General features: G+C 72.0%; 51 protein-coding genes and 4 tRNA genes (2 of these 55 running past the window's edge). 24 read left to right on the forward strand and 31 right to left on the reverse strand.

The genetic code is table 11. The annotated features are described in order from the left end of the window. The 3 genes in view from IW245_RS18775 to IW245_RS18785 are tightly spaced (each overlapping or abutting the next) and all read left to right on the forward strand, a layout consistent with a single transcriptional unit that may run on beyond the window. Window positions 1-269: the end of a 5-dehydro-4-deoxyglucarate dehydratase gene (locus tag IW245_RS18775; protein WP_203787643.1), read on the forward strand. Its footprint begins 643 nt before the window's first position; only the last 269 of its 912 coding nucleotides appear in the window; its start codon lies off the left edge, out of view; the stop codon is at window positions 267-269. Beyond that, a complete protein-coding gene (locus tag IW245_RS18780) occupies window positions 270-1,526 on the forward strand; it encodes a glucarate dehydratase family protein (protein ID WP_197004483.1) in 1,257 nt (418 codons plus the stop codon). It abuts the gene before it with no gap. Beyond that, window positions 1,520-2,728: a hypothetical protein gene (locus IW245_RS18785; protein ID WP_197004484.1), complete on the forward strand. Its 1,209-nt coding sequence runs from the start codon at window positions 1,520-1,522 to the stop codon at window positions 2,726-2,728. The genes IW245_RS18780 and IW245_RS18785 overlap by 7 nt, the downstream gene beginning before the upstream one ends. 63 nt (window positions 2,729-2,791) lie before the next feature. Here IW245_RS18785 and IW245_RS18790 read toward each other — a convergent pair whose 3' ends face one another. From IW245_RS18790 to araD, 5 genes are all read right to left on the reverse strand, one after another. Then, window positions 2,792-4,183: a BNR-4 repeat-containing protein gene (locus IW245_RS18790; RefSeq protein WP_197004485.1), complete on the reverse strand. Its 1,392-nt coding sequence runs from the start codon at window positions 4,181-4,183 to the stop codon at window positions 2,792-2,794. 11 nt (window positions 4,184-4,194) lie between these two features. After that, the gene (locus tag IW245_RS18795; protein ID WP_197004486.1) at window positions 4,195-5,061 is read right to left on the reverse strand and encodes a carbohydrate ABC transporter permease; all 867 of its coding nucleotides are present in this window, start codon (window positions 5,059-5,061) and stop codon (window positions 4,195-4,197) included. Further along, window positions 5,058-5,963: a carbohydrate ABC transporter permease gene (locus tag IW245_RS18800; protein WP_197004487.1), complete on the reverse strand. Its 906-nt coding sequence runs from the start codon at window positions 5,961-5,963 to the stop codon at window positions 5,058-5,060. Before IW245_RS18800 ends, IW245_RS18795 begins: the two co-directional genes overlap by 4 nt. Further along, window positions 5,960-7,291 carry a sugar ABC transporter substrate-binding protein gene (locus tag IW245_RS18805; protein WP_197004488.1) on the reverse strand — a complete coding sequence of 444 codons (1,332 nt, stop codon included), beginning with the start codon at window positions 7,289-7,291 and terminating at the stop codon, window positions 5,960-5,962. The genes IW245_RS18800 and IW245_RS18805 overlap by 4 nt, the downstream gene beginning before the upstream one ends. Window positions 7,292-7,387: 96 nt before the next feature. Beyond that, window positions 7,388-9,097 carry an L-arabinonate dehydratase gene (gene araD, locus IW245_RS18810; protein ID WP_197004489.1) on the reverse strand — a complete coding sequence of 570 codons (1,710 nt, stop codon included), beginning with the start codon at window positions 9,095-9,097 and terminating at the stop codon, window positions 7,388-7,390. Between the two features lie 57 nt (window positions 9,098-9,154). Between araD and IW245_RS18815 the strand changes: the two genes are divergently transcribed. Beyond that, entirely contained in the window at window positions 9,155-10,057 is a 903-nt protein-coding gene (locus tag IW245_RS18815) for a dihydrodipicolinate synthase family protein (protein WP_197004490.1), read from the forward strand. A 57-nt stretch (window positions 10,058-10,114) separates the two neighbouring features. Here IW245_RS18815 and IW245_RS18820 read toward each other — a convergent pair whose 3' ends face one another. After that, on the reverse strand, window positions 10,115-11,119 hold the full coding sequence (locus tag IW245_RS18820; RefSeq protein ID WP_197004491.1) for an ArsR/SmtB family transcription factor: 1,005 nt from the start codon (window positions 11,117-11,119) through the stop codon (window positions 10,115-10,117). A 206-nt stretch (window positions 11,120-11,325) separates the two neighbouring features. On the opposite strand from IW245_RS18820, the gene mraY reads away from it, so the two are divergent. The 8 genes from mraY (at window position 11,326) to IW245_RS18860 (ending at window position 19,916) form a co-directional block, all read left to right on the forward strand. After that, entirely contained in the window at window positions 11,326-12,432 is a 1,107-nt protein-coding gene (mraY, locus tag IW245_RS18825) for a phospho-N-acetylmuramoyl-pentapeptide-transferase (protein WP_197004492.1), read from the forward strand. A gap of 109 nt (window positions 12,433-12,541) precedes the next feature. Continuing rightward, a complete protein-coding gene (locus tag IW245_RS18830; RefSeq protein WP_231398855.1) occupies window positions 12,542-15,226 on the forward strand; it encodes a glycosyl hydrolase family 95 catalytic domain-containing protein in 2,685 nt (894 codons plus the stop codon). 135 nt (window positions 15,227-15,361) lie between these two features. Next, complete coding sequence (gene pqqA, locus IW245_RS18835) at window positions 15,362-15,472, forward strand: pyrroloquinoline quinone precursor peptide PqqA (protein WP_197004493.1); 111 nt, start codon at window positions 15,362-15,364, stop codon at window positions 15,470-15,472. A 2-nt stretch (window positions 15,473-15,474) separates the two neighbouring features. Beyond that, window positions 15,475-16,413, forward strand: a complete 939-nt coding sequence (pqqB, locus tag IW245_RS18840) for a pyrroloquinoline quinone biosynthesis protein PqqB (protein ID WP_197004494.1) — start codon at window positions 15,475-15,477, stop codon at window positions 16,411-16,413. Beyond that, the gene (gene pqqC, locus IW245_RS18845) at window positions 16,410-17,090 is read left to right on the forward strand and encodes a pyrroloquinoline-quinone synthase PqqC (protein WP_197004495.1); all 681 of its coding nucleotides are present in this window, start codon (window positions 16,410-16,412) and stop codon (window positions 17,088-17,090) included. Before pqqB ends, pqqC begins: the two co-directional genes overlap by 4 nt. Continuing rightward, window positions 17,087-17,338: a pyrroloquinoline quinone biosynthesis peptide chaperone PqqD gene (gene pqqD, locus IW245_RS18850; protein ID WP_197004496.1), complete on the forward strand. Its 252-nt coding sequence runs from the start codon at window positions 17,087-17,089 to the stop codon at window positions 17,336-17,338. The genes pqqC and pqqD overlap by 4 nt, the downstream gene beginning before the upstream one ends. After that, entirely contained in the window at window positions 17,335-18,396 is a 1,062-nt protein-coding gene (pqqE, locus tag IW245_RS18855) for a pyrroloquinoline quinone biosynthesis protein PqqE (RefSeq protein ID WP_233473143.1), read from the forward strand. Before pqqD ends, pqqE begins: the two co-directional genes overlap by 4 nt. After that, window positions 18,393-19,916 carry a glycoside hydrolase family 88 protein gene (locus IW245_RS18860; protein ID WP_197004497.1) on the forward strand — a complete coding sequence of 508 codons (1,524 nt, stop codon included), beginning with the start codon at window positions 18,393-18,395 and terminating at the stop codon, window positions 19,914-19,916. The genes pqqE and IW245_RS18860 overlap by 4 nt, the downstream gene beginning before the upstream one ends. 108 nt (window positions 19,917-20,024) lie before the next feature. On the opposite strand, the gene IW245_RS18865 is transcribed toward IW245_RS18860, so the two are convergent. Beyond that, on the reverse strand, window positions 20,025-20,831 hold the full coding sequence (locus IW245_RS18865) for an IclR family transcriptional regulator (RefSeq protein ID WP_197004498.1): 807 nt from the start codon (window positions 20,829-20,831) through the stop codon (window positions 20,025-20,027). Window positions 20,832-20,911: 80 nt separating this feature from the next. Here IW245_RS18865 and IW245_RS18870 point away from each other — a divergent pair, with 80 nt between their 5' ends. Further along, window positions 20,912-21,688, forward strand: a complete 777-nt coding sequence (locus IW245_RS18870) for an RNA-guided endonuclease TnpB family protein (protein ID WP_197004499.1) — start codon at window positions 20,912-20,914, stop codon at window positions 21,686-21,688. Window positions 21,689-21,770: 82 nt separating this feature from the next. Here the strand turns inward: IW245_RS18870 and IW245_RS18875 are convergent, their stop codons facing one another. Both IW245_RS18875 and kduI read right to left on the reverse strand, forming a co-directional pair. After that, window positions 21,771-22,520, reverse strand: coding sequence for an SDR family oxidoreductase (locus tag IW245_RS18875; protein ID WP_197008574.1), 750 nt, complete (start codon window positions 22,518-22,520; stop codon window positions 21,771-21,773). Continuing rightward, window positions 22,520-23,335 (reverse strand): 5-dehydro-4-deoxy-D-glucuronate isomerase, encoded by an 816-nt coding sequence (kduI, locus tag IW245_RS18880; protein WP_197004500.1) that lies wholly within the window; start codon window positions 23,333-23,335, stop codon window positions 22,520-22,522. Before kduI ends, IW245_RS18875 begins: the two co-directional genes overlap by 1 nt. 135 nt (window positions 23,336-23,470) lie before the next feature. On the opposite strand from kduI, the gene IW245_RS18885 reads away from it, so the two are divergent. Next, window positions 23,471-25,111 (forward strand): NPCBM/NEW2 domain-containing protein, encoded by a 1,641-nt coding sequence (locus tag IW245_RS18885; RefSeq protein ID WP_197004501.1) that lies wholly within the window; start codon window positions 23,471-23,473, stop codon window positions 25,109-25,111. Window positions 25,112-25,279: 168 nt separating this feature from the next. On the opposite strand, the gene IW245_RS18890 is transcribed toward IW245_RS18885, so the two are convergent. Further along, window positions 25,280-26,902, reverse strand: a complete 1,623-nt coding sequence (locus IW245_RS18890; RefSeq protein WP_197004502.1) for an L-lactate permease — start codon at window positions 26,900-26,902, stop codon at window positions 25,280-25,282. Between the two features lie 112 nt (window positions 26,903-27,014). On the opposite strand from IW245_RS18890, the gene IW245_RS18895 reads away from it, so the two are divergent. Continuing rightward, a complete protein-coding gene (locus tag IW245_RS18895) occupies window positions 27,015-27,770 on the forward strand; it encodes a class I SAM-dependent methyltransferase (protein ID WP_197004503.1) in 756 nt (251 codons plus the stop codon). Window positions 27,771-27,802: 32 nt separating this feature from the next. Here IW245_RS18895 and IW245_RS18900 read toward each other — a convergent pair whose 3' ends face one another. From IW245_RS18900 to IW245_RS18945, 10 genes are read right to left on the reverse strand one after another with little or no spacing between them, the layout of a single operon-like run. Then, window positions 27,803-28,507, reverse strand: a complete 705-nt coding sequence (locus IW245_RS18900; protein ID WP_233473142.1) for a LutC/YkgG family protein — start codon at window positions 28,505-28,507, stop codon at window positions 27,803-27,805. Then, complete coding sequence (locus tag IW245_RS18905; protein ID WP_197004504.1) at window positions 28,504-29,901, reverse strand: LutB/LldF family L-lactate oxidation iron-sulfur protein; 1,398 nt, start codon at window positions 29,899-29,901, stop codon at window positions 28,504-28,506. Before IW245_RS18905 ends, IW245_RS18900 begins: the two co-directional genes overlap by 4 nt. Beyond that, window positions 29,898-30,605, reverse strand: a complete 708-nt coding sequence (locus IW245_RS18910) for a (Fe-S)-binding protein (protein WP_197004505.1) — start codon at window positions 30,603-30,605, stop codon at window positions 29,898-29,900. The genes IW245_RS18905 and IW245_RS18910 overlap by 4 nt, the downstream gene beginning before the upstream one ends. 1 nt (window position 30,606) lies before the next feature. Then, a complete protein-coding gene (locus IW245_RS18915) occupies window positions 30,607-31,446 on the reverse strand; it encodes an amidohydrolase family protein (protein ID WP_197004506.1) in 840 nt (279 codons plus the stop codon). A 2-nt stretch (window positions 31,447-31,448) separates the two neighbouring features. After that, window positions 31,449-32,435, reverse strand: a complete 987-nt coding sequence (locus tag IW245_RS18920) for an ABC transporter permease (RefSeq protein WP_197004507.1) — start codon at window positions 32,433-32,435, stop codon at window positions 31,449-31,451. Then, complete coding sequence (locus IW245_RS18925) at window positions 32,432-33,940, reverse strand: sugar ABC transporter ATP-binding protein (protein ID WP_197004508.1); 1,509 nt, start codon at window positions 33,938-33,940, stop codon at window positions 32,432-32,434. Before IW245_RS18925 ends, IW245_RS18920 begins: the two co-directional genes overlap by 4 nt. Further along, a complete protein-coding gene (locus IW245_RS18930; protein WP_197004509.1) occupies window positions 33,937-34,977 on the reverse strand; it encodes a sugar ABC transporter substrate-binding protein in 1,041 nt (346 codons plus the stop codon). The genes IW245_RS18925 and IW245_RS18930 overlap by 4 nt, the downstream gene beginning before the upstream one ends. Further along, window positions 34,974-35,744, reverse strand: a complete 771-nt coding sequence (locus IW245_RS18935; protein WP_197004510.1) for an SDR family NAD(P)-dependent oxidoreductase — start codon at window positions 35,742-35,744, stop codon at window positions 34,974-34,976. Before IW245_RS18935 ends, IW245_RS18930 begins: the two co-directional genes overlap by 4 nt. Then, complete coding sequence (locus IW245_RS18940; RefSeq protein ID WP_197004511.1) at window positions 35,741-37,069, reverse strand: enolase C-terminal domain-like protein; 1,329 nt, start codon at window positions 37,067-37,069, stop codon at window positions 35,741-35,743. Before IW245_RS18940 ends, IW245_RS18935 begins: the two co-directional genes overlap by 4 nt. Continuing rightward, complete coding sequence (locus IW245_RS18945) at window positions 37,066-37,902, reverse strand: fumarylacetoacetate hydrolase family protein (RefSeq protein ID WP_197004512.1); 837 nt, start codon at window positions 37,900-37,902, stop codon at window positions 37,066-37,068. Before IW245_RS18945 ends, IW245_RS18940 begins: the two co-directional genes overlap by 4 nt. A gap of 188 nt (window positions 37,903-38,090) precedes the next feature. Here IW245_RS18945 and IW245_RS18950 point away from each other — a divergent pair, with 188 nt between their 5' ends. From IW245_RS18950 to IW245_RS18960, 3 genes are read left to right on the forward strand one after another with little or no spacing between them, the layout of a single operon-like run. Beyond that, entirely contained in the window at window positions 38,091-38,801 is a 711-nt protein-coding gene (locus IW245_RS18950) for a FadR/GntR family transcriptional regulator (RefSeq protein WP_233473141.1), read from the forward strand. Then, entirely contained in the window at window positions 38,801-39,115 is a 315-nt protein-coding gene (locus tag IW245_RS18955) for an L-rhamnose mutarotase (RefSeq protein WP_197004513.1), read from the forward strand. The genes IW245_RS18950 and IW245_RS18955 overlap by 1 nt, the downstream gene beginning before the upstream one ends. Next, on the forward strand, window positions 39,112-39,420 hold the full coding sequence (locus tag IW245_RS18960; RefSeq protein ID WP_197004514.1) for an aldo/keto reductase: 309 nt from the start codon (window positions 39,112-39,114) through the stop codon (window positions 39,418-39,420). Before IW245_RS18955 ends, IW245_RS18960 begins: the two co-directional genes overlap by 4 nt. Here IW245_RS18960 and IW245_RS18965 read toward each other — a convergent pair. Together IW245_RS18965 and IW245_RS18970 are read right to left on the reverse strand one after the other, a co-directional pair. Next, a complete protein-coding gene (locus IW245_RS18965; protein WP_197004515.1) occupies window positions 39,339-39,995 on the reverse strand; it encodes a phosphatase PAP2 family protein in 657 nt (218 codons plus the stop codon). The two genes, IW245_RS18960 and IW245_RS18965, sit on opposite strands and share 82 nt — an antisense overlap. Further along, window positions 39,992-40,684, reverse strand: coding sequence for a hypothetical protein (locus IW245_RS18970; protein ID WP_231398857.1), 693 nt, complete (start codon window positions 40,682-40,684; stop codon window positions 39,992-39,994). The genes IW245_RS18965 and IW245_RS18970 overlap by 4 nt, the downstream gene beginning before the upstream one ends. 104 nt (window positions 40,685-40,788) lie before the next feature. On the opposite strand from IW245_RS18970, the gene mgrA reads away from it, so the two are divergent. Beyond that, complete coding sequence (mgrA, locus tag IW245_RS18975; RefSeq protein WP_197004516.1) at window positions 40,789-41,823, forward strand: L-glyceraldehyde 3-phosphate reductase; 1,035 nt, start codon at window positions 40,789-40,791, stop codon at window positions 41,821-41,823. 159 nt (window positions 41,824-41,982) lie between these two features. On the opposite strand, the gene IW245_RS18980 is transcribed toward mgrA, so the two are convergent. The 5 genes from IW245_RS18980 to IW245_RS19000 form a co-directional block, all read right to left on the reverse strand. After that, window positions 41,983-43,182 carry an alginate lyase family protein gene (locus tag IW245_RS18980; protein ID WP_197004517.1) on the reverse strand — a complete coding sequence of 400 codons (1,200 nt, stop codon included), beginning with the start codon at window positions 43,180-43,182 and terminating at the stop codon, window positions 41,983-41,985. A gap of 139 nt (window positions 43,183-43,321) precedes the next feature. Next, window positions 43,322-44,278 carry an inositol-3-phosphate synthase gene (locus tag IW245_RS18985; protein WP_197004518.1) on the reverse strand — a complete coding sequence of 319 codons (957 nt, stop codon included), beginning with the start codon at window positions 44,276-44,278 and terminating at the stop codon, window positions 43,322-43,324. 24 nt (window positions 44,279-44,302) lie between these two features. Next, window positions 44,303-46,186: a 1,4-alpha-glucan branching protein GlgB gene (gene glgB, locus IW245_RS18990; protein ID WP_197004519.1), complete on the reverse strand. Its 1,884-nt coding sequence runs from the start codon at window positions 46,184-46,186 to the stop codon at window positions 44,303-44,305. Then, the gene (locus IW245_RS18995) at window positions 46,183-47,412 is read right to left on the reverse strand and encodes a glycosyltransferase family 4 protein (RefSeq protein WP_443673914.1); all 1,230 of its coding nucleotides are present in this window, start codon (window positions 47,410-47,412) and stop codon (window positions 46,183-46,185) included. Before IW245_RS18995 ends, glgB begins: the two co-directional genes overlap by 4 nt. A gap of 86 nt (window positions 47,413-47,498) precedes the next feature. After that, a complete protein-coding gene (locus IW245_RS19000; protein ID WP_197004521.1) occupies window positions 47,499-49,412 on the reverse strand; it encodes an amylo-alpha-1,6-glucosidase in 1,914 nt (637 codons plus the stop codon). A 66-nt stretch (window positions 49,413-49,478) separates the two neighbouring features. On the opposite strand from IW245_RS19000, the gene IW245_RS19005 reads away from it, so the two are divergent. The 3 genes from IW245_RS19005 to IW245_RS19015 are packed head-to-tail and all read left to right on the forward strand — an operon-like array spanning window position 49,479 to window position 53,740. Further along, window positions 49,479-52,121, forward strand: a complete 2,643-nt coding sequence (locus IW245_RS19005) for an MGH1-like glycoside hydrolase domain-containing protein (protein WP_372445186.1) — start codon at window positions 49,479-49,481, stop codon at window positions 52,119-52,121. Window positions 52,122-52,129: 8 nt separating this feature from the next. After that, window positions 52,130-53,203 (forward strand): ATP-dependent DNA ligase, encoded by a 1,074-nt coding sequence (locus tag IW245_RS19010; protein WP_197004522.1) that lies wholly within the window; start codon window positions 52,130-52,132, stop codon window positions 53,201-53,203. A 9-nt stretch (window positions 53,204-53,212) separates the two neighbouring features. Further along, the gene (locus tag IW245_RS19015) at window positions 53,213-53,740 is read left to right on the forward strand and encodes a type II toxin-antitoxin system PemK/MazF family toxin (protein ID WP_197004523.1); all 528 of its coding nucleotides are present in this window, start codon (window positions 53,213-53,215) and stop codon (window positions 53,738-53,740) included. Between the two features lie 31 nt (window positions 53,741-53,771). Here the strand turns inward: IW245_RS19015 and IW245_RS19020 are convergent. The 4 genes from IW245_RS19020 to IW245_RS19035 all read right to left on the reverse strand — a co-directional run bounded on the left by IW245_RS19020 (window position 53,772) and on the right by IW245_RS19035 (window position 54,083). Next, window positions 53,772-53,845 (reverse strand) — tRNA-Arg (locus IW245_RS19020). A gap of 10 nt (window positions 53,846-53,855) precedes the next feature. Next, window positions 53,856-53,930, reverse strand: a tRNA-Leu gene (locus IW245_RS19025). A gap of 2 nt (window positions 53,931-53,932) precedes the next feature. Next, window positions 53,933-54,005, reverse strand: a tRNA-Thr gene (locus tag IW245_RS19030). Between the two features lie 5 nt (window positions 54,006-54,010). Further along, a tRNA-Leu gene (locus IW245_RS19035) sits at window positions 54,011-54,083 on the reverse strand. 730 nt (window positions 54,084-54,813) lie between these two features. Here IW245_RS19035 and IW245_RS19040 point away from each other — a divergent pair. Both IW245_RS19040 and IW245_RS19045 read left to right on the forward strand, forming a co-directional pair. Next, window positions 54,814-56,235, forward strand: coding sequence for a CHAP domain-containing protein (locus IW245_RS19040; protein WP_197004524.1), 1,422 nt, complete (start codon window positions 54,814-54,816; stop codon window positions 56,233-56,235). A gap of 122 nt (window positions 56,236-56,357) precedes the next feature. Next, on the forward strand, window positions 56,358-56,848 hold the 5' portion of the coding sequence (locus IW245_RS19045) for a GNAT family N-acetyltransferase (RefSeq protein WP_197004525.1). Its footprint extends 67 nt past the window's final position; the window shows 491 of its 558 coding nt (coding positions 1-491); it begins with the start codon at window positions 56,358-56,360; its stop codon lies off the right edge, out of view.

Genomic DNA, 56,848 nt, shown 5'->3' on the forward strand with positions numbered 1-56,848 from the left:
GCTTCGCGCCCCGGATCGCGCTGGCCTTCCACGCCGCCGTGCACGCGGACGACACCGCGACCACCCGGCGACTGATCGCGGAGTTCTACGCCCCGTTCGCCGAACTGCGCGACGAGGTGCCCGGCTACGCGGTCGCCCTGGTCAAGGCGGGCGCCCGGCTCGGGGGACTCGACCTCGGCGGGGTCCGCCCGCCCCTGCTCGACCCGACCGGCCCGCACGTCGCGCGGCTCGCGGAGATCCTCGACAACGGACACAAGGCGGTGGCGTAGATGCGCGTGGACAGTGTGCTGGTGACCCCGATCGCGTTCCCCGACCCGCCGCTGCTCAACGCGGCCGGGGTGCACCAGCCGTGGGCGCTGCGGGCCGTCGTCCAGGTCCGCACCGACACCGGGCTGGTCGGCCTCGGCGAGACGTACGGCGACGCCGCGCACCTCGACCTGCTCGACCGCGTCGCGCCGACCCTGGTCGGGCTCGACCCCTTCGACCTCAACGAGCTGGACCGCAGGGTCGGGGCCGTCGCCCGGGGCGTGAACACCCCGGACAAGCACGGGCTGACCGGCGGGTCGACCGGGGAGAAGACCCGGGCCCGGGTGTTCGCCTCCTTCGAGGTCGCCTGCTGGGACCTCCAGGGCCGCGCCGTCGGCCGGCCGGTGCACGCGCTGCTCGGCGGCAAGGTCCGCGACGCCGTGCCGTACAGCGCGTACCTGTTCTACAAGTGGGCCGGGCACCCCGGCGCGGAGCCCGACCGGTGGGGTGCGGCGCTGGACCCCGACGGCATCGTCGAGCAGGCCCGCCGCATGATCGACGAGTACGGCTTCGGGTCGATCAAGCTCAAGGGCGGCGTCTTCCCGCCGGAGGAGGAGGTCGCGGCGATCCGGGCGCTGCACGCGGCCTTCCCTGGGCTGCCGCTGCGGCTGGACCCCAACGCGGCGTGGAGCCCCGCGACCGCGATCTCGGTGGCGAAGGAGACGGAGGGGCTGCTGCAGTACCTGGAGGACCCGACGGCCGGGATCGACGGCATGGCCGAGGTCGCCGCCGCCGCGTCGATGCCATTGGCCACCAACATGTGCGTCGTGTCCGTCGACGACCTCGAACCGGGCGTCCGGCGGCGTGCCGTGGGCGTCATCCTCGCCGACCACCACTACTGGGGCGGGCTGCGCGGGTCGCGGGACCTGATCGCGGTGTGCGCGGCGTTCGGGCTCGGGGTGTCGATGCACTCCAACTCGCACCTGGGCATCTCGCTCGCCGCGATGACGCACCTGGCCGCCGCGACACCGAACCTGACGTACGCGTGTGATACGCATACGCCGTGGCAGGGCGGGGTCGACGTCGTGTCCGAGCCGCTGCGGTTCGTCGACGGGGCCGCCGTGGTGCCCGACTCCCCCGGCCTCGGCGTCGAACTCGACCACGACGCGCTCGACCGGCTGCACGCCAACTATCTGAGCTGCGGGATCACGTCCCGCGACGACCTGGGCTACATGAGGACCATCGATCCGGGGTACGACAACCGGCGGCCCCGGTGGTGACCGTCGCGGGGCACACCTATCCGTGGGACGTGCTCGGCGATCCCGACTTCCCGGCCCGGGCCGCCGGCCTCGGCGTCGGGGCGGTCACCCTGGCCGCCGCCTACCACTCCTGCCGCGCCGCCACCCCCCTGCACCCGACCCGCCAGGTCGTCGACGCCTCCTACGCGGCCTTGTACCGGCGGGTCCGGCCCGAGGTGTGGTCCGGGCGCCGGCTCGCGCCCCTCGCGCCCGGGTGGCTGTCCGAACCGGACCCGTTCGGGGACGCGGCCCGGATCCTCGCCACCGCCGGGCTGCCGGTGAACGCCTGGGTGGTGCTCACCCACAACACCCGGCTCGGCACGGCGCACCCGGACGTGACCGTCGTGAACTGCTTCGGGGAGCGCTACCCCTACGCACTGTGTCCGCAGTGGACGGAGGTCCGGGAGTACGCCGCGACGCTCGCCGCGGAGGCGTGTCGCGACGTACCCGTCGAAGGGGTTTCACTCGAGGCCTGCGGGCAGTTGGGGCTCACGCACCTGTCGCACCACGAGAAGACCGACGGGGCCTGGTCGCCGGCGAGCGTGCGGCTGTTGTCGGTGTGCTGCTGCGCGGCCTGCCGGGCGGCGTGGCGGGCCCGGGGCCTCGACGACCATCGGATCGTCGCGGACCTGCGGGCCGTGGTGCGCGCCCTGTCCGCGTCCACCGACGTCGACGCGCCCGTCGCGGAGCTGATCGGCGCCGAGACCGCTTCGGGGGTACTCGAAGCCCGGCACGCGGCGGCCACCGCCCTCCGGGGGGAGGTCCTGGCGGGGTTGCCCGCCGGCATCCGGGTGACCCTGCACGCGTCCCCGGACCCGTGGGCGACGGGGCCGTCCCCTGGCCTTGCCGTGGCCGGGTCGCCGGCCGGGACCGCTCCGGCGGCCGTGCCGGGGGCTCCGGGGGCGACGTCCCTGCCGGGGGTGGCGTCGGTGCTGGTGCCCGCGTGGCCGACCGGTCCCGGGACGGCGGCGGGGGTGGCCGCGATGCGGTCGGCGGTCGGCCCCGACGTCCGGGTCGGGGCCTATATGACGGTGCTGGCGCCGGTCGGGCTCGACGAGGTCGCCGGGCACGTGGGCCGGCTACGGGCCGCCGGGGCCGACGAGTTGCACCTCTACCACCTGGGCCTGGCCCCGGCCGGCCGGCACGACGGCTTCGCGTCCGCGGTCAAGGCCTTCGAGGGCTGACGACGCGGTCCGGGGCCGGGGCGGGGCGGACCCCCTCGGCCCGCCCCGCTGTCCGTGGTCCCGCTACAGGCCGGCCGTGTAGATGTCCCCGTCGGCCACCGACACCTCCCGGGCGCTGGAGTTGCCCGTCGCCAGGACCCGGACCGGGTCCCGGAAGCCGGCCACCAGGTCGATCCGCTGCACCTCGCGGGGGATCGCGATCGTGGTCTCCGCCGTCCACGTCCTCCCGGCCTTCAGCAGGAAGGTGTGGATGTCGGGCTGGCCGAGCCGGGTGGCGTACACCCGCCAGGTGTCGGGGCCGACCCGTTCCATCTCCCGGGTGCGCAGGCCGGTGGCCACCTCGCGGGTCGACCAGGCGCTGCCGGTCCACACCGAGGCCATGGTGTGCTCGAGGCCGGCGTCGTCGTAGGTGAACCAGACGAGGAACGGCCGGCCGTTGTCGAGCCAGCCGGTGAGCTGGATGTAGTCGGGGGACTTGAAGCCGGCCGGCCGGACCAGGGCCGTCGTGGCCACCCGGCAGGAGCCGTCCTGGTCGGTGTCGGTCAGTTGGGTGCCGAGGTCCCTGCCGGCGGCGTTGCGGAACCTCAGGCTCGCCGGGTCGAACGTCGCGTGGTGCAGGTCCTTGTGGTAGTAGTCGTGCACGTTCTGGGTGGGGCCGCCGCCGGCCTTGGTCCACACGAGGTGCACCCGGTTGCGGGCCGGGTCGTAGCGGAGCTGGCCGACGTACTCCTCGTTGAGGTGGTCCGCGCGGGTCGTCGAGCCGATCGCGTACGGATGCCCGGTCAGGTCCTTCGAGGACCTCCAGGTGAGCCCGTTGTCGGTGGACCGGACGTACAGCATCGGCCGGGTGTCGGTGGGGGCCGTCGGGTCGACCTCCTGGCTGGTCTCGCGGTAGAACACGAACAGGGTGCCGTTGGTGGTGCGCAGCGGCATGGGGTAGCTGGCGGCCGGGGCGATGTTCGCGACGGTCCACGTGCCGGTGACCGTGTGCGGCTGCGGCGAGCGGGCGAGGACCAGCTGCTGGTTGTGCACGCCGACGAAGAGCAGCAGGTGGCCGTCGGCGGCCTGGACGAGGGTCGGGTAGTTGTGCGAGTCGCCGCCGCCGTCGAGGACCTTCTTCCTCGCCGACCAGGTACCCGTCGCATGGTCGTAGGCCTGGACGTAGCTGTCCTCGTTGACCCCGCCCCAGGAGACGAAGGTGGCGCGGGCGACCGGGTCGTGCACGGCGCCGGCGACCGGGCGGCGGTCGGTGCGGGCGGCGACCCGGGTCTCGGGGGTCATCACGGTGAAGGCGGGGGCCAGCCCGGCCGCCGAGCCGGGAACGCGAGCCCCGGCGGGATCACCGGCGACGTCGGCCCCGGTCGGAGGCCCGGCCGACGCGAAGCCGCCCACCAACCCTCCGCCGAGGGCTCCACCGGCGACGACCGCCGCGCGCAACACATCTCGTCTGTCCATGGACGACACTCCTATCCCTTGATGGCGCCGCTGGTCAGGCCGCGCATGAACTGGCGCTGGAACGCCAGGAAGGCGAGCACGGAGGGCAGCAGCGCCAGCAGCGCGGCGGCGAGCAGGACGCCGATCCCGACCTCTTCGTCGGAGCGCAGCGTGCGCAGCGCGATCGGCAACGTGTACTGACCGGGCTCGGTGGCCACGATCAGCGGCAGCAGGTACTGGTCCCAGATCATGGTGAAGCCGAAGACGCCGATGACGCCGAGCGCCGGCCGGCACATGGGCAGGATGATCGAGAAGAAGGTGCGCAGTTCGCCGGCCCCGTCGATCCGGGCGGCCTCCTCGAGTTCGACCGGCACGTCCTTCATGAACTCGGTCATCACGAGGATGGAGAAGCCCCAGGCGCCGACGGGCAGGATCATGCCGGCGTAGGAGCCGATCAGGTTGGTGTGGAACGGCGGCAGGTCCGCGAGCACCACCGACAGCGGCACGATGATCACCTCTTCGGGGAGCATCATGGTCGCGAGGATGATGATCAGGACGACGGCCATGCCGCGGAACTTCTTCCGGGCGAGGGAGTAGGCGGCGAACACGCTGACCAGCATCTGCAGCAGCAGCCCGAAGCCGACCACGACGAAGGAGTTGAGCAGGTAGAGGTAGACGTTCTTGTGGCCGGCCTCGACGAAGTTGGCGAGGGTGAAGCCGTTGGGGATCAGGGAGAACCCGGTCGGGTCGATCACCCGGCTGAACGCGCCGACGAGCAGCGCGACGAGCGGCCCGGCGAAGACCACGACCATCGTCGTGTACAGCAGCAGCTTGGCCGCCCAGGCCCCCGGCCCGCGCCGCGCCTCCAAACCCAACGCACTGTCGAAACGGTCGCTCATCGGGCATCCCTCCGGCGGAACAGTCGCACGCCGACGGTGAGCACGAGCGTGGCGGCGAACAGGACGATCGAGCCGGCCGCGGCGACGCCGAGTTCGCCGCGTTGCAGGCCGAGCTTGTAGATCAGGGTCATCAGGACCTCGCTGGACCCGTTGGGCGCGCCGTTGGTGAGCGTGAACACCTCGGTGAACACCCGCAGGCCCCGGATCGCGGCGAGCGTGAAGAGGATGCCGAACACGGGCCGCAGCGCGGGGACCGTGATGTGCCGCAGCCGTCGCCAGGGGGTGGCCCCGTCGACGGCGGCGGCCTCGTACAGGCTGCGGTCGACACCGGCCAGCCCGGCCAGGATGATCATCATGTCGTACGGGGCTCCCCGCCAGACGCCCATCGCCATGATGGACACCAGGGAGCTGTTCTCGCTGGCCAGGTACGGCTGGGGCGCGATGCCGACCCAGCCGGCGATCGTGTTGACGACGCCGGAGTCGCCCGGGTAGTACATGATCCGCCAGACCTCGGCGACGGCGGCCATCGTGGTGACGACGGGCAGGAACGCCGCGGTGCGCACGATCCACAGGTGCCGGGCCTTGCCCTCGACGAGGAGCGCGAGGACGAAGCCGAGCACGAGGGAGCCGGCGGTGGTGCCGGCCGCCAGGGCGACGGTGTGCCACAGGGCGCTGGTGAAGGCCCGGTCGGACAGGATGGTCGCGTAGTTGTCGACGCCGACGTACCGGTCGCCGAGGTATGTGCGGACCTCGAAGAAGCTCATCCGCAGGCCCTGGGCCATCGGGATGAACTTGAAGTACAGGAACAGCACCAGTGCCGGGGCGAGGAACAGCCAGGCGATCAGGGTGCCACGCCGCCGGCTGGTGAGCCGGCGACGCGACGTGGGTTGTGCGACGGTCATGACGCGAGCGCGTTCTGCTTCTTCAGCTCGTCGGAGAGCTTGCCTGCGAGGTCGTCCATCGCGGTCTTCACCGAGGTGCCGCAGTTGGCGTACACGGCGTTCATCGCGTCGGCCGTGGTCTGCCGGAACGGGGCCCAGTTCGGCACGGGCGGGGTGTAGACGGCGGCCTTGTAGGCCTCCTGGAACACCTTCCAGCGCGGGTCCTGCCGCACCGCGCCCAGGTCGACCGTGGTGTTCACGGGCAGCCGGACGATCGCCCCCGGGTCGTCCTTGTTCATGCCGATCTGCTGGCCCTCGACGGAGGTGACGAACTCGGCGAACTTCTGCTGGCCGGACTGGTTCTTCGAGCCGGCCATCATGTACACGTTCTCGCCCTCGCCGAGGGTGCCCGGCCCGCCGGCCGGCCCGTTCGGCACCGGGATGACCTCGATCTTGTCCGTGCCCATGTTCTTCACGAACCGGGCGAGCACGTACGGCCCGACCAGGTAGATCCCGCCCTGGCCCTTCTCGAACGCCTCGTGGGTGACCGTGGTGTCGTTGTTCACGGCCCCCGGGTTGACGCTCTTGGCGACGCAGAACTGGTCGCGCAGCCAGGTCACCGCCTGTACGGACTTCTCCGAGTTCACGGCGGGTTTCCACTTACCGGCCCCGCCGGGGGCCAGGAAGTCGCCGCCGTTGGCCCAGAGCAGGGAGGAGGTGTACCAGGACGCGTACCCCCGCTTGGTGGTGGCGGGGATGACGAACCCGGACGTGTCCTTCTTGCCGTCGCCGTCGGGGTCGCCGTCGGTGAAGGCCGCACCGAGCTTGGCGAGGTCGTCCCAGCTGGACGGCGCGGGCAGCCCGACCTTGGCCCGCCAGTCCTTGCGCACGATCAGCGCGAAGGACTGCGCGGAGAACGGGGCGGCGTAGTAGCGGCCGTCGGAGGCCTGCGCCGCCTTCCACGCCCGGTCGGACAGCTGGCCGGCGGTCGCGAACTTCTTCTTGTCCACCTCGCGCAGCCAGCCCTGCGACTGCATGGTGCCGAGCTGGGCGGTGTCGTTGATGACGATGTCCGGCAGGGCCTTCTGCGCGGCCTGCTGCTGGAGTTTGGTCTCGAAGTCGTCGAACAGCGCGACGACCTTGACCTTGATGCCGCTGGACTTCGTGAACGCGTCGGCGAGCCGCTGGGCGGTCTTCGCCGAGTCGGAGTCGGGCGCCTGGCGGATCCACATCTCGATCGGGGCCGTGGAGTTCTGATCTGTCGCGGTGGGTTTCGATGCGGAGCAACCCGCCACCAGCGCGATAGCCAGTGTCCCGACCACCGCCGCCCCGAGCCGACGCTGTGACATCTGACCGCCTCCTGTTCACATACTTGGACAGGTGTCGCCCTTATGGCAACGATTCAGGTGACCGTACCGAGTGTCATACGCCACAGTCAATGGCGGTCAACCCGCTTCCGGTTCGGGAATCCGGCCAGGGGCCGCGAGGAAGTCGAAATCGCAACCCTCGTCCGCCTGGGACACGTGGGCGTCGAACAGCCGGCCGTAGCCGCGCGGGTAGACCGGGGCCGGCGGGGTCCACTCCGCGCGGCGGGCCACGAGCTCGTCGTCGGGAATGCCGAGTTCGAGCCGGCGGTCGGGCACGTCCACGGTGATCGGGTCGCCGTCGCGGACCACGGCGAGCGGGCCGCCGATGTGCGACTCGGGGGCCACGTGCAGGACGCACGCGCCGTAACTGGTGCCGCTCATCCGGGCGTCGGAGATCCGGAGCATGTCCCGGACCCCTTGTTTGAGCAGTTTGTCGGGGATGGGGAGCATCCCGTACTCGGGCATGCCCGGGCCGCCGCGGGGGCCGACCCCGCGCAGGACGAGGACCGTGTCGGCGGTGACCGGCAGGTCGGGGTCGTCGATCCGGCGGCGCAGGTCGGCGTACCCGTCGAAGACCAGGGCCGGGCCGGTGTGACGGTGCAGCCGTGGCTCGGCGGCCAGGTGCTTGATCACCGCCCCGCGCGGGGCCAGGTTGCCGCGCAGCACGGCCAGCCCGCCGTCGGCGGACACCGGGTTGTCCCGGGGCCGGATCACGGCGTCGTCGTGCACCAGCCCCGTGGCCAGTCCCCCGCCGCCGACCGTGATCCGCTTCGGGTGCAGCAGGTCGGGGATCCGGGACAGCAGGCCGGGCAGCCCGCCGGCGTAGTAGAAGTCCTCCATCAGGTGCCGTCCACTCGGGCGGATGTCGGCGAGCACCGGCACCCTGCGCGAGGCGAGATCAAAATCCTCAAGGCTGACGGGTACGCCGCTGCGGCCCGCCATCGCCACCAGGTGGATCAGCGCGTTGGTCGACCCGCCGAGCGCGATGACCACGGTGACGGCGTCGGCGTAGGCCGCCGGGGTGAGGATGTGCGACGGTCGCACGTCGTGCCAGACGAGTTCCACGATCCGCCGACCGCTGGCCGCCGCCATCCGGCTGTGCGCGGAGTCCACGGCCGGGATCGAGGACGCGCCCGGCAGGGTCATGCCGAGCACCTCGGCGACGGCGGTCATGGTGGACGCGGTGCCCATCGTCATGCACGTACCGGCCGAGCGGGCGATGCCCTCCTCCAGTTCGGCCCAGGCGTCGTCGCCGAGCTGGCCGGCGCGCCGGTCGTCCCAGTACCGCCACATGTCGCTGCCGCTGCCCAGGGTCTCGCCACGCCAGTGCCCGCGCAGCATCGGACCGGCCGGCACCACGATGGCGGGCACGTCCATACTGGCCGCCCCCATGAGCAGCGCCGGGACCGACTTGTCGCAGCCGCCGAGCAGGACGGCGCCGTCCACGGGATAGGAGCGGAGCAGCTCCTCGGTCTCCATGGCGAGCAGGTTGCGGTACAACATGGCGGTCGGCTTGGTGAACGTCTCCCCGGCGATCGCCCCCGCCGGCAGCTCCACCGGGTAGCCGCCGGCCTGCCAGACACCCCGTTTGACCGCCTCCGCCCGGTCCCGCAGATGGGCGTGGCACGGGTTCAACTCGCTCCAGGTGTTGATCACCGCGATGACCGGTTTGCCCTGGTGTTCGGCCGCGCCGATGCCGAGCTGCCGGGTCCTCGACCGGTGACTGAAGGCCCGGACCCCGTCCGATCCGTACCACCTGTGACTGCGCAGTTCCTCCGGTAGCAACATTTCCGCACAATAGGAGCGCGCTGGCGCGAGGGTCAACGATCGTCCAGGGTGGATGGCATGGACGAACTCAGGACGGCACTGACCGGGGTCGTGGCCATCACGGTCACCCCGTTCGACGATTCCGGGGCCTTTGACCAGGACGGATACGCCGCAGGGGTCGCCCGGCTCGTCGACGGCGGCATCGGCGTCGTCACCCCCAACGGCAACACCGGCGAGTTCTACGCGCTCCGCCCAGCGGAATGCGACCGGGCCGTCGCGGTGACGTGCGACGTGGCCGGCGACCGGGCCGTGGTCCTGGCCGGGGTCGGCCACGACACGGCCACGGCCGGTGCCATGGCTCTGGCCGCGGCGAAGGCCGGCGCGCGGGCGGTGATGGTGCATCAGCCGGTGCATCCGTACCAGTCGGAACGGGGTTGGGTCGACTACCACCGGGCAGTGGCGGACGCGGTCCCCGACACCGGGGTGGTCTGCTACGTCCGCCATCCGGTGGCGACCCCTGCGGCCCTGTCGGCCCTGGCGACCTCGTGCCCGAACGTGATCGGCGTGAAGTACGCGGTCCCCGACGTGTTCGCGCTGGCCACGGCGGTGGCGGAGCTGGGCGGGCGGTTGACGTTCTCGTGTGGACTGGCCGAGATGTGGGCGCCGTTCTTCTGGGTGGCCGGGGCGCGCGGGTTCACATCGGGGCTGGCGACCGTGGCACCCGGGTTGTCGCTGACGATGCTGGGGTGTCTGCGGGCCGGGGACGTCGCCGGGGCGATGCGGGTGTGGCGGCTGGTGCGGCCGTTGGAGGAGTTGCGGGCGCGGCACGGGGCCGAGCACAACGTGTCAGTGGTGAAGGAGGCGTTGGCGCAGGTGGGGGTGTGCGGGGCCGGGGTTCGGCCGCCGATCATCGGGCTGGAGGCGGCGGATCGGGCGGAGGTGACCCGGATCCTGCGCACCTGGGGCGTGCTGCCCGGCTAGCGCCGCGACATCGCCGCCCGGCGGACACGGCAGGCCCGTGCGGACCCGGCGGCCCGGCTAGGCCAGGTCGAGGGTCGCCGGGTCGGCGGGGGCCAGGAGGTGGTGGCCGAGTTCCGTGCGGGTGTAGTGCACCTCGCGGCCGTGCCGGTGCCGGGTCAACAACCCCGCCTGGAGCAGGACCGCGAGATGCTGGGACACGCTGCCCGGGGTCAGGCCGGTGCGGGCGGCCAACGCCGTGGTCGTCGTGGGCGTGGCGCACAGGGCCAGGAGCCGGGCCCGGTTCGCGCCGAGGAGCCGGGCCAGGATCGTGGAGGTGCGGTGCTCGTGCTCCCACAGGGTGCCCACCGCGCGGGCCGGGTACACGGCCGACGGCGGGTTCCAGTCGGACTGGGTCAGCAGCACCCGGTGGTCGAGGAACAGGCTGGGGCGCAGCGGCAGGCCCGAGCCGGCCACCGCGACGTCGAGCCCGAACGGGTCGGCGACCAGCAGCCGGTCGCCCGCCCAGCTGGTGCTCGGGTGCAGGGTGTCGAACAGCAGCCGGGGTCCGCCGTCGGCGAACTGGCGGGACCGGTGGGCGATGTCAGCCTCCAGCAGCGCGCGCATCCGGGGCCAGTGCGGCAGGATCGCGGCCAGCCACCAGGCCTCGACGGCGTCGGCGATCCGGGGCAGCCACTCGGCCGGGGCCGCGGCGACGGCGCGGGCCAGGGGGTGCAGCGGCGAGGCCGGGCGGTGGGTGGAGGCGATGTCGACCGCGACGATCTCCGGCGGGGTGCCGCGGACCGTGCCGAGTTCGTCGGCGAAGTCCACGAGCGAGTCGCGGGGCGGCGGGGTGAGGAAGTCCGGCAGGGGGGCCTTCGGGCGGGCGAACGCCGCGAGGAGTTCGACGTGCGGGGCGATCTCGGGGCGGGCCGCGACGGCCCGGGCCCAGCCGATCCAGGGTCGGTGGCACGCGTGCCGGGCCGGGTCGGCCAGCGCCCACAGGCTGGTCACGGTTTCCCAGAGCGGGGAGACGCAGAACCGGATCTCGGCGAGGTCGGCGACCTCGAACCGTACCTGCGACATGCGGCCTCCGTGATCAGGATTCGCGACAGCCTAAAACATGGGGCTCCTGTCGTGCTGTCCCGGTTGGCTGAGGAGGAGCGGCCCGGACCCCGGGCCGGTCAGGGGCGTGGCCGGGGCCCGGCGCGCGCCACGCCCGGCGGGGGTCCCTGCGCCACGGGGGAGCAGGGGCCCGACCGCCGCAGTCGGCAACAGAAACGGAGCCATCCTTGCGGGCCGTCCTCGCAGCAGCAGTCGTCGCGTTCGTCCTGTCGCTGGTCAGCACGCCGTTCGCGGCCCGGGTGCTCCGGGCGTTGAAGGCCGGTCAACCGATCCGGAACCTGGGAGCGGTGACCCACGAGGGCAAGCGCGGCATCCCGACGATGGGCGGCCTGGTCTTCATTCTGGCGACCGTGCTCGCCTACGCCGCCGGCCACGTGGTCCTGGCCGGGATGCCGGCGAAGCCGTTGCGGACGGCCGGCGTCACGGTGACCGGCTTCGTGTTGCTGGGGCTGCTGGTCTGCTGCGGACTCGTCGGGTTCCTCGACGACTGGATCAAGGTCCGGCGGAAGAACCCGGCCGGGCTGAGCAAGCGGGGCAAGCTGATCGGCCAGATCGCGGCCGGCGGGGTGTTCGGCTGGATCGCGCTGAGCTTCCCGAGCGCCACGAGCGGGTTCACGGTCGGCGGCGACCACCTGTCGCTGGTGCGCGACATCGACTGGCTGTACACGGGCAAGGTCGTGGCGATCGTCCTCTTCCTCGTCGTGATCATGTCGTCGAGCAACGCCGTGAACCTGACCGACGGGCTCGACGGCCTGGCGACGGGAGCGTCGATCCTGGTACTGACGGCGTACACGGTGATCGCGTTCTGGCAGTACCGGCACTGGTGCCCCGACTATCCGGCCAGCCGGGCCGGCGAGTACTGCTACGCCAGCCGGGACCCGCTGGAGATCGCGATGGTGGCCGCCGCCGCTGCCGGGGCGCTGCTGGGTTTCCTGTGGTGGAACACCTCCCCCGCCCGGATCATCATGGGCGACACCGGCGCGCTCGGCCTGGGCGGCCTGATCGGCGGGCTGGCGCTAGCCACCCGCACCGTGCTGCTCACCCCGGTGCTGGGCGCGCTGTTCGTCACCCTGACGATGTCGGTCGTGCTGCAGCGGATCTGGGTGCGGACGACCGGCCGGCGGCTCTTCCGGCTGTCCCCGCTGCACCACCACTTCGAGCGGGAGGGCTGGAGCGAGGTGAACATCGTGGTCCGGTTCTGGATCGTCGCCGGGGTGGGCGTGCTCGTCGCGCTGGGCGTGTTCTACGCGGACTTTCTCCGGGCGTACCCGTGAAGGCTTTCCGCCAGACAGATCGGATCACCCTGCGGGCTTCCGGACCGGGATGGCGCTGATTAGCGTGTGACTCATCGAATACATCCGACCTCTTGGAGTGGGTGCGCGCATGGGTCAGCACAGGATCAGCCGTCGGACGGTGCTCGGGACGGCGGCCGCCGCCGCGACCGGGGCGGCGTTGACCGCCGGGCCGGCCTCAGCCTCCCCCGGCCGGGTGGTCGCCACGAGCGGGACCACCGCCGTGCAGGGGGTCCCGCTCGACAACCGGATGGCCACCGACGCCCAGTGGGCCGACTTCCTCCAGGGCTGCGACCTGGTGTGGAAGCGGCTGCCGACCGTGTGGCACGAGGGCCCGTTCCTCGGCGACGGCCGGCTCGGCAGCATGGTCTACCAGGAGCCCGGCAAGAACCAGATCCGGTTCACGGTGCAACACGGCGAGGTGCAGGACCACCGGCCGGAGTTCGGCAGCCAGTACGGGGTGTGCCGGCTGCCCGTCGGCTACCTCACCCTGGAGCCGGTCGGCACGATCAGCTCCGTCGACTGGCGGCTGGACCTGTGGAACGCCGAGCTGACCGGCACGGTCACCACCTCGGCCGGCACGCTGACGCTACGGGCGTACATCCACGACGAGGTGCTGGTCGCGAAGGTGACCGCCAGCGGCGGGGAGCGGGTGGCGTGGACGTTCCACCCGCAGGCCGCGATCTCGCCCGCGTACCCGGGGAAGCCCAAGCCGGACGGCTACACCGACAACCCCGCGCCGGTCAGCAAGAGCACCGGGGACGCCCGGCAGGTCACCCAGACGCTGCTCGGCGGCGGGCGGACCGCGACCGCCTACCGGCAGGCCTCCGGCACCCTCCTGCTGACGGTCGCGCACAGCTACCCCGGGACGACCGCCGAGGCCACGGCGTTGAACAGGGTCACGGCCGCCAGCGCCGACCCGGCCGCGCACCGCGACTGGTGGCACGCCTTCCACCGGAAGAGTTTCCTGTCCATCCCGGACCAGCGGATGCAGGCGTTCCACTGGATCCAGCTCTACAAGGTGGCCTCGGGGTCGCGGGCCGGCGGGCCGGTCATGGCGACGACCGGGCCGTGGCTGGAGCCGACCCCGTGGCCGGCGGTGTGGTGGAACCTGAACGTCCAGCTGGAGTACTGGCTGATCCACGGCTCCAACCACCTCGAACTCGACGCGGTCACCAGCACCCTGGCGAACAACCAGCAGCAGCTGATCGACAACGTGTCCAGCGCCTACCGGTCGGACTCCTCGGGGCTCGGCCGCAGCTCGGACATGTTCTGCAACCGCAGCGTCGGGAAGCCGGGGGACGCGGGTACCCCCGAGGTGGGCGATCTGACCTGGGCCCTGCACAACGTGTGGCTGTCCTACCGGCACACGATGGACGACACGATGCTGCGCAATGTGCTGTTCCCGATCCTGCGCCGGGCCGTCAACTACTACCTGCGCTTCCTCACGACCGACTCGGCGGGCCGGATGCACCTGCCGCAGACGTTCTCCCCGGAGTACGGCACCAACGCGCCCGACTGCAACTACGACCTCGCCCTGCTCCGCTGGGGCTGCCAGACCCTGCGCGAGTCGGCCACCCGGCTGGGCATCACCGACCCGCTCGCCTCGAAGTGGCAACAGGTGCTCGACAAGCTGGCCGCCGCGCCGACCGACGCGAACGGCTTCATGATCGGGGCCGGGGTGCCGTTCGCGATGTCGCACCGGCACTACTCGCACATGCTGTCGGTGTACCCGCTGTACCTGGTGAACTGGGACCGGCCCGGCGACCGGGCCCTGATCGAGACGTCGGTGAACCACTGGCTGGGCCTGACCGGCGCGCACCGGGGCTACTCCTACACCGGGGCCGCGTCGTTCTGCGCCATGATGGGCCGGGGCAACGCCGCGCTGGGCTGGCTGAACAAGTTCTTCGACCCGACGGTGTCCTACCCGGTGCGGGCCAACACGATGTACACCGAGGCCGGGCCGGTGATCGAGACCCCGCTGTCGGCGTCGCAGTCCCTGCACGACATGCTCGTCGCGAGCTGGGGCGGCGTGATCCGGGTGTTCCCGGCGGTGCCCGACGCGTGGGCCGACGTGACCGTGCACGACTTCCGCACCCAGGGCGCGTTCCTGGTCAGCGCCGCGCGGGTCGGCGGGGCGACCCGGTTCGTCCGGGCGCGCAGCCTGGCCGGGGAGCCGTTGCGGCTGCGGCCCGGGATCGCCTCCTCGTCGGTACTTCTCCAGGCCGAGGACGCCGTGCTCGCCGGCGGCGTCGTGGAGGCCAACCACGCCGGCTACACCGGCAGCGGGTTCGTCAACTTCGACAACGTGGCGGGCTCGGCGGTGCAGTTCACGGTGACCGCGCCTTCAGGACCCACAAACCTCCTTTTCCGGTACGCCAACGGCACAGCCGTCGACCGCCCCTGCGCCCTCACCGTCAACGGCGCTCCCGTGACGACGCTGTCGTTCCCCGGCACCGGAAACTGGGACACGTGGACGACCCGGGCCGCCACGGTGACCCTGGCGGCGGGGTCGAACACGGTCCGGCTCGCGGCCACCACCGCGAACGGCGGCCCGAACCTCGACAGCCTCGCGGTCGGCACCGGAGGCGGGTTGGCCGTGGTGCTCGACGACGGGTCGGCAGCGGTATGGCGCGACCTCGGTGACGGGGTGATCGAGATCGACCTGGCCCGGGACCGGGAGGTGCTGGTGCACGCGGCCGGGCCGACACCGGCGTGCGTGGTCGCGCCGGTGCCGGTGAGTCGGCCGGGGGCGGCATGGGGGCTGCCGGCCTGACCGGCCGGGGGCGGCATGGGGCCGCCGGCCTGACCCGGCCGGGGTTCCGCCGCGCGGAAACTTCCGGCCGCCCTGGTCGGAGCCGTGCGCATCATGTGCGCACACGTCCATGGATTCGACACGCAGGAGGACAGGATGGACACTCGTAGGTCACGCAGGCCCTGGAAGCGGCCGACGGCCGTGCAGGTCTCCCTCGGCGCGGAGGTCACGTCGTACAGCGGCGCCGACCCGTACAACCCGCGCTGACCATGTGGGCGCGGATTCTCGGATCCGCCGCCGGCGGCGGGTTCCCGCAGTGGAACTGCTCGTGCCGCAACTGCGACGGCGCCCGGACCGGCCGCCTGCCGGTCCGGGCCCGGACCCAGGCGGCGTTGGCCGTCAGCGGGGACCGGCGGGGCTGGTTTCTGGTCAACGCGACCCCGGACATCGGCGCGCACCTGGCCCGGCTCGCGGAGCCCGCTGCTGCGGCCGGGGGTGGCTCGGCCGGAGGTGAGGCCCGGGGCAGCACCGCCGGAGGGGAGATCCGGCGGAGTCCGGTCCGGGCGGTGCTGCTCACCGACGCCGAGCTGGACCACACCGCCGGGCTGCTGTCTCTGCGCGAGGGTGACGGCCTCACGGTGTACGCGACCGCCGCCGTCTTCCGCGCCGCCGCCCCGCTGCTCGCGATCCTCGGCGCGTACCAGCCGGTCCTCCGCCGGGTGCTCGAACCCGGGGTGGACACCCCTCTCGACGGGTACCTGAGCGTGCGCGCCCTGCCGACCGGCTCGACGAAGCTCCCCCGTTACGCCGCGCACCTGCCCGCCGACCCGGCCGGCGTCGTGGGCTACGTGTTCACCGGGCGGGGCGGCGCCGTCCTGGTCTACCTGCCGTGTGTGCCCGAGCTGACCCCCGACCTGGTCACGGAGCTGGAGGCGGCGGACTGCGCGCTGGTCGACGGCACGTGCTGGACCGACGACGAGATGGCGCTGGTCGGCCGGCCGGAGAAGACGTCCCGGTCGATGGGCCACGCGCCGGTCACCGGCCCCGGCGGCACCCTGCCGGTCCTGGCCGGGTTGGCCACCCCGCGCCGGATCTACACCCACCTGAACAACACCAACCCGCTGCTCGTCGAGGACTCCGCGGCCCGGCGCGCCGTCGAGGCGGCCGGCGTCGAGGTGGCCCACGACGGGATGGAGTTCGCGCTATGACGGAACAGTTCGTCGCCGAGCTGCGGCGGCGCGCCACGATCTACTGGGAGAAGCACCCTTTCCAGCAGGCGATGCTCGCCGGCGAGTTGGCCCCGGACGCGATCCGGGCCTTCGTCTCCAACCGGTGGTACTACCAGGCCTCGTTGCCGCGGAAGGACGCCGCGATCATCGCCAACTGTCCCGTGCCGGCCGTCCGCCGACGGTGGCTGGAGCGGATCGCCTACCACGACGGGGCGGCCGAGGGCGAGGGCGGGATGGCCGACTGGCTGGCGCTGTGCGACGCCGTGGGGCTGGACCGGGCGGACGTGCTCGACCCGGAAAAGGTGCTGCCCGGGGTGCGGTTCGCCGTGGACAGGTATTCCGCCTTCGCCCGGGAGGCGTCCTGGGTGGCGGGGGTGGCGTCCTCGCTGACCGAGCTGTTCGCGCCCGACCTGATGGGGCGGCGGATCGAGGCGTTCCGGACCCACTACCCGTGGATCGACCCGGCCGGGCTGGCCTACTTCGAGAAGCGGTGCGTGCAGGCCCCGCGCGAGGCCGGGCACGCCCTGGAGGTGGTCCTGGAGTACGCGCGGACGGCCGAGCAGCGGGCGGCGTGCGCGGACGCGCTGACCCTGAAGTGCGAGGTGCTGTGGGCGATGCTCGACGCGCTGGACCACGCGTACCGGGGGCACCGGTGATCCCCCGGCTCGCCGCGCACGTGGCGCTGCACTGGCAGCCGGCGCGGGGCACGTGGCTGTTGACCCGGCCGGAGTCGGTGGTGGTGCTCAACGAGACGGCCGCGGACATCCTGACCCTGTGCGACGGGGTCCGCGACGTCGGGGAGATCACCCGGACCCTCCGGCGCAGCTACTCCGACGTCGAACCGGCCGAGGTCGAGGAGCTGCTGGCCGACCTGGCCCGCCAACGCCTGGTGGTGCTGACGTGATCCCCGCGCCGCTGGGGATGCTCGCCGAGCTCACCCACGCCTGCCCCCTGCACTGCCCCTACTGCTCCAACCCCGTGGCGCTGGCCCCGCGCGACTCCGAACTGTCCACCCAGGAGTGGGACCGGGTGTTCGGCGAGGCCGCCGCGCTCGGCGTCGTGCAGGCCCACCTGTCCGGCGGCGAACCGCTGCTCCGCCGGGACCTCGACGAGCTCGTCGCCAGCTGCGGGCGGCACGGGCTGTACACGAACCTGATCACCAGTGGGCTCGGGCTCGACGCCGACCGCCTGGCCCGGCTGCCGGTCGACCATGTCCAGATCAGCGTGCAGGACGCCACCGAGCGGGCCTCCGACGACATCGCCGGCACCCGGTCGTGGGCGCGGAAGATCACCGCGGCCCGGGTGGTGAAGGACGCCGGCCGGCCGCTGACCCTCAACGTCGTGCTGCACCGGGCCAACGTCGACCACGTCGGGGCGGTCATCGCGCTCGCCGGAGAGCTGGGCGCCGACCGGCTCGAACTCGCGCACACCCAGTACTACGGCTGGGCGCTGCGGAACCGGGCGTGGCTGATGCCGTCGATGGAGCAGGTGCTGGCGACGGCCGAGGTGGTGCGGGCGGCGCGTACCCGGATGGAGATCTCCTATGTTCTTCCCGACCTGCACACGGGCACGCCCAAGCCGTGCACCGGAGGCTGGGGCCGGACCCAGCTGACCGTCGCGCCGGGCGGAGAGGTGCGGCCCTGCGCCGCGGCCGACTCGCTGCCGCTGGAGTTCGCCAACGTCCGCGACCGGTCCCTGGACTGGATCTGGTACTCGTCGCCGTCGTTCAACCGCTTCCGGGGTACCGACTGGATGCCCGACCCGTGCCGGAGCTGTGCCCTCAAGGACGTCGACCTGGGTGGCTGCCGGTGCCAGGCGTTCCAGCTCACCGGCGACCCGGGCGCGACGGATCCGGTGTGCCGGCTGTCCCCCGACCGGCACCTCGTGGACGCGGCCCTCGCCGGGCCGCCACAGACCGCCCCCTTCCCCCGTCCGCACGCTCCGAAGGGTCCCTCCTCATGAACCTGCGAAGAAGCACCGTCCTGCTCGGGACGGTGGCGGCGCTACTACTGCCCCCGACGGGCGCGCTCGCCCTGCCGGACGCCGCCGGCTATGAGGCCGAGAACGGCACGTTGTCCCAGGCCGTGGTCGAGTCCAACCACGCCGGGTACACCGGCACCGGGTTCGTCAACTACGACAACGTGGCCGGCGGGTACGTCGAGTTCACCGTGCCGGCGACCACGACCGGGCCGGCGACGCTGACGTTCCGGTACGCCAACGGGACCACCGGGGACCGGCCGCTCGCCGTGGCCGTCAACGGCACGGCCACGGCCACCGCGTTCCCGGCGACCGGCGCGTGGACCACGTGGCGGACGGTCACGGTGACCGCCACGCTCGTGGCCGGGCCGAACACCGTCCGGGCGACCGCGGCGACGGCGGCCGGCGGCCCCAACCTCGACTCGGTGACGGTCGGGGGCCAGGCCGGCACCGACTGGTCCGTGGCCGTGACCGACTCGACGATGCGGCGCAAGACCCCGGACACGCTCGGCGGCTGGGGCTACACCGAGGGGCTGTACCTGTACGGGCAGTACCTCGTCTACCAGCGCACCCACGACCCCCGCCTGCTGTCCTACCTGCGGGCGTGGGCGGACCGGTTCGTCGCCGCCGACGGGAGCGTCGGTTTCTCCTTCAACAACCTCGACCAGATGCAGTCGGGCAACGTGCTGCTGCTGTTGGCGAGGGAGACCGGGCAGGCGAAGTACCAGAAGGCGGCGAAGAAGATCCGGGACCGGCTGCGCACGTACCCGACCACGGGCGACGGCGGGCTGATCCACGCGACGAGCAAGACCGGGCAGCTGTGGGCGGACGGCTCGTTCATGGTGGTGCCGTTCATCATCCGGTACGGGCACCAGTTCGGCGAGGCCCAGTGGGGCGACGACCTTGCGGCCCAGCAGCTCCTCGTCTACGCCTCCCACCTCCAGCAGAGCAACGGGCTGCTGCTGCACGCCTACGACGAGACGAGGTCGCAGAGCTGGGCGGACAGGCAGACCGGCCTGTCCTCGCAGTACTGGTGCCGGGCCATCGGCTGGTACGGCATGGCCGCGATCGACACCCTCGAACTCCTCCCCGCCGACCACCCGAAACGCGCCGCGATCGTCGACTCGCTCCGCCGACTCGTCGCCGGGTACGCGCGCTACCAGGACCCGGCCACCGGGCGCTGGTTCCAGGTCGTCGACCGCGGCGAGCTGGCGGGCAACTGGACCGAGACGTCGTGCTCGGCGATGTACGCGTTCACGGTCGACCGGGCCGTCCAGCGCGGCTACGTGGACGCGTCCTACCAGCCGGTCGCCGACCGGGGCTACCGGGGCGTGCTCGGCAAGGTGGGAAAGAACTCCGACGGGCTGAGCGACGTGGCCGACATCAGCGTCGGCACGAACGTGGGCGACCTTAACTACTACCTGAGCCGCACCCGGGCCACGAACGACCTGCACGGCCTCGGCGCGTTCCTGATCATGAACGAACAGCTGGGCCCGGTGGGCTGAGCCCGGCCTGGGCTCGGCGCCGCAGGCTGAGCCGGGAGGCGGGCACCTGACCTGTGTCGGGTGCCCGCCGCCGGACCGGGCCGGCCGGGTCGTCGGTGCCGGGTGCCGTCACGCCGCCGTTCGCGGGTACTGCTGCGCGCCCAGGGCCGCCGACACCTCGTGCGCCGCCCGGACCACGTGCGGGGCGACCCGGCAGGCCTGGTCGCGTTCCATGTCGAACACCAGGCCGGACACGCTGACCGCGCCCACCGGCACGTTGCGGTGGTCCACCACCACCGCCGCGACGCACCGGATCCTGGCCACGTTCTCCTCGTCGTCGAACGACCAGCGCCGGACCCGGATCGTGGACAGGTGCGCCACCAGGGACGGGATCGTCGCAATCGTGCGCGGGGTGCGCGGCGGCAGCCCGGTCCTGCTGATGATCGCGCGCATCTCCCGGTCGGGCAACGCGGCGAGGATCGCCTTGCCGATCGCCGTACTGTGCAGCGGGAACGTCGCCCCGACCCGCGAGCGCATCCCGTACGCGCCCCGGCCGTCGAGCTTGTCGACGTAGACGGCCTCGTCGCCCTGGCGGACCCCGAAGTGCACCGTGTAGCCCGACTGCTCGCACAGGGCGTGCAGGGCGGGGCGGGCCGCGCGGGCCAGGTCCGAGTCGTCCCCGGCCCGGCCGGCGAGCCGCAGCACCGCCGGCCCGAGCAGGTACTCGTGCTCGTCGCCGTCGCGCACCCAGCCCAGGGCCACGAACTCCTGCAGGATCCGGTGCACCGTGGACACCGGCAGGTTCGTCGCCCGGGCGAGCTGGGAGACCCGCCGGTGGCTGGCCAGGGCCTCCAACACCGCGACCGCCTTGGCGATCGCGGTCGGGGTCGGTGCGGGGAGCATGGCCTGGGTACGGGTAGCGATCGCCCTGGTCATCTGTAGTCCGCCGTAACGCTGGACTTCGGTGGTTTGAACATGGACTTCCTCCTCAATGGATCATCCTGTACGCTGTCGTCATGAGTTCTAGAACTGTGAAGCGGATGTACCGCTACCGCTTCTACCCGACGGAAACTCAGGCCAAGGAACTGACGCGAACATTCGGCTGCGTGCGCTACGTCTACAACCGCGTACTCGCGGAGCGAAGTCGACTGTTCCTGGTGGAGTCCCGGGTGAGGGCTTTGGACCCCACCGACGGTCGCGTCGGCGTGGACGCGGGCCTGACGCACCTCCTGACCCTGTCCACCGGCGAGAAGATTGACAATCCTCGCCACGCGTTGGCCGAACGGCGTCGGCTCGCCCGCGCACAACAGACGCTGGCCCGCAAACAGAAAGGATCCAACAATCGCGTCAAGGCGCGCGGCCGCGTGGCGAGAATCCACGCCCGAATCGCGGATCGCCGTTCTGACCTTCTGCACAAGGTGTCCACCCGACTCGTCCGCGAGAATCAAACGGTCGTGATCGAGGACCTTGCGGTGCACAACATGGTCAAGAACAGATCCCTGGCCTACGCGATCTCCGACGCGGGATGGGCCGACCTGCGTCGCAGGATCGAATACAAATCCGACTGGTACGGACGGGAACTGATCGTTCTGAACCGCTGGTACCCCTCGACGAAGTTGTGCTCCGAGTGCGGACACCTCGTGGACCACGTCCCCCTGGGCACCCGGTCCTGGACCTGCCCGGCCTGCAACACCGCCCACGACCGCGATGTGAACGCCGCCAGAAACATTCTCGCCGCAGGGCTTGCGGAGAGAGTAAACGCCTGTGGAGACCACGTAAGTCCTCCTCTCTGAGCGGGCAGCGGTCGTTGAAGCAGGAACCATCCCGGCAAGCAGTGAGCTGCTGGGAGTCCTCACCCCATGGGCGAGGAGGAAGTCAACGGGCCATCCACCCTCCGTCCACGACGAGCACGTGTCCGTGCACGTAGTCCGACGCGGGCGCGGCCAGGAAGACCACCGCGCCCGCCACATCCTCCGGTTCGCCCCACCGGCCGGCGGGGATCCGGGTACTGATCTCCGGCTCGCGCCGGGGGTCCGCGCGCAACGCCGCCGTGTTCGCCGTGCCGATGTAGCCCGGCGCGATCGCGTTGACGTTCACGGCGTCGCCCGCCCACTCGTTCGCCAGGGCCTTGGTGAGGCCGGCGACCCCGTGCTTGCTGGCCGCGTACGCCGGCACCCGCACGCCGCCCTGGAACGACAGCAGGGAGGCCACGTTGACGATCTTGCCGCCGCCGCGGGCGCGCATCGGGGCACCGAACAGCTGGCAGAGCAGAAACACCGCGTCGAGGTTGACGTCGAGGACGGCCCGCCAGTCGGCGTAGGTCGTCTCGGCGGCCGGGGCGCGGCGGATCGTGCCGGCGTTGTTGACCAGGATGTCCACCGTGTGCCGGTCGAGGACCCGATGGGCTGCCTCCCGGACGACCTCCGCGTCGTCCAGGTCGGCGCACACGACGGACACCGCACGGCCCCGCTCCGCGACCAGCGCGGCGACGTCGTCGACCGCGCCGGGTCCCCGGCCCCACAGGACGAGGTCCGCCCCGGCGTCGGCGAGGGCCAGGGCCGTGGCCCGGCCGATGCCGCCCCGCGCGCCGGTGACGAGCGCCGTCCGTCCGGCCAGGTCGAACATCACCGCAGTTCCCCGGTCGCGACGTGGTCCATGTCGTCGTAGGCGGTGTTCTCGCCGGCCATCGCCCACACGAAGCTGTAGTGGGCGGTGCCCGCGCCGAAGTGCACCGACCACGGCGGGCTGAGCACGGCCTGGACGTCGGCGACGACCAGGGACCTGGTCCGGTCGGGCGGTCCGGCCACGTGCAGGACCCGCTCGCCGTCGGCGAGGTCGAAGTAGAGGTACGCCTCGGTGCGCCGCTCGTGGGTGTGGCACGGCATGGTGTTCCACACGCTGCCCTCGGCGAGGCTGGTGATCCCGAGGACGAGCTGGCTGGAGCGGATCCCGTCGGCGTGCACGTAGCGGCGGACGGTGCGGACGTTCGCGTGCGCGGCGTCCCCGAGGTGCAGCGCGTCCACCTCCGCGGCCCGCGCCAGTGTCGTCGGATGACTATCGTGGGCCGGGGCGGAGACCAGGTAGAACCGGGCTTCGCCGTCGAAGGTGACCGGGCCGGAGCCCCGGCCGACGTAGAGGACGTCGTGGGCGGACATCGGGTACAAAGAGCCGCCGACCGTGACGCCGCCCGGGCCGGACAGGCACACCACGGCCAGTTCGCGGCGGTCACAGAACGCTGTCGCGCGCAGCTCCGCCGGCACCGGCAGGGTCAGCGGACCGGAGGCGGGCCATGCGCCGCCGAGGATCACCCGGTCGTGGTGGCTGAGGGTCAGCCGCACCTCGTCCCGGACGAACAGCCGTTCGACGAGGAACCGACTCCGGAGCTCGTCAGTACTCAGAGTGACGAACTCGTCCGGATGCGTCGCGTGTCGGGTGTGCACAGTCACTCTTTTCCGTGTCACGGGAAGGCGTTCCCTCGGATCGGATTCCATTCATCACTATGACTCCTGGGAGGACTGGAAGCTAGCCTTACTAACAATTGAGATCCGATGACCTGCCGATCGAGGGAGAACCCGATGCGAAGAGTTCCGATGTGGCTCGCTGCTGCCCTCGTGGCGGCGGCCGGGATCGCGGTGCCAGCCCAGCCGGCGGCCGCGCTCGAGAACGGCCTGGCCCGCACGCCGCCGATGGGGTTCAACAACTGGAACACGACCCACTGCACGGCGACGTTCAACGAGGCGATGGTCAAGGGGGTCGCCGACACGTTCGTCTCGGCCGGACTGCGGGACGCCGGGTACCGGTACGTGAACATCGACGACTGCTGGGCGGAGAAGACCCGCGACGCGGCCGGCAACCTCGTCCCGCAGCACACCCGGTTCCCGCACGGGATCAAGGCCGTCGCCGACTACGTGCACGCCAAGGGCCTCAAGTTCGGGCTCTACACCAGCGCCGGCACGAAGACCTGCAACGGGGCGGACGGCTTCCCCGGCGGACTCGACCACGAGCAGCAGGACGCGAACCTGTTCGCCTCGTGGGGCGTGGACTACCTCAAGTACGACAACTGCAACAACCAGGGGGTCGACGCGCAGGTCCGGTACAAGCGGATGCGGGACGCGTTGCAGGCCACCGGCCGGCCGATCGCGTACAGCATCTGCGAGTGGGGGCGCTCCGACCCGAAGGTGTGGACGTGGGGCGAACCGGTCGGCAACCTGTGGCGCACCACGGGCGACATCTCGGACACCTGGTCGAGCATGATCGGCAAGGCGCACGCCAACGACGACCTGGCGCGGTACGCCGGGCCCGGGCACTGGAACGATCCGGACATGCTGGAGGTGGGGAACGGGGGGATGACGGACACCGAGTACCGGACCCACTTCAGCCTGTGGGCCGTGATGGCCGCTCCTCTGCTGATCGGCTCCGACATCCGCACCGCCTCCGCCGCGACACTGGCCATCCTCACCAACACCGACGTGATCGCCGTCGACCAGGACGTCCTCGGCGCCCAGGCCACGGTCGTCAGTTCCTCGGCCGGCCTCGTCGTCTACAGCAAGCCCCTCGCGAACGGGGACCGCGCCGTGGCCCTGCTCAACGAGACCGGGGCCAGCGCCACCGTGAGCACCACGGCCGCGGCGGTGGGGCTGGGCGGGGCATCGTCGTACACGCTGAAGGACCTGTGGTCGAAGGCCTCGCGCGGCACGACCGGGACGATCAGCGCCACCGTGCCCTCGCACGGCACGGTGCTCTACCGGGTGTCGAAAGGCCAGCTCACGCCGCCGCCGGCCGGCACGTCGCAGCTGTCGGCGCTGTCGTGGACGTCGGCGGTCAACGGCTGGGGACCGGTGGAGAAGGACCGCAGCAACGGGGAGAAGGCCGCCGGCGACGGGAAGCCGCTGACCATCGGAGGCGTCGGTTACGCCCACGGCCTGGGCACGCACGCGGCCAGCGACATCAGTTTCCACCTGGGCGGCCGGTGCACGACCGTGACGGCCGAGGTGGGCGTCGACGACGAGAAGACCCTCGGCAGCGTGGTGTTCCAGCTCTGGCGGGACGGCACGAAGATCGCCGACAGCGGCGTCCGGACGGCATCGCAGGGGGCGCTGCACCTGGTCGGGGACATTTCCGGGGGTACGACGCTGCGACTGGTCGTCACCGACGGCGGGGACGGGGTGAACTCCGACCACGCCGACTGGGCGGACGCGAAGGTGACCTGCGCCTGAGCCGCCCCACGGACGCGCGGAGGGCCCCGGACTCCGGGGAGGCGGGGCCCTCCGCGCTTCTTCCCGCGTACCGGCCACCGACACGCGTGGCCTGGGCGGATCGGGCCGGCGGGGCGGCCGACAGGATCGGGGCAGGTGTCGACGTAACCGTCTGGGGATCTTGATCTTTCAGGGGATCAGCCAGCCGAGGACCGGGGTCGACTGGAGGAAGACCAGGGCGCACAGGAACAGCAGCAGGGCCACGCTCCACGGGGCCACCTTGCGGAACAGGGTGCCCTCCTGCCCAACCAGCCCTGCGGCGGCAGTGCCGATCGCCAGGTTCTGCGGGGAGACCATCTTCGCGAGCACCCCGCCCGAGCTGTTCGCGGCGCCCAGCAGGATCGGGGACTCCCCGATCTTCGCGGCCGCCGTGGTCTGCAGTTTCGCGAACAGCGCGTTGGAGCCGGCGTCGGTGCCGGTGATCGCGACCCCGAACCAGCCGACGATCGGCGACAGGAACGCGAAGAACGCGCCGGCCCCGGCGAGGAACAGGCCCAGGGTGGTGATCTGGCCGGACAGGTTCATCACGTAGGCGAGCGCGAAGACGCAGAGAATGGTGACGATCGCATAGTTGAACTGGCGCAGCGTGCGGCCGTACGCGCGCAGGCCGTCGAGGGGCCGCACGGCCAGGACCAGCATCGTGAGCAGCCCGGAGACGAACAGCAGGGTGCCGGTCGCGCCGAACCAGTTCAGGGTGTAGGTGGCCAGGCCGACCGGCTTGCCTGCCGGGGTCAGCACGTGCAGGCCCGGCCAGGCGAACCTGCGGGTCGGGCCGTCCAGCCACCCCTTGACCGCGTCGATCTGGGCCAGGGCGAAGACGGCGATGATGATGGCGTACGGGGCGAACGCTCGGGCCACGTCGAGGCGGGAGTCCCCGGAGGCCGCAGCGCGGTCGGACCCGGGTGCCGCAGCGCGGTCGGACCCGGGTGCTTGGGCGAGGCGCTCGCTGGGCTTCCACACCCGACCCAGCACCACCACGGCCGCCGCCGACACCAACGCCGCGGCGATGTCACACAGCTTGTACGACCACGCCGACACCACGAACTGGGTCACCGCGAACGACAACCCGGCCGTCAACGCCGCAGGCCACGCCCTGCGCAGTCCCCTGCGGCCGTCGGCGACCAGGAGCAGCACGAACGGGATCACGAACGCCAGGAACGCCGTCTGTCGGCCGGCCATCGCGCCGAAGGTCTCCGCGCTCAGGCCGGTCTGCGCGCCCAGGATCGTGATCGGGTTGCCCAGGCCGCCGAACGCCACCGGGGCGGTGTCGGCCACCAGGGCCAGCACGATCGCCTTCATCGGGTGGAAGCCGATCGCGACCAGCATCACGGTGCAGATCGCGACCGGGGAGCCGCCGCCGGCCAGGGCCTCGACCAGCGCGCCGAACGAGAACGCGATCACGATGGCCTGGACCCGCTGGTCGTCGCTGACGGTGGCGAAGGCGCGACGGAGTACCGCGAAGTGGCCGGTCGCGACGGTCATCGTGTAGATCCAGATCGCGTTGAACGTGATCCACAGGATCTGCAGGACGCTGGCGGCCATGCCGAGCAGCCCGGAGTCGAGGGCCTGGCCGAGGGACATGCCGTAGCCGAACACCGCGACGCCGAGCGCCACGGCGAGCGCGGCCAGGCCGGCCCATTGCGCCTTCCACCGTAGCCCGCCGAGCAGCAGGAGCAGCGCGAACAGGGGCAGTGATGCCAGGAGCGCCGACAGGGCGAGCGACCCCGTCGGGTTCGGGTTCTGGGTGTACACGGCGTCCTCCGGGGTCGTGGGATCCCCAGGTCTACCGCAGCCGTGTCCCCAGGTCAGTGGCCGTTTCCGTGGGACGGCAAAATACGCTTCCCGGTCACCGCAGAATGGACGGATGACCACATTCGAGTCGCTGCTCGCCGAAGGCGCCGCCGTGCCCGTCGAGGGGTGGGACTTCTCCTGGTTCGCCGGCCGGGCCACCGAGGAGCGCCCGCCGTGGGGCTACGCGCGCATGGTCGGGGAGCGGATGGCCACGGCCGCCGTCGCGCTCGACCTCCAGACCGGCGGCGGCGAGGTGCTGGCGACCATCAGGACCGCTCCGGGGGTACTGGTGGCCACCGAGTCCTGGCCGCCCAACCTGGCCGTGGCGCGCCGGACCCTCGCCCCGCTGGGCGCGACCGTGGTCGCGGCGGCCGACGGCGGGGAACTGCCCTTCGCCGCGGAGTCGTTCGATCTGGTGGTCAGCCGGCACCCGGTGACCACCCGCTGGGACGAGATCGGCCGGGTGCTGCGCCCAGGTGGCACGTACCTGTCCCAGCAGGTGGGGGTCGGCTCCGTCCGGGAGCTCACGGACGCCGTGATGGGGCCGCAGCCGGTCGGTCAGGGGCGCAGTCCCGGCCGGGCGGTGGCTGCGGCCGAGGCGGCCGGGCTGGAGGTGGTGGACCTTCGGGAGGCTTCGCTGCGGATGGAGTTCGGCGACGTCGCCGCCGTGGTGGTGTTCCTGCGGAAGGTGATCTGGATCGTGCCCGGGTTCACGGTGGACGCCTACCGGTCGTCGTTGGCGGCGTTGCACGCCCGAATCGAGGCGGAGGGGCCGTTCGTGGCGCACTCGACCCGGTTCCTGATCGAGGCCCGCCGACCGGCCCGGTAGCCGGCGCGGGGGCCGACCCGGCGCGGGGCGGGTCAACCGTCCACGGCGATGACGACCTCCAGGGTGCGCGGGCCGTGCACGCCCTCGACCCGGTCGAGTTCGATGTCGCTGGTCGCCGACGGGCCGCTGATCCAGGTCAGGGGCCGGTCAGCGGCGAGGAGGGCGAGCGCGTCGGCGACCCCGGGCACGACGGTCCTCACGACGCACAGGTGGTAGTCGGGCACCAGGGTCACGGCGCGCCGACCCTGGCCTGCCGACCCGTCGAGCACGATCGTGCCGGTGACGGCGATGGCCAGGGCTGAGGTGGTCAGTACCCCGTCGACGTGGTCGAGATCGCGGGCCGACAGCGCCGGCGCGTCCCGGTGCCAGTCGACGCCGGGAGTCAGCCAGTCGGCGGGCACGCCCTCGGGGGCGACCATCGCGCGGGCGCCCTGGCGTCGCACGGCGGCCGCGATGGTCGCGGGGACCTCGGCGGGGGCGACGACGTGCACGACGGCACGGTAGTCACGGACCCGCTCGGCCAACAGCTCCACCAGGGAGCGGGGGCCGGCGTCCGCCGGGTCCCGCCCGGCCAGGTCGCCGGGGCCCGTGTGGCCTGGCTTCCCGGCCGGCGTCGCGAGCTGGCCCGGGCGGGGCACCTCGGCGGAGGCCGCTTGGGGGCGGGGCAGGTCCGGTGCGTCGGCGAGGGCCGCGCGGACCCGGCCCATGATCTCCTCCCGGGCGCTCGTCACGCTCACCCCTTCTCCCCTTCCGAACGCCACCAGTCCCGGAACGACTGCTCCGGCACCCTCGGCAGGTCCCGGGTGTCCGTCCAGCCGCCGAACGCGCCGGGCAACCGTTTCGGCGCGAAGCGGCGGGTCCGTACCGCCCAGCGTTGCGCCCAACCCAGCCGGCGCGGGGACCTCAGCACCCAGCCGGCGACGCCCATCGCGGCCTTCTCCCCGAGGTGACCGGGGCCCGAGGCGACCCGGGCGCGCAGGTGCACCAGCACCTCGGGGATGTCGATCGCGACCGGGCACACGTCGTAGCAGGCCCCGCACAGGGTCGAGGCGTAGGGCAGCGACGTGTCGAGCGCCGAACCGACCCCGCGCAGCTGCGGGGTGAGGATCGCGCCGATCGGGCCCGGGTAGACGGAGCCGTAGGCGTGGCCGCCGGCGCGTTCGTACACCGGGCAGACGTTGAGGCAGGCGGAACAGCGGATGCACCGCAGCGCCTGGCGGCCGACGTCGTCGGCGAGGACCCGGGTGCGGCCGTTGTCGACGAGGACCACGTGCACACTGGTCGGCCCGTCGCCGGGCGTGACCCCGGTCCACATCGACGTGTAGGGGTTCATCCGCTCCCCGGTCGAGCTTCTCGGCAGGAGCTGGAGGAACACGTCGAGGTCCGCGAACGTGGGCACGAGCTTCTCGATGCCCACGATGCTGATCAGGATCTCCGGCAGGGTCAGGCACATCCGCCCGTTGCCCTCGGACTCCACGACGACGAGGGTGCCGGTCTCGGCGACGGCGAAGTTGGCCCCGGACACGGCGACCTTCGCGGCGAGGAACCGTTCGCGCAGGTGGGTCCGGGCGGCGGCGGCGAGGACGGCCGGCTCGTCGGTCAGGTCGGCGGGCGCGTCGGGCATCCGGTCGCGGAAGATCTCCCGGATCTCGGCCCGGTTGCGGTGGATGGCGGGTACCAGGATGTGCGAGGGGGTGTCCCCGCCGAGCTGGACGATGAGTTCGGCGAGGTCGGTCTCGTGCGCGGCGATCCCGGCGGCCTCGAGGGCCTCGTTGAGCCCGATCTCCTGGGTGGCCATCGACTTCACCTTGACGACCTCGGAGGCCTCAGCCTCGCGGACCAGGTCGATCACGATCCGGTTGGCCTCGGCGGCGTCCCTGGCCCAGTGCACCTGTCCCCCGGCGGCGACGACGGCCGCCTCGAACTGTTCGAGGTAGGACTCCAGGTTGCGCAGCGTGTGGTCCTTGACGGCCTTGGCGTGCGCGCGCAGCCCGGGCCAGTCGGGCAGTTCCCCGATCGCAGCGGCCCGCTTGTCCCGGATGGTGTGCGTCGCGTTGCGCAGGTTGGCCCGCAACTGGGAGTCCATGGTGGACACGGCGGCAGCCTGCGGGAAGCCCAGATACGTTCTCATGTCGCCGCCAGGATCTCGGCCAGGTGCAGGACCCGGACCCCGGTTCGCTGCCGGGTCAGGGAACCGCCGAGGTGCATCAGGCAGGAGTTGTCGGCGGCGCACAGCACCTCGGCCCCGGTGTTGAGCACGTGCCCGATCTTGTCCGCGCACATCGCCGCGGACACCGCCGGGTTCTTCACCGCGAAGGTGCCGCCGAAGCCGCAGCACTCGTCGGCGGCGGGAAGGTCGACGAGTGTGAGGCCGCGGACCGCGCGCAGCAGGTCGGTCGGCCGGGAACCGACCCGTAGGCCGCGCAGGGAGTGGCAGGTGGGGTGGTAGGTGACCGTGTGCGGGAAGTACGCGCCGACGTCGGTGACGCCGAGGACGTCGACCAGCAGCTCGGAGAGTTCGTGCACGCGCAGCGCCGCGACCCGGGCGGCCAGCGCCGGATCCCCGGCGGCCAGTCTCGGGTACACCTCGCGGACCATCGCGGCGCAGGAGGCCGACGGGACGACGACGGCGTCGTACCCCTCGAAGGTGTCCAGGAACGGGCCCACCATCGGCAGCGCCTTGTAGCCGGTGTTGTGGTGCATCTGGCCGCAGCAGGTCTGCTGGAGCGGGAAGTCCACGGTGTGGCCGAGCCGGCGCAGCAGGCGCACGACGGCCTTGCCGGTTCCGGGGAACAGGGTGTCGTTGACGCAGGTCACGAACAGGGCGATCCGCATGTCACCGGCCTCCCAGGTAGACCCGGCGGGCGGTGCGGGCGAAGACCAGCCGCCGCTCGTCGTCGGAGAGTCCGGCGAGCGCCGTCTCCGTCAGACCGACCACCTGGGGGTACGTCGCAGCCAGGGTGCACACGGGCCAGTCCGAGCCGAACATCAACCGGTCGGGGCCGAACAGGTCGAGGGCGTGGTCGACGTACCGGAAGATGTCCCCGGGTTTCCAACCGGCCCACGCGGCCTCGGTGACCAGCCCGGACAGCTTGCAGGTGACGTTGGGCGACGCGGCCAGCGCGGCGAGCCGGTCGGCCCACGGCTGCCACGCTCCGGACGCGATCGACGGCTTGGCGACATGGTCGAGCACGAAGGTCACCTCGGGGAGCAGGGCGGCCACCTCGGCGGCGGCCGGCAGCTGGGTCGGCGTGACCAGCAGGTCGTACGCGAGCCCGTCGAGGGCCCGCAGGCCGGCGAGCACGTCGTCCCGCACCAGCCAGCGGGGATCGGACTCGTCCTGGGCCTGGTGCCGGATCCCGACCAGCGCCGCGCCGCCCGGCCCGGCCCGCAGGTCGGCGACCTGGCCGGGGACGTCGCCGGTCAGGTCCAGCCAGCCGACCACCCCGGCGATCAGCGGGTGGTCGGCGGCCGTGGCGAGCAGTTCGCGGGTCTCGGCCAGGTCGGAGACGGCCTGCACCACGATGGTGGACTCCACCCCGGCGGCGGCGGCCAGCGGCGCGAGCCGGTCCGGGTCGAACCTGCCCCGCAGCGGGTCGGCCCACGGGCCGTCCATCCACGGGTAGGCGCGCGTGGCGACGTCCCACAGGTGGTGGTGCGCGTCGATCCGACCCATCGTCACTCCTGCTTCCGACCGGAGGTGACGCGGGCGAGCATCAGCGCCACGAGGATGATCGCCCCGTTGAGCGCGCCGATCCACTGCGCGGGCACGCCGGCGAGGGTGAGCACATTCTGCACCAGGTACAGCAGCAGGATGCCCGTGAACGCGCCGAAGATGGTGCCCTTGCCGCCGTTGAGGCTGACCCCGCCGATCACGGCCGCGGCGAACACCGTGAAGATCGCGCCCTGGCCCTGGGCGGCGGCGACCGACGCCAGCCGGCCGGTGAGCAGCAGCCCGCCGAGCGCGGCCAGGACCCCCGCGATGATGAGGACCGTCCACAGCACCCGGTCGACCCGGATGCCGGCGGCGCGGGCCGCGTCGGGGTTGCCGCCGATGGCGTACAGCGACCGGCCGAACCGGGTGAAGCCGGCGATCACGATGAACGCGGCGAACAGCGCGACGCAGATCCAGATCGAGGCCGGCAGGCCCAGCCAGACGGCGTTGCCCAGGTACAGGAACGACTGCGGCAGGTTGAAGAACGTCTTCCCGCCGCTGATCCCGGTGAGCAGGCCACGCAGCACGATCAGCATGCCGAGCGTGACGATGAACCCGTTGAGCTGGAATTTCACGATCAACAGGCCATTGACCAGCCCGATCAGCGCCCCGACCGCGAGGGTGACCGGCACGGCCAGCCCACCGGGCAACACGCCGAGGCCGTGGGTGACGCCGGGCGCGAGCACCAGCCAGGCCGCCACCCCGGGCGCGAGCCCGAACGTGGACTCCAGCGACAGGTCCATCTTGCCGGCGATCAGCACCAGGGCCTGGGCGAGCACCAGCAGCGAGATCTCCGACTGCTGCTGGAGCACGTTGACCAGGTTGTCCCAGTGCAGGAAGACCGGATTGATCAGGTACCCGACGACCGCGATCACGATGATCGCCGGCACCAGGGCCAGGTCGCGGAGCCGGGCCAGCCGGAGCCCTCCGGTCGCCGAAACAGCAGTCATGACGAAACACCTTCCATGGCGGCGATCAGTGCGTGGTCGTGCCAGCCCCGGGGCATCTCGTCCACGACGGTTCCCTTGTAGAGCACGAGGACCCGGTCGGCGGGGCGCAGGTCGTCGAGGTCGTCGGAGACGATGAGCACCCCCGCGCCGCGGGCCGCGGCCTCGGTGGCCGCGGCGAGCAGGGTCTCCTTGGCCTTGACGTCGACCCCCGCCGTGGGTTGCAGCAGGACGAGGGCCGCGGGGTCGTTGGCCAGCGCGCGGGCCATCACGACCTTCTGCTGGTTGCCGCCGGACAGGTCCTCGACGGGCTGTTCGGGGCCGGCGGCCTTGATGCCCAGGTCGCGGATGGCCCGCTCCCCGAGGTCCGCACGCCGGGCCGCGCTGAGGAAGCCGAACCGACCGAGCTTGCCGGGCACGGTCATCGTGGCGTTCTCGGCGATGGACAGCCCCGGGACCAGGCCCTCGTGGTGGCGGTCCTGGGGCACGAAGCCCACCCCGGCGGCGAGCGCGTCGGGCACGCTGCCCGGCTTCAGGCGTCGCCCGCCCACCTCGACGGTGCCGGTGCTGGCGGTGCGCAGCCCGACGACGGTCTCGGCGGCGGCCATCTTGCCGGAGCCGCCCGAACCGGCCAGCCCGACGACCTCGCCGGGTGCGACGGACAGCGACAGTCCGGTGAAGGAGCCGGCCACGGACAGGTCGACGATCCGAAGAGCCGGCACCGCCCCCGCCGCCGGGGCGGGCCGGTCGCCCACCCCGACGATCAGGCCGGTCGCCTCGCCCGTCATGGCGGCGACGAGTTCCGGCTTCGGCAGGTCGGCCACCGGGGCGGTGAGGATGTGCCCGGCGTCGCGGAGCACGGTCACCGCGTCGCACACCTGGTAGACCTCCTCCAGGTGGTGGCTGATGAACAGGAATGTGACACCCTGCGCCTTCAGCGCGGTCATCCGGTCGAACAGGCCCGCGATGGCCTGGCCGTCGAGCTGGGCGGTCGGCTCGTCGAGGATGATGAACCGGGAGCCGTAGGACAGCGCCCGGGCGATCTCGACGAGCTGGCGCTGCTCGACGGGCAGCTCGGCCGCCGGTACCCGGACGTCGACGTGCACGTCCCAGGTCTCCAGCAGCTCGCGTGCCTGGCGGCGGACGCTCCCCCAGCCGATCAGCCCGGCGCGGGTGTGCGCCTGCCGGTTGAGGAACACGTTCTCCGCCACCGACAGCGACCCGATGATGGTGGACTTCTGGTACACGCAGGCGACGTGGGAACGCCAGCCCTCCCGGTCGCCGATCGGCGGGGCCGGCGTCCCCCCGAAGGACACCGATCCGGTGTCCGGGGCCTGGAGCCCGGTGAGCAGCGACACCAGGGTGGACTTGCCGGCGCCGTTGCGGCCGACCAGGGCGTGGATCTCCCCCGGTTCGACCCGGAGGGACACGTCGTGCAGGGCGACGGTGACGCCGTAGCGCTTCGACACCGCCTGGGCCTCGACGACCGGAGGGCTGGAGTTCGTCACTTGATCTGGTTCCCCCAGAGTGCGGGGTCGTCGGACTTCTTCGAGCCCGGGAACGACCCGTCCTTGGTGACCAACGGGGCGGGGAGCTGGTCCTCCATCAGGCCCGGCCGGACCCCGACGATCGTGGAGTCGTGGTCGGTCGCGCCCAGCTGGAACGTCTTGCCGTCGATGGCGGCCTTGACGTAGAACAGGGCCCACTTGGCGTACAGGTCGGCCGGCTGGGAGACCGTGGCGTCGATGTCGCCGTCGGCGATGGCCTTGAGCTCCTGCGGGATGCCGTCGTTGGACACGATGAACACGTGCTTCGGGTCGCTCGGCGGGACGAGCATGCCCTTCTGCTTGAGCACCTGGATCGTCGGGTTGAGGAACACCCCGCCGGCCTGCATGTAGATGCCCTTGAGGTCGGGGTTGGCCGCGATCGTGGTCTGGAGCTTGTTCGCCGCGACGTCACCCTTCCAGTCCGTGGCCAGGCCGATGACCTGCACGTTCGGGAAGTCCTTCTTCATGCAGTCATTGAACGCCTCGGTGCGGTCCCGGCCGTTGATCGACGCGAGGTCGCCCTGCAGCATCGCGACCTTGCCCTTGCCCTCGAGCTTCTTGCCGAGGAACTGGCAGGCCTTGGTGCCGTACGCGCGGTTGTCGGCGCGGACGACCATGAACACGTCGCCCACGTCGGGCCGGGTGTCCACCGTGACGACCGGGATCTTCTTCGCCTTGAGCTGGTCGAGGGTCGGGGCGATGGCGGCGGTGTCCTGCGGGGCCATCACGACGCCCTTGACGCCCTGGCTGATCAGCGCCTGGATGTTCGCGGCGAGCTTGGCGACGTCGTTCTCGGAGTTGGACGTCTTCAGGTCCAGCCCGAGGGCCTTGGCCTGCTCCGGCGCGTACTTGATGTAGGAGTTCCAGAAGTCGGAGTCCGAGCGCGGGTAGTCGACGCCGACGACGGAGCCGCCGGAGCCGGCCTTGTCGGTGGAGGTGCCGCAGCCGGTGACGACGAGGGCCACGGCGGCGAGTACCGCTGTCGCGATGCGTTTCATGATCGTGCTCCTTCGGGGGGCGGGGTGGGGCGGATCCGTAACCCGGCCATCCCGCCGTCGACGGCGAGGGATGTCCCCGTCGCGGCGGAGGCGGCCGGGCTGGCCAGGTAGGCGATCGCGTGCGCGACCTCCTCGGCGGTGACGAGCCGTCCGCTGGGTTGGCGGGCGGCCAGCGCCGCTCGTTCCGCAGCGGGGTCAGCCGCGGCGGCGAGCAGTCGTTCGACCCAGGGGGTGGCCGCCGTGCCCGGGTTCACGCACGTGACCCGGATGCCCTCGCGGACATGGTCGGCGGCCATCGCCAGGGTGAGGGAGAGGACCGCGCCCTTGGTGGCCGAGTACAGCGCGCGGTTCGGCAGGCCGGCGGTGGCCGCGATCGAGCAGGTGTTGACGATCGCGGCGTGCGCGGAGGCCCGCAGGTGCGGCAACGCCGCCCGGGCGACCCGGACCATGCCGACCACGTTGACGTCGAACACCCGGGCCCATTCGGCGTCGGGGTTGTCCTCGACGGTGCCCTGGGCGCCGATGCCGGCGTTGTTGACGACGATGTCCAGCCCGCCGAACGCCTCGGCGGCGGCGGCCACCGCCGCCCGGACGGAGGCGTCGTCGGCGACGTCGGCGCGCAGCCCGAGGAGCGGGGCCGGCACGTCGGTGCTCAGGTCCAGGGAGGCGACCTTCGCGCCCCGCTCAGCGAGCAGCAGCGCCGTGGCGAGGCCGATGCCGGAGGCGCCGCCGGTGACCAGGGCGGACAGGCCCGCGAAGTCGTTCATCGCGCCACCTCGTCGCCGGGCGCGAAGCCGTCGGCCGCGCCGGTCCGCCACGCCGCCCCGTCGGGATACGAGTACGCGGCCAGGGACTCCGGGAGCATCCTCGCGGACATGCCGGGGGCGGTCGGGGCCACGTAGTGCCCGTCAACGATGCGGACCGGGTCGGCGAAGTGCTCGTGCAGGTGGTCGACGTACTCGATCACCCGGTTCTCGACGCTGCCCGACACGGCCACGTAGTCGAACATGGACAGGTGCTGGACCAGCTCGCACAGTCCGACGCCCCCGGCGTGCGGGCAGACCGGCACGCCGAACCTGGCGGCCAGCAGCAGGATCGCCACGTTCTCGGTGACCCCGCCGACCCGGCACGCGTCGAGCTGGACCATGTCGACGGCGCCGGCCTGCAGGAGCTGCTTGAACATCACCCGGTTGTGGGTGTGCTCGCCGGTGGCCACCTTGACCGGGGCGACGGCCCGGCGGATCGCGGCGTGGCCGAGGATGTCGTCGGGCGACGTCGGCTCCTCGATCCACCACGGGTCGTACGGGGCGAGCCGCTCCACCCACTCGATGGCCTGCTCGACGTCCCACCGCTGGTTGGCGTCGACGGCGATCCGGATGTCGGGGCCGACGGCGTCGCGGGCCAGGGCCATCCGGCGCAGGTCGGCGTCGAGGTCCGCGCCGACCTTGAGCTTGATCTGGGTGAACCCGTCGGCGACGGCCTCCCGGGCCAGCCGGACCAGCTTGTCGTCGGTGTAGCCGAGCCAGCCGGGGGTGGTGGTGTAGGCGGGGTAGCCGGTGGCCAGCAGCTGGGCCTCGCGGTCGGCCCGCCCCGCCGCCCGGCTCTTCAGCAGGTCCAGCGCCTCGGCGGGGGTGAGCGCGTCGGTGAGGTAGCGCCAGTCGACCAGGTCGACGATCTGCTCCGGGGAGTAGTCGGACAGGAGTTTCCACAGCGGCTTGCCTGCGACCGTGGCGGCCAGGTCGAAGGCCGCGTTGACGAGTGCCGCGACCGCCATGTGCGAGGCGCCCTTCTCCGGGCCCAGCCAGCGCAGCTGCGAGTCGCCGGTCAGCCGGCGGGAGAACTCGCCCAGGTCGTCGAGGTCGATCTCGCGACCCACGATCAGGGGCGCGTGCGCGTGGATCGCCGCGGCGCACACCTCGTTGCCCCGGCCGATCGTGAAGCAGAAGCCGTGGCCCTCGCCCGCTTCGGTGCGCAGCACCACGTAGGCCGCGGAGTAGTCGGGGTCGGGGTTCATCGCGTCGGAGCCGTGAAGTTCCCGTGAGGTGGGAAACCGGATGTCCCGGACGTCGATACCGGCCACAGTGACTCTCATGCCTGCCCCACAGTCTGGCGTTGCCGGCCGAGCCGGTCGATCTCGACCTCGACGGTCATTCCGGCGCGGAGGTACGCGGAGTCGCCCAGGCCGAGGGCGACCCCCGCGGGCGTCCCCGTGTTGATCACGTCTCCGGGTTCGAGGACCATGAACTGGCTCAGGTAGGCGACGATCTCGTACACCCCGAAGATCATGTTTTTCGTGTGGCCGTCCTGGCGGAGTTCGCCGTCGACCCACAGCCGCAGGCCCAGGTCCTGCGGGTCGCCCACCTCGTCGGCGGTGACGAACCACGGTCCCAGCGGGTTGAAGGTCTCGCAGGACTTGCCCTTGTCCCAGGTGCCGCCGCGCTCGAGCTGGAACTCGCGCTCGGAGACGTCGTTGCTGATCGCGTACCCGGCGATGACGCCGGCCGCCTGGTCGGGTTCGAGGTACCGGGCGGTCGCGCCGATCACGACCGCCAACTCGACCTCGTAGTCGGTCTTGCGGCTGCGGCGCGGGACGAGCACCTCGTCGTCCGGTCCGATCACGGTGTTGGTGGCCTTCATGAACACGACCGGTTCGTCCGGGATCTCCGCCCCGCTCTCGGCGGCGTGGTCGCGGTAGTTCAGGCCGACGCAGACCACCTTGCGGGGGCGGGCGACCGGCGGCCCGTACCGCACGGGGCCGGTGATCTCCGGCAGCGCGTGCGCGGCACGCACCCGGTCGAGGCCGCCACCGGCGAGGAACGCGCCGTCGATGTCACTGGTGAGACCGGAGAGGTCCAGCAGGCGGCCGTCGTCGGCGAGCAGCGCGGGGCGTTCGGCGCCGGTGGGTCCCACGCGGAGTAACTTCACGGGGAGGGCCTCCTTCGAGTAATCCGATCACTTGGCAAGTCATCTGATGTCTTGATGGCATCATCAAAGCACCTACCAGGCCTCTGAGCGCAATACCCCGTAATAAATTCGTTACATTGGGCCGACTGGTCAGATGACTTGCCTGGAGGCAGGATGATGAACAGACCACTCAGCGAAGGAGCACCGGAGTGACCGAGGACCAGGCGCGTACGACCGTCACCGACCGCGCGCTGGCGCGGATCAAGGAGATGATCGCCAGCGGTGAGCTGGAGCCGGGCCAGCGGCTGCCCGTCGAGAAGGACCTCGCCGAGGCGCTCGGCCTGTCCCGCAGCTCCATGCGCGAGGCGATCCGGGCCCTGACCGTCCTCGGCATCCTGGAGGCCCGACACGGCGCCGGGGTGTACGTGACCAAGCTCGGCCCGTCCGACCTCCTCGAGGCGTTCGGCGTGGTCGCCGAGATCTCGCAGGGCGCGACCCTGCTCGACCTGGTCCGGGTGCGCAAGATCCTGGAGCCGGCGGCCGTGGCCACCGCCGCCGCCCGGATCACCGACGTGGACCTCGCCCGGCTCCGCGAGGAGATGGCAGCGATGGCCCGGGTCGACACGGCCGAGGAGTTCATCGGCCACGACCTGACGTTCCACCGGATCATCAACGAGGCCGCCGGCAACCCGGTGCTCACCGCCATCCTCGGCGGGCTGAGCAGCCGCACCCTGCGCACCCGGGTCTGGCGCGGCCGGCGCGAGGAGGGCGCGATCCCGCGCACCCTCGAGGAGCACGAGCACATCTACCGGGCTCTGGCCAGCCGCGACCCGGAGGACGCCCGCACGGCCGCCGCCGTGCACATCACCTCCGTCGAGGAGTGGGTCCGACGGCAGGTCGCCACCGAGGGCGAGCTCTGATGCGGGTCGCGCTGCACACCCGGCTGCGGCCCGGTGCCGAGGCCGCATACCTCGAAGCCCATCAGGGGGTACCGCAGGAACTGCTCGCCGCCATCCGCGCCGCCGGTGCGACGGAGTGGACCATCTGGCGCTCCGGCCTGGACCTGTTCCACCTCGTGGAGTGCGCCGACTACGACCTGCTGCTGGGTTCACTGGCCGGGCTGCCGGTGAACATCGCCTGGCAGGCCCGGATGGCCGAACTCCTCGACGTGGTGCACGACTACTCCCCCGACGGCGGCGCGGCCGGCCTGCCGGTGGCCTGGCGGCTGCCGTGACGGCGGGCGAGCGGGTCCGGCTCGGGCGGACCGACCTGCGGGTGACCCGGCTCGGCCTGGGGCTCGCGCCGATCGGCGGCCTGTTCACCGCCGTGCCCGACGCGCAGGCCCTCGCGACCGTCGACCGGGCCTGGGACCGTGGCCTGCGCCTCTACGACACCGCCCCGCTCTACGGGTACGGCCGCTCCGAGCAGCTCGCCGGCCGGGCGCTGTCCCCCCGCCCTCACGGTGACGGCGGCCTCCCGGGGCTGAGCCGGTCGGCGAGCTCGGTGACCAGCAGCAGCCACGCGCCGGCGAGCAGGTAACCCCCGAGCACGTCGGTGAACCAGTGCACGCCCAGGTACAGCCGGCTCAGCCCGACCGCTGCCATCACCAGCACGGCGCCGGTGACGAGGAGGACGCGGGGCCGGCCGGGGCGGACCAGTCCGTACACCAGGAAGGTGAGCACACCGATCGTCGCCGTAGTGTTCGACGTGTGCCCGGACGGGAACGAGAAGTCCTCGCCGACGACGGCCACCACGCCGGCCGGCGGACGGGCCCGGCCGTCGACGACCTTGACCGCGAACGTGAGCACCGCGGTGCCGCCCACGGCGAGCAGGACGACGACCGCCGGCCACCAGGACCGGGCCAGCCGGCTCCGGGCGAGGGCACCGAGGACGGCGAGCGGCACGAGGCAGTACACGCTGCCCAGGGTCGTGATCGCGGTCATCAGCACCGTCAGGGGGCCGGTGCGACGCTCGGCGAGGAAGGACAGCAGCGGACGGTCCAGGATCGCGGGACCGGCGCCGGCCCGGGTGCACAGCAGCACGGCGACGAACAGGACGGCGAGGACGACCGCGGTCGGCACCCGCCAGCCCACTGGTCCCGCGCTCCTGGTCACCCGCCTATCTTCGCTGGTAGCGGTGGGAGGAAGGGGGCGAAATGCTCGGCAACCAGGTCGGCGACCCGCTCGGCGTCGCGGGTGCCGTCGACCTCGAGCACCCGGATGCCGAGCGCGGTGGCCCGGTCGACGGCGTCGGCGGTGATCAGCCGGTCCCGCTCGATCCGGTTGCGCTGTCCGCGCGCGGGGTCCTCCACGTCGTGGGTGAACGCGCCAGCCCGGTCGAGGTGGACCAGCTGGTGCGCGCGCCAGTCCTCGGTGGGCACCATGACGATCATCTGTCGGGGGTCGGCGACGATCGGGACGACGAGCTCCGGCCGCAGCCCCCAGCCCTCCGCCAGCACGGGCGGACCGGAGACCAGGGCCCGCAGGTCGTCCAGCGTGTACTCGAACCGGGTCGGGAACCCGGCGAGCACCTCCGCGGCCATCCGCGCGGGCGTGGTGCGTACCCAGATCTCGTCGGGGGTGCGGGTGTCGGCGAGGCCGCGCGCGGCGAGCCGGTCCTCGTGACCGCGGACGTTCGGGTAGTCGAAGTGGTACGCGCACAGGCCGTGCCGGTGGGCCAGGATGTTGCTCACGGTCGACTTGCCGGCCCACTGTCCGCCGCCGATCCAGAGGACGCGACGGAGTGTGCCAAAGGGGTCCCAGGTCATGACGAGGAGTTTGACCAGGTATTTTGCGAAGATCAAGTCTTGTATCGACTGCCCGGTTCTGATGAAGTATGAGGAAGGAGCCACGCGCGCGACACCCTCGGGGACAATGGGCCGATGACCGCCGACGAGAGGGCCCCTCGATGATCCCCGCGCCGTTCCGAGCCGCCGACGACCGCTACGCGACGATGGAGTACCGGCGCACCGGCCGCAGCGGTCTCAAGCTCCCGGCGGTCTCGCTCGGCCTGTGGCACAACTTCGGCGACGACAAGCCCCTGGAGACCCAGCGCGCCATCCTGCGCCGCGCCTTCGACCTCGGGGTGACGCACTTCGACCTGGCGAACAACTACGGGCCGCCGTACGGGGCGGCCGAGGCGAACTTCGGCACGCTGTTCGCCCAGGATTTCCGGCCCTACCGCGACGAGCTGGTGCTGTCCACGAAGGCCGGCTACGACATGTGGCCGGGGCCGTACGGCGAGTGGGGCTCGCGGAAGTACCTGCTGGCGAGCCTCGACCAGTCCCTGGCCCGGATGGGCGTGGACTACGTGGACATCTTCTACTCACACCGCTTCGATCCGGACACCCCGCTCGAGGAGACCATGGGCGCGCTGGCCAGCGCCGTGCGCCAGGGCAAGGCGCTCTACGTCGGGATCTCCTCCTACAGCGCCGAGCGCACCCGGGAGGCCGCGGCGATCCTGGCCGACCTGGGGGTGCCGCTGCTGATTCACCAGCCGTCGTACTCGATGCTCAACCGCTGGATCGAGGACGACGGGCTGCTCGACACCCTCGCCGACGTCGGCGCTGGCTGCATCGGGTTCGCGCCGCTGCAGCAGGGGCTGCTCACCGACCGCTACCTCGGCGGCATCCCGGCCGACTCGCGGGCGGCGCAGGGCAAGTCCCTCGACCCGCACGCGCTGACCGACGCCATGCTCGGCCGGTTGCGGGCCCTCAACGAGATCGCGGCCAGGCGCGGGCAGTCCCTGGCCCAGCTCGCGCTGACCTGGCTGCTCCGCGACGAACGGATGACGTCCGCGCTGATCGGGGCGTCGTCGGTGGCCCAGTTGGAGAATAACCTCGCGGCGGTGCGCGGCGCGAAGCTGACCCCGGAGGAGCTCGTGGAGATCGACCGGCACGCCACGGACCGCGCCAACCTCTGGCGGGAGTCGAGCGAGAGCTAGAGACGGTTACGGCGGCCCCTCCCCCGGCACGCAGCGGCTTCCCCGGCCCCCGGCCCGGGAGTCAGCCAGGAGTCCCTCCTCGATGATCAACTACACGTTGTTGCTGTCCTCGAGGCCAGAAAAGGTGCAACACCGTGTAGTTGATCGAGGCGGGGCGGGTCAGGACGGGTTGTTCGCGTGGGTCAGGGTCTCCCAGGCCAGGAAGTGGTCCTCGCCGGCCGGCCGCTGCGCCTCCGTGTAGCGCTGGGTGGTCGGCATGTCCAGTCCGGACCGGGTGTGGAACGCGTTGAACGCCACCTCCGTCGTCGGACCCAGCCCCTTCTTCACCGACCCGCCGCAGAGCGAGGCGGGTACAGCGGTGCCCAGCTCGTACCGGGCGTGGAAGTAGAGGGCCTGGGTGAGGCGGGGCTGTGCCTCCGCGTAGAGGTCCAGGCCCTGGATGCGGGCCGTCTCTGCCACGTGGGCGATGGCCTCCAGGCCCCAGCCGGTGTGGCCGAAGTCGCGGCAGGTCTCCTGGGCGAGGCCGTCGGTGAAGGTGGACTGGCCCTGCCAGTACCCGATGATCTCGGATCTGGTGTTGATCGACCCGCAGTTGGCCGGCGGCCGAGGGAGCGCTCCATCTGAGGTCAGGTAGATGTACGCCGGCAGCCGTGCGCGCCAGATCGCGACGGCGTGATCGAAGGACGCGTGGTCGTCGAGGAAGACCGCGATCCCGGTCGCCGCGTCCATCATGATGAGTTCCCAGTTGCCGTTGGTGCAGCCCCTGCCGTTGACCACCTCGGGCAGGTAGACGGTGCGCAACATCGTGGCGAACCGGTTGACCTGCGGCCACGACGGGTAGGTGTGCCGGATCAGCTCGGCCGCCCGGGCGAACGTCGCCCCCGCCCAGCCGGTCTGCAACGGGGCGTTGCTGTTCGTGTGGTCGCGCAGCACGGCCGACCACGCGTCCATGATCGCGATGGCCTTCTGCGCGTGCTTCGCGTCCTTCGTGATGTACCAGAGCAGGGCCTGGGTGTACGCGGCCGTCGCGTCGTCGCGCTCATCGGAGCAACCGTTGTTCGGGACCGAGGCCGAACCGCACTCCACAATGGCACGCGGCCTCGCCGACCAGGACAGCGAGGCGAAGGGGCTGGTCCGCATCGCGTCGTAGGCGGACTTCCAGGGTTGGGCGCCGGCGAGGGCCTTCGCGCGGGCGAGGTCGAGCTGGGGGCGGCTGACGAGGACGCCGGGGTGCGCGAAGGCCGCGGCCGACCGGGGCTGGGCGAGGGGCGAGGGTGCCGGGTGGGCGGCGGCCGGGACCGGCAGCAGGAGCGCCGCGGTCGCGAGGGTGGCCGTGACCAGGCGGGATATGCGTGACATGCCCTGAGAGTGCGAGCCCCCGGCACCCCGGTCAACGCGGGTTCCCGCAGGACGGAAAGTCGTCCCGTGTCCCCGGCAGCGCCGGGTCGCGTTCGGCGGGACGCTCCGCGCCCCGCCGAACGCCACACAAGACCTGTTTCTAGTGCGCCGTTCCGGGTGGGGACTTGAGCAGGGCCGCCGCCTCCGCCGCGTACCCGCCGCGCCCGCCCCGCAGCGCGCCGACCGCCATCCGGATCAGGTCGATCGTGACGCCCGCGCCACCACTCGGGTCGTGCACCTTCAGCTTGACGTCGAGGCTGACCGGGGACCCGCCCCAGCTCTGCGCCTCGACATTGAGGTACACCACCTTCTCCGACGCCAGCTGCGAGAGGTACCCGAGCGGGGCGATCTGGACCTTGTCCTTGGTCGCCTGGTCCCCGGTCAGGGCGTTGAGCTTGGACACCATCTTGCTGCCGCCGTGCTGGGTCAGGTTGCGGAAGTCCTCGGTGCCCCCCAGGTTGACCTGGTAGGAGCTGACCAGCGTGAGTCCCCGTTCCTCCAGCAGGCCCAGCAGGGCGTGGTGCACGATCGAGGTGCCGAACTGGCTGGTCAGGTCGTCCCCGAGGAGCGGCAGGCCCGCGGCCTCGAACCGGTCGAGCAGGTGGGGGTCGCGGGCGACCACGTCGGAGGTCGCGTTGACGAAGGCGACCCCGGCCCGCAGGGCCGCCTCTGCGTAGGCCCGGGCCACCTCGGGCCGCCCGGACGGTGCCATGTAGAGCACCACCTCGGCGCCGGCCAGGGCCTGGGCGACCCGGTCGATCCCGGTCTCGTCGGTCAGGCCCCACTGCACCCGCACGCCGGACGGCGGCAACCCCGCGCCGATCCGGGGGTAGTTGTTGGGCGCCATGAAGATCGCGTCGGTGAGGTCCGCGCCCACCTTCTCGTCGGAGACGGCGAACGCGGCCACGATGTCGACGTCGCCGACGCCCAGGCCGTCGACGACGGGGCGGCGGATGCCGACCAGACTGCCCGAGTCGCGGTAGAACGCGATGCCCTGGACCAGTGCCGAGATGTTGTTGCCGACGCCGACCACGGCGACCCTCGCTCTGTTGATCATGGGAGGGAGGCTACACGGAGGCCGTCAGACGACATCCCGCTGCGGGGTGAGCCAGACGGCGGCGTGCGGCCCGAGCTGCACGAGCGCCGACGCCGGCTGGCCGTCGCACGGCGTCGGGGCCGCGAGCAGGCTCCCCCAGCACCCCACGTCGGATCCGCCGTACAGCCGCGAGTCCGTGTTGAGCACCTCGCGCCACCGGCCCGGGAACGGCAGCCCCACCCGGTGGTCGGCCCGGGGCGTGCCGGCGAAGTTGACGACGCACGCGAGCACGGAACCGTCCGGTCCCCAGCGCAGGAAGGACAACACGTTGCTGTCCCGGTCGTGGCAGGAGATCCACTGAAAACCCGTCGGGTCGGCGTCGCGCGCCCACAGCGCCGGCCGGTCGCGGTAGCCGAGGTTCAGGTCGCGGATCAGCGCGCGCACCCCGACGGCCCCGGGGTCCTCGGCGGCGGCCCAGTCCAGGCCGAGGTGCTCGCTCCACTCGTTCTCCGCGCCGAGTTCGAAGCCCATGAAGAGCAACTTCTTTCCCGGGTACGCCCACATGTAGCCGAGCAGCCCGCGCAGCCCGGCGAGCCGCTGCCACCGGTCCCCGGGCAGCTTGGCCAGCAGCGCGCCTTTGCCGTGCACGACCTCGTCGTGGCTGATCGCGAGCAGGAACTGCTCCTCGAAGGCGTACACCGACGGCCAGGTGACCTCGTCGTGGTGGTGCCGGCGGTGCACCGGGTCGCGGCCCAGGTAGGTGAGGGTGTCGTGCATCCAGCCCATGTTCCACTTCAGCCCGAAGCCGAGGCCGCCCCACTCGACGGGCCGGGACACGCCGGGCCAGGCCGTGGACTCCTCGGCGATCATCACCGCGCCGGGCGAGCCCTGGTAGACGGCGGTGTTGAGTTGGCGGAGGAAACCGATCGCCTCGGTGTTCTCCCGGCCGCCGTGGTGGTTGGGTTCCCACTGGCCGGGGCCCCGGGAGTAGTCGAGGTAGAGCATCGAGGCGACGCCGTCGACCCGCAGGCCGTCGATGTGGAACTCCTCGCACCAGTACCGGGCGCTGGCCACCAAAAAGTTGCGCACCTCGGGCCGGCCGTAGTCGAAGATCAGGCTGCCCCAGTCGGGGTGGGTGCCCCGGCGCGGGTCGGGGTGCTCGTACAACGCGTCGCCGTCGAAGCGGGCCAGCGCCCAGTCGTCGGCCGGGAAGTGCGCCGGCACCCAGTCGAGGAGGACGCCGATCCCGGCCTGGTGCAGCCGGTCGATCAGGTACCGCAGGTCGTCGGGGTCGCCGAACCGCGCGGTGGGGGCGAAGTAGCCGGTGACGTGGTAGCCCCAGGAGCCGCCGTACGGGTGCTCCATCACCGGCATGAACTCCACATGGGTGAAGCCGAGGTAGGTCACGTGGCCGACCAGCTGGTCTGCTAGGTCGCGGTAGGACAGGCCGGGGCGCCAGGAGCCGAGGTGGACCTCGTACACGGAAAGGGGTCGTGCGTGGTGGTCCGTCGCGCGGCCGGCGAGCCAGGCCGCGTCGCCCCAGGTGTGGGCCGGGGCGTGCACGACGGAGGCGGTGCGCGGCGGGCACTCGGTGGCCCGCGCCATCGGGTCGGCCCGGTCCCGCCAGGACCCGTCGACCCCGTGGATCCGGTACTTGTACCGCTGCCCGGGCCGGATCCCCGGCACGTGTCCGGCCCAGACGCCGCTGGTGCCGCAGGGTTCGAGGCGGTGGCCGTCGTCGGGGTCCCAGCCGGGGTGGTCGCCGACGACCCGCACCTCACGGGCCCGCGGCGCCCAGACCGCGAACCGGCAGCCGGTGTCGTCGGGGTGCGCGCCGAGGACCGTCCATAGCCGCTCGTGCCGGCCCTCGCCGAACAGGAACAGGTCGAGGTCCCCGGGCCGGGCCGGCGTGTCGAAGGCCGTGGTCACGGGGTGGCGGCGAGGGCGAGCAGGTTGCCCTCCGGTACCACGATCGCCGGACGTTCGACGCCGGCCACCCGCGGGCTGAGCACCGAGGCCTCGTCGATGGCGGCGGCGTACGCCTGCGCGGTCGTGGCCGCGATCGTGGGCCACAGGTAGTTCTTGCGGATCATCGCGCGGGCCTTGGCGACCATCCGCTTGGCGGCCTTCGGGTCCTCGAGCAGCCGGGTGACGGCGTCGGCGAGCGCCGCGGGGTCCGCGGGCGGGAACGCGAGCCCGGTCTTGCCGTGCTGGACGATCGCGAGCAGCCCCCCGGTGGCCGCGGCCGCCAGCGGCGCGCCGGCGGCGGAGGCCTCCAGGGCGACCATCCCGAACGGCTCGTACAGGCTGGGCACCACGACGGCGTCGGCCACGGCGAGCAGCGCCGCCAGGTCGACCTCCTCCATGAAGCCGCAGAACTCGACGTCCTGGCCGATCCGGGCGCAGTGTTCGGCCAGTTCGGTGCGGTGCGGGCCGTCGCCGGCGATCACCAGTCGCAGGCCCGGGTGCCGGTCGCGCAGAGTGGGCAGTGCGCTGATCAGGTCCTGGACGCCCTTCTCGTAGACGAGGCGGCCGGCGTAGACGACGAGGGGGCCGTCGTGGGCGGTGAACCGCTCACGGGCCCGTTCGACGGCCTTGCGGGGGGCGCGCCACCGGCGGTCGTCGACGCCGTTGGGGATGACCTCGACGGCGGCGTCATGCAGTTCGAGGAGCCGGGTGACCTCCCACTTCATGTACTCCGAGCACACCAGCATCCGGCTGGCCTCCCGGGCGAGCCACCACTCGACGGCGTGGATGCAGCGGTTCATCTCCTCGGGCAGCCAGCCCTGGTGCCGGCCGGCCTCGGTGGCGTGGATGGTGGCCACGAGCGGCAGGCGGAGGTGTTCGGTGAGCGTGACGGCGGTGTGCGTGACGAGCCAGTCGTGCGCGTGGATGACGTCGAACTCCGCCGTCGCCGCCGCGCGCAGGGCCGCGCGGGTCAGCGCGTGGTTGAACGCCATCGTCCAGGCCAGCAGCGACGACGTCGCGAGCGGGAACGGCGGCGGGTCCTCGGGCGCCCGGACGACCCGGACGCCGCCGCGCATCTCGTCGACGGGCAGCCCCGGGGCGTGCCGGGTGACGACGGTGACCGCGTGGCCGGCGACGGCGAGCTGGGTGGCCAGGGCGTGCACGTGCCGGCCGAGTCCGCCGACCATGACCGGCGGATATTCCCAGGCCAGGAGGAGAACCCGAAGCGGTCCGGACGGTACGGGCGGCGTTTCGGGCGTCATGACGCGTTCCCCTACGGCTGTCTAGTGTCGGCTGACCCCCACGGGCGGCTGCGCAGCACCTCCGCGACCGACCAGGCCTGGAAAGGGCAGCCGGTGGCGGCGTGCGGCGGGTCGCCGTCCGTGGTTTCGCTGACCGACCCTAGTCCAAATTCTGACAAATGCTTCTCAACCCCGCCGAAAAGATCATTGCCGGGTACGCCGGCCCGCGCGCACGCGTCCGCGTACGGCCCCAGCAGCCACGGCCACACCGTGCCCTGGTGGTAGGCCGCGTCCCGCTCCGCCGGCCCGCCCCGGTGCGCCGGCCGGTAGTCCAGCGCACTCGGGCCGAGGCTGCGCAGGCCCAGCGGGGTGAGCAGCCGCGCGGCGAGCCGGGCGAGCTGCTCCGGCGTGGGACGCAGCGGCGCGCCGGGCAGCGACCAGGCGAGCAGCTGGTTGGGCCGGATCGTCGGGTCGTCGCCCGCCGGCCCGTCCACGACGTCGTACAGCAGCCCGTCGGGGCCCGGGTACCTGCCGGCGAACGACGACAGCGCCCGGTCGTGGGCGGCGTCCGCCGGTCCCGGCGACTCCCCGACCCGGCGGGCCAGGTCCCCGACCGCGGCGAGCGCGTTGATCCACAGCGCGTTGACCTCGACGGGCTTGCCGGTCCGGGGCGTGACGGGCACGCCGTCGACCCGGGCGTCCATCCAGGTCAGCGCCACCCCGGGCGCGCCCTGTCGGAGCAGGCCGTCGGCGGGGTCGACGCCGATGCCGTACCGGGTGCCGGCCAGGTGGTGCTCCACGATCGCGCGCAGGGTCGGCCCGAGCTCGGCGGCCAGGTCGAGGTCCCCGGTGGCGCGCACGTGCCGCCCGACGGCGTGCGGGAACCACAGCGCGGCGTCCACGCTGTTGTACTCGACCGCCCCGGTGTCCGCCGTGTTCGCCAGCATCCCCTCGGACAGGGTCGCGGCGTGGGCGCGGAGGAGTTCACGGCCCTCGTCCGCCCAACCGGTGGCGAGGAACAGGCCCTCGTAGCTGGTCAGCGTGTCGCGGGTCCACGGGCCGAACCAGGGGTAGCCGGCGACGACGTCCGGGCCGGTCGGGGTGGCGACGATGAACGCCGAGGCTGCCACCCGCAGCGTCGCGGCCACGGCGTCACCCGGCGCGCCAGCCGCGATGGCGCGCAACCTCCGCCGGGCGGCGTCGATCACGGTGCCCACGGGCGGGGGCGGCTCCCCCAGGTCCCCGGCCCAGGCCGCCACGTCCAGGACCGTCCCCGGCCCGGCCAGGTCCGCCGTGAACGTCCCGGCGTGCCACAGGTCCTCCTCCGCCGACAGCCCCCGGGCCCGCTCCTCCCGGTGGTGCACCCCCCGCCACCAGTCCCCGGTCGCGGCCCAGCTCGGCCCGGCGAGCCGGTAGGCGCCCTCGACGACGGCCCCGTCCGCGGCCGGCGCCACGACCGGCGGCGGGCCGGCGGCCGTGCGCTCGCCGTGCGCGTCCCGCCAGGTGCACAGCGCGTCGAGGACGAGCCGGACCGGCCCGCCGGCCAGCAGCCGGTGCCGGACCGCGAGGGAGGTCCGGCCGGTCTCCATGGCCAGGGTCCGCTCCAGGAGCACGTCGCCGATCCGCCACCGCCAGCACGGCAGCCCGTCGACCAGGTCGAAGCTCTCCAGGTAGGTGTGCCCGGCCGGCTCCACGGCCCCGGAGGCCCACTCGTGCGTCCCGAGCCGGACCCGCGCCCCGGAGGGCCAGGTCAGCACGGGGTCGAGGGCCGCGAGGGCGAGGTGGCGGACCCCGGGGACCACGAGCAGGCCGTGGTAGCGGCGGGTGCGCAGGCCCGACACGGTGCCCATGGCGTACCCGCCGAGGCCGTCGGGGACCAGCCATTCGCGGGTCGCGCCGGCCGCGAGGTCGCCGCACACCTGGGTACCGAATCCGATCGACAGCACGTGACCCCCGAGACCCGAAGCGCGAACAATCCACATTCTTACCGAAATACCAGGCAAAATCAGGGAGTGACCTCAACCGACGACGTGCCCGGGGCCGAACGCCGCCGGCTGGCCGAGGCCGACGAGGACGGGGTCCCCTGGCGGGCGTGGGGCCCCTACCTGGCCGAACGCGCCTGGGGCACGGTCCGCGAGGACTACAGCGCGCACGGCACCGCCTGGGAGTACCTGCCGCACGACCACGCCCGGTCCCGCGCGTACCGGTGGAGCGAGGACGGCATGGCCGGGGTGTGCGACGACCGGCAACGGTTCTGTTTCGCCCTGGCCCTGTGGAACGGCGTGGACCCGATCCTCAAGGAGCGGATGTTCGGGCTGGGCGGCGACACCGGCAACCACGGCGAGGACGTCAAGGACCACTGGTGGTACCAGGACTCCACGCCGACGCACTCGTGGATGCGCTGGCGGTACCACTATCCACAGCGGCCGTTCCCCTACGACGACCTGGTCGCCGTGAACGCCGCCCGGACCCGCGAGGACCCGGAGTACGAGCTGGTCGACACCGGGGTGTTCGCCGACGACCGGTACTGGGCCGTGACCGTCGACTACGCGAAGAGCTCCCCCACCGACCTGTGCGTGCTGGTCACGGTCGCCAACCGGGGGCCGGAGGCCGCGACCCTGCACGTGCTGCCGCACCTGTGGTTCCGCAACACGTGGTCGTGGGGCACGCCGTTCCGGGACCGGGTGCCCCGGATCGCCGGCGAGGGCAACCGGCTCGTCGGCCGCCACCAGCTGCTCGGCGAGATCACCCTGGCCGGGGACGGCGAGCCACGCCGGCTGTACTGCGACAACGAGTCCAACGCGCCCCGACTGTGGGGGCAGGGGCCTCGCACGGCGTACCCGAAGGACGGCATCAACGACCACGTCGTGCACGGCGCCGAGACCGTCAACCCGGAGGAGGAGGGCACGAAGGCCGCGCTGCACTACGTGCTGGACGTGCCGGCCGGCGGTTCGCGGGAGATCAGACTCCGGCTCAAGCTGACAGGCACCGGCTCCGGGGCGCACGCCGACCCCGGCTGCGACCTGGGCGCGGCGTTCGACGCGGTGCTGACAGCCCGGCGCGCCGAGGCCGACGCCTTCTACGACGACCTGATCCCCGCGCACGCCAGCCGGGCCGAGCGCGCGGTGGCCCGGGCCGCGTTCGCCGGGCTGATGTGGGGCAAGCAGTTCTACCACTTCGACGTGGCGCGCTGGCTGACCGGCGACCCGACGTCGGCCCCGCCGCCGGAGGGCCGGACCCGCAACGCCAACTGGTGGCACATGCACTCCTCGGACATCATCTCGATGCCCGACCCGTGGGAGTATCCGTGGTACGCGGCCTGGGACCTGGCCTTCCACTGCGTCACCCTCGCCCGGGTCGACCCCGGCTTCGCCAAGGAACAGGTGCTCCTGCTGCTCCGCGAGTGGTACATGCACCCCAACGGGCAGATCCCGGCCTACGAGTGGGCGTTCGACGACGTCAACCCGCCGGTACACGCGTGGGCGGCTCTGCAGGTCTTCCACCTCGACGGCGCGCGCGACCACGACTTCCTGGCCCGGGTGATGCACAAGCTCCTGATCAACTTCACCTGGTGGGTGAACCGCAAGGACGTCAACGGCAACAACGTCTTCGAGGGCGGCTTCCTCGGCCTGGACAACGTGGGCCCCTTCGACCGGTCGGCGGCGCTGCCGGCGGCCGGGGTGCTCGAGCAGTCCGACGGCACCGGCTGGATGGCGATGTACGCCCTCAACCTGTTCGACATGGCGCTGATCCTGGCGCTGCGCGACCCGGCGTACGTGGACATCGCGACGAAGTTCTTCGAGCACTTCGCGTACATCGCGGCGGCCGCCTACCACCAGGACCTGTGGGACGACAAGGACGGCTTCTTCTACGACGTGCTGCACCTGCCCGACGACAGCCGGCTCCCGCTGAAGGTGCGTTCCGTGGTGGGCCTGCTGCCGCTGTGCGCGACGACGACCCTGGACTCGGTGACCCTGTCCCGGCTGCCGGAGCTGGCCGCTCGGCTGCAGTGGTTCGTGACGAACCGGCCGGAGTACGCCGACCTGATCGGGGTGCACCGGGCCTGCGAGGCCGGCCACCAGCACCGGCTGCTGTCCGTCGTCGGCCCGACGAACCTGACCAGGATCCTCAGCGTGATGCTCGACGAGGAGGAGTTCCTCAGCCCGCACGGCCTGCGCACCCTGTCCCGCCGACACCTGGCCGACCCGTTCTCCGTGACCCTCGGCGGCACCGCCTACACCGTCGGCTACGAGCCGGCCGAGTCGCGCACCGGCCTGTTCGGCGGCAACTCCAACTGGCGCGGTCCACTCTGGATGCCGATGAACTACCTGCTGATCGGCGCGCTACGCGGCTTCGGCGAGTACTTCGGCGACGAGCTGGAGGTCGAGTACCCCACCGGCACCGGCCGGACCGTGACCCTGGACGAGGTGGCCGACGACCTGTCGGACCGGCTGATCTCCCTGTTCGTCCCCGACCCGCACGGCCGCCGCCCGATGTACGGTGCGAGCGAGCTGTTGCAGAGCCACCCGGACTGGCGGGACCTGATCGCGTTCCCCGAATACTTCCACGGCGACAACGGCGCCGGCCTCGGCGCGTGGCACCAGACCGGCTGGACGGCCCTGATCGCCGACCTGATCCTCACCCGCCGACGGTAGGAGACCCGATGGACCTGCCCGTGATGCCGCCGCTGCTTCCCATGTTGGCGAAACCGGTGCCCGCGATCCCGTCGGGCCAGTTCTACGAACCCAAATGGGACGGCTTCCGCGCCATCGTGTTCCGCGACGGCGACGAGGTCGAGATCGGCAGCCGCAACACCAAGTCCATGGTCCGGTACTTCCCGGAGCTCGTCGAGGCCGTCCGCGCCCAGGTCCCGCCCCGCTGCGTGCTCGACGGGGAGATCATCGTGGCGTCGACCAGCCACTCCGGCCTGGACTTCGAGGCGCTCCAGCAGCGGATCCACCCGGCGGCGTCCCGGGTCCGGCTGCTCGCGGGGAGTACCCCCGCGTTGTTCGTCGCTTTCGATCTGCTCGCGCTCGGGGACGCGGATCTCACCGGTCAGCCGTTCAACGCCCGCCGGGCTTCTCTGGAAGAGGCCCTGGCCGGGGTCGACGGCCCGGTGCACCTGACCCCGACGACCACCGACGAGACCGTGGCCGCCCGCTGGTTCGAGCAGTTCGAGGGGGCCGGGCTCGACGGCCTGATCGCGAAGAAGCCCGATCTGTTGTACCAGCCGGACAAGCGCCTGATGTCCAAGGTCAAACACGAGCGCACCGCCGACTGCGTGGTCGCCGGCTACCGGGTGCACACGTCCGGCCCCGACGCGATCGGCTCCCTGCTCCTGGGCCTGTACTCACCCGACGGCTCCCTCGCCTTCGTCGGCGTGATCGGCGCGTTCCCGATGGCCACCCGGCGTTCGCTCCTCCAGGAGCTGGCCCCCCTGGTGACCTCGGCGGAGGACCACCCGTGGACATGGGCGGCACAGGAGGCCGGCACGCGGACGCCCCGGGAGGCCGAGCGCAGCCGGTGGAGCGCGACGAAGGACCTGTCGTTCGTCGCGCTGCGACCCGAACGGGTGGTGGAGGTGGCCTACGACCACATGGAGGGTCCCCGGTTCCGGCACACCACCCAGTTCCGCCGCTGGCGCCCGGACCGCGACCCCGCGTCGTGCACGTACGCCCAACTGGAGGAACCGGTCCGCTTCGACCTGCGTGAGGTCCTGTCCGCCGGCTCCCGATAGGGTGCCGGCATGCGCACCCTGTGGAGAGCCGTCACCGCACCGTTCCGTCGGAAGCCCGCGCCCGCCGCGCCGGTGGCCACGCCGGGACCGCCGCCCGGCCGGCCGACCCCCGGGACCGCACCGGGCGCCGGCCAGCGCGCGAGGTCCCGACCGGGCCCGGTGCCCGCCGGCGGCCGGCACCTGGTGTACGCGCCCCAGCCCGACGGCCAGGCCGACCCGGGCGAGATCGTCTGGACCTGGGTGGAGTACGAGGACGACCCGTCCCAGGGCAAGGACCGCCCGGTCCTCGTCGTCGGCCGCGACCGCGACCGGCTGCTCGGCCTGATGCTGTCCAGCCAGAGCGAACGCGACGGCCAGCGCGGGTGGCTGGCGCTGGGCCCGGGCTCGTGGGACCGGGAGCAGCGGCCGAGCTGGATCCGGCTGGACCGGGTGCTCGACGTGCCGGAGAAGGGGATCCGGCGCGAGGGCGCGGTCCTGGACAGGTCCCGCTTCGACCGCGTCGCCCAGGAACTCCGCACCCACTACGGCTGGGCCTGAGCCTGGGACCAGCACAGCGGACGGCATGACGTGCCCCGGGCAGGATTCGAACCTGCGGCCTCCGCGTTCGTAGCGCGGCGCGCTCTCCAGCTGCGCCACCGGGGCATGCACCACGTGCCTGGGAGAGGATTCGAACCTCCACTGTCAGAGTTCTGAGCTCTGCGCCTCCTGCCAGTTGGGCTACCCAGGCGGGGCCAGCGACGAGATTCGAACTCGCTAACTCCGATGTACAAGATCGGCGCAGATCCTGTTCTGCTTCGCTGGCGCGCGTACCGTCGGCGGGGGTCGAACCCGCGCTGTCCAGGCCCTCGACCTGGTGCCTCTACCATTGGGCTACAACGGCGTGTATTCCTTGCATGCCGTCCGCTGTGGAGTTGTCGAAAAGGCTCGCCCGCGATTGCCGGGGGAAAGAATCGTCCGCGATTGTCTGGGAATAGAAAAAGCCGCCGTCCCATTGTCTGGTCGGCGGCTGGTCAGCGCTCGTGGCGCTAGCCTGTCCACCTGCCCAGTAGGCGCAGCTCACGGCCCAGCAGGCCCGACCGCAGCGCGACCGCACCGGTCACGGCGAGTCGCCGCTCCGTCGTGCTCGTGGTCTGCCGCGACATCGGATGCTCCTTCAGGTCTGCCTTACGTCTGCCAGAACACTACGACCCGCCCCACAGCGCCGCAACGCATTTAGGCGCCTCACGCCGGCCACGACGCACAGCGCCATTTTCGAGCTTTCCTTTTCCACCACGAACGAATACGCGTGCGGCAGGGGTCCGGCCCCGCCACCCTGCGCCGCCCCGACCTCCCATCGGGCGCGCGACGGCACCATTCGGGCAGAATCCTTTCTGGCCGCAAGACGCCATGCATCTTGGTGCCATGCCGAGGCTGGTGACATCGCCCCGAGCGGCTGGCAGAGTTCACCACATCGGAAGAACGCACCACATCGGAGCGAAACTTCCAAATCCCATTATTTCGTACACGGGTGGAGTCTGTCATGCCTCGAAAGGTCACGCCCGTCACCGACGAGATCGCCCAGCACCTCCCCAACTACTGATCACTCCACAAGAGACGGACAACCCCACGCCATGAACACAGTCATCCGCCGCACCCTCGCCGGCCTGGTCACCACCGCAGCCCTCACCGGCAGCATCCTCGGCGCCGTCACCCCGGCCCACGCCGGCAGCGGTTCCGCGCCGGGCTACGACATCAGCGCCCTCGCCCGGGCCAACGAGAACAAGGGTTCCTGCCAGACCAACAGTCTGGGGGGTATCGGCTTCCAGGGCCCCAACGAGAGCAGCTGCTCCGGCAACGCCTGGTGCGCCGACTTCGCCGGCTGGGCCTGGGCCAACGCCGGCAACCACTCCATCGACGTCACCGGCCTGACCCAGGGCTCCTGGACCTTCTACAACTACGGCAAGAACCACGGCACCCTGCACACCGACACCGGCTACCAGCCCCAGGTCGGGGACGCCGCCGTCTACAACGTCACCTCCTACGATTCCAACGGCTACGCCACCTACAGCGACCACGTCGGCCTGGTCACCCTCGTCAACGCGAACGGCTCCATCGAAGTCACCAACGGCAACTTCAGCGACAAGGTCATGACCAACGCCGTCCCCGCCTCCCAGGCCCCCGTCGGCAGCTACCAGAGCGCCCAGGGCAACACGATCAGCGCGTACGTCACGCCGGTGGGCAAGGTGGGCCAGGCGTTGGCCAAAAACGGCGTCGGGCTCTACGGCTGGACGACGGAGAGCGATCCCGACGTCAGGGCGGTCGCCGCCGACGGTGGCGTGCAGATGATCCTCAGCAGCAACGGCACGGTGTACGCCAAGACGTCGATCGGCACGTACGGCTGGACCCGGGAGAGCGACGCCGGAGCCAGGGCCATCGCCGTCGGCTCCGACGGTACCCAGATGATCATCGGCAGCGACGGACAGGTCTACGCCAAGAACAGCATCGGCCTCTACGGCTGGACCCGCGAGAGCGACACCGGCGTCAAGGCCATCGCCACCAGCGGCGGCGTCCAGATGATCCTCGGCAATGACGGCACCGTCCTGGCGAAGAGCGGCATCGGCCTGTACGGCTGGACCCGCGAGAGCGACGCCGGAGCCAAGGCCATTGCGGTGGGCTACGACGGCACCCAGATGATCATCGGCAGCGACAGTCAGGTCTACGCCAAGAACAGCATCGGCCTGTACGGCTGGACCCGCGAGAGCGACACCGGCATCAAGGCCATCGCGGCAGGTTACGACGGTACCCAGATGATCCTCACCAACGACGGCACCGTCCTGGCGAAGAGCGGCATCGGCCTGTACGGCTGGACCCGGGAGAGCGACGCGGGCGTCTCGGCGATCGCCACCAACGGCGGTGTCCAGATGATCATCGGTAGCGACGGGCAGGTCTACGCCAAGAACACGATCGGCCTGTACGGCTGGAATCGCGAGAGCGACGCCGGCGTCAAGGCCATCGCGGTCGGCTCGGACGGCACCCAGATGATCATCGGCTGACCCTCGGCCCACGGCGGTGGGCCACGGCGGAACGTCCGCCGTGGCCCACCGCCGGCTTGTGGTCCGACCAGGGTTCCAAAGCGCCGGAGCCCTCCCCTGTGCCGGCGGCCTAGGGTGGAGTCATGATCAACGACTCCGTCGCCCTCGTCCCGGGCGTGACCCTGCGGCCGGCGACCCTGGCCGACGCCCCGGGCCTGCACCGCGCCTACCTGCGCAACCGGGACCACCTGCGCCCCTGGGACCCCCGCCGGGGCGAGGACTTCTTCACCCTCGCCGGCCAGGTCGCGCGCCTGACCGACCAGCTCCAGCAACGCGCGGCGGGCCGGCTCGCGCTGTGGGTCCTGCTCGACGACAGCGAGGTCGTCGGCACCGTGACCCTGACCAACATCGCGCACGGCCCGCTGCGCAGCGCCAACCTGGGCTACTGGATCGACACCGGCCAGGTCGGCAGGGGGCTGGCGACGGCTGCGGCGCTGGCGGCGTGCCGGGCGGCCGACGAGCGGCTGGGCCTGCACCGGCTGGAGGCCGGTGCCATGGTCGCGAATGTCGGCTCGCAGCGTGTACTGGCCAACTGCGGCTTCGAGCTGATCGGCACGGCGCGGAACTACCTGCA

This window comes from Longispora fulva (assembly GCF_015751905.1).
Taxonomy (GTDB): domain Bacteria; phylum Actinomycetota; class Actinomycetes; order Mycobacteriales; family Micromonosporaceae; genus Longispora; species Longispora fulva.

Coding starts and splice junctions, on each gene's coding strand:
- mgrA (WP_197004516.1), top strand. CDS start 40,789: ATGATCCCCGCGCCGTTCCGAGCCGCCGACGACCGCTACGCGACGATG.
- IW245_RS18820 (WP_197004491.1), bottom strand. CDS start 11,119: ATGTCGCAGGTACGGTTCGAGGTCGCCGACCTCGCCGAGATCCGGTTC.
- pqqC (WP_197004495.1), top strand. CDS start 16,410: ATGACGGAACAGTTCGTCGCCGAGCTGCGGCGGCGCGCCACGATCTAC.
- IW245_RS18875 (WP_197008574.1), bottom strand. CDS start 22,520: ATGTTCGACCTGGCCGGACGGACGGCGCTCGTCACCGGCGCGCGGGGC.
- IW245_RS18870 (WP_197004499.1), top strand. CDS start 20,912: ATGAGTTCTAGAACTGTGAAGCGGATGTACCGCTACCGCTTCTACCCG.
- IW245_RS18955 (WP_197004513.1), top strand. CDS start 38,801: ATGCGGGTCGCGCTGCACACCCGGCTGCGGCCCGGTGCCGAGGCCGCA.
- IW245_RS18830 (WP_231398855.1), top strand. CDS start 12,542: ATGGGTCAGCACAGGATCAGCCGTCGGACGGTGCTCGGGACGGCGGCC.
- IW245_RS18780 (WP_197004483.1), top strand. CDS start 270: ATGCGCGTGGACAGTGTGCTGGTGACCCCGATCGCGTTCCCCGACCCG.
- IW245_RS18940 (WP_197004511.1), bottom strand. CDS start 37,069: ATGAGAGTCACTGTGGCCGGTATCGACGTCCGGGACATCCGGTTTCCC.
- IW245_RS18905 (WP_197004504.1), bottom strand. CDS start 29,901: ATGAGAACGTATCTGGGCTTCCCGCAGGCTGCCGCCGTGTCCACCATG.
- IW245_RS18895 (WP_197004503.1), top strand. CDS start 27,015: ATGACCACATTCGAGTCGCTGCTCGCCGAAGGCGCCGCCGTGCCCGTC.
- IW245_RS18915 (WP_197004506.1), bottom strand. CDS start 31,446: ATGGGTCGGATCGACGCGCACCACCACCTGTGGGACGTCGCCACGCGC.
- IW245_RS18930 (WP_197004509.1), bottom strand. CDS start 34,977: ATGAAACGCATCGCGACAGCGGTACTCGCCGCCGTGGCCCTCGTCGTC.
- IW245_RS18860 (WP_197004497.1), top strand. CDS start 18,393: ATGAACCTGCGAAGAAGCACCGTCCTGCTCGGGACGGTGGCGGCGCTA.
- pqqB (WP_197004494.1), top strand. CDS start 15,475: ATGTGGGCGCGGATTCTCGGATCCGCCGCCGGCGGCGGGTTCCCGCAG.
- IW245_RS18790 (WP_197004485.1), bottom strand. CDS start 4,183: ATGGACAGACGAGATGTGTTGCGCGCGGCGGTCGTCGCCGGTGGAGCC.
- IW245_RS18795 (WP_197004486.1), bottom strand. CDS start 5,061: ATGAGCGACCGTTTCGACAGTGCGTTGGGTTTGGAGGCGCGGCGCGGG.
- IW245_RS18985 (WP_197004518.1), bottom strand. CDS start 44,278: ATGATCAACAGAGCGAGGGTCGCCGTGGTCGGCGTCGGCAACAACATC.
- IW245_RS18995 (WP_443673914.1), bottom strand. CDS start 47,412: ATGGTCGGCGGACTCGGCCGGCACGTGCACGCCCTGGCCACCCAGCTC.
- araD (WP_197004489.1), bottom strand. CDS start 9,097: ATGTTGCTACCGGAGGAACTGCGCAGTCACAGGTGGTACGGATCGGAC.
- IW245_RS18935 (WP_197004510.1), bottom strand. CDS start 35,744: ATGAACGACTTCGCGGGCCTGTCCGCCCTGGTCACCGGCGGCGCCTCC.
- IW245_RS18800 (WP_197004487.1), bottom strand. CDS start 5,963: ATGACCGTCGCACAACCCACGTCGCGTCGCCGGCTCACCAGCCGGCGG.
- IW245_RS19040 (WP_197004524.1), top strand. CDS start 54,814: ATGAACACAGTCATCCGCCGCACCCTCGCCGGCCTGGTCACCACCGCA.
- IW245_RS18805 (WP_197004488.1), bottom strand. CDS start 7,291: ATGTCACAGCGTCGGCTCGGGGCGGCGGTGGTCGGGACACTGGCTATC.
- IW245_RS18920 (WP_197004507.1), bottom strand. CDS start 32,435: ATGACTGCTGTTTCGGCGACCGGAGGGCTCCGGCTGGCCCGGCTCCGC.
- IW245_RS18815 (WP_197004490.1), top strand. CDS start 9,155: ATGGACGAACTCAGGACGGCACTGACCGGGGTCGTGGCCATCACGGTC.
- IW245_RS18910 (WP_197004505.1), bottom strand. CDS start 30,605: ATGCGGATCGCCCTGTTCGTGACCTGCGTCAACGACACCCTGTTCCCC.
- IW245_RS18885 (WP_197004501.1), top strand. CDS start 23,471: ATGCGAAGAGTTCCGATGTGGCTCGCTGCTGCCCTCGTGGCGGCGGCC.
- IW245_RS19010 (WP_197004522.1), top strand. CDS start 52,130: ATGGACCTGCCCGTGATGCCGCCGCTGCTTCCCATGTTGGCGAAACCG.
- IW245_RS19015 (WP_197004523.1), top strand. CDS start 53,213: ATGCGCACCCTGTGGAGAGCCGTCACCGCACCGTTCCGTCGGAAGCCC.
- IW245_RS18980 (WP_197004517.1), bottom strand. CDS start 43,182: ATGTCACGCATATCCCGCCTGGTCACGGCCACCCTCGCGACCGCGGCG.
- pqqA (WP_197004493.1), top strand. CDS start 15,362: ATGGACACTCGTAGGTCACGCAGGCCCTGGAAGCGGCCGACGGCCGTG.
- IW245_RS18865 (WP_197004498.1), bottom strand. CDS start 20,831: ATGACCAGGGCGATCGCTACCCGTACCCAGGCCATGCTCCCCGCACCG.